The following is a 51,971-nucleotide window of genomic DNA, read 5'->3' as shown; positions in this document are numbered from 1 at the left end:
CCGCTACGAGCGTAAGCCCGAGCACTTCCTCGCCTTCACCGCCATCGCGGCAACCCTCATATGCCACCGCCGCATCACCAAATGAAATGACGTCTAAGTGTTTGTACCGCCTCTGCGGTCTCAGCGTTGGTCAGGAGCCTCAGGGCCTCCACCGAGGCAGCTCGTCGGCCTTCAGCGGTCGCAGCCTGATCTAGTTCCGCCTCCGTTGGTTCAAGGGGTGCCGGGTGATCAATGAGACCGCGGTAGGCAGCGAGCCGTTGGTACCGAGTAATACACTCCTTCACTGCATAGCTGTACTCGCTGTATGCCTGGAGGAGATGGCCATCCCAGCGTGTCTGCTGCTGCCTGCGCCAGCGGCTGCGCTCGGTGGACGCCCCAACTAGATAGGACATTAGGCCACCAACCACCACGCCCAGCAGAGCCGGTAGTTGGCCAACGATCCCACTCATATGCCCCCCAGTGCTGATACCTGTCAGGGCTACATACCCACGCTGGAGGCATCACCGTCAGGCTTGCGACTGAGCCCAACTTCACGGTTGCCGTTGCTGCTCTACCGATGGACAGCGCACGGGTACCGCAAGCGCACTAGATCGAGCGGGGAACAGCGGGGAATCACGGTGAGAGCAGCGGAGCCCGACGAGACCACGGCCAGGCTGTATACCCAGGTCAGCGCCCGGATCAGCCCCGAATGACCGCAGCTTCCCAAGCTGAGAGCGTGACGGGTGCACATCGAGTGGCCGCATCGCCCTTGTTTCCAAGGCGTGTTGCCTTCGGTGTGTCAGCAACGGCCATCTGCACGGGTGCAGCCTGTCGTCACCGTTCCGTCACAAGTAGTCGCCACACGGAACCCTGCCGCTCTCCCGCCCTATCTGCACTCACGCACCACGACCACGCGTACCGCGGGGCAACAACCGACGACCAAACCCGCGGACGAGACGACTCAGGGGGACACAACATGCGTCACAGCAACGGCATTCGCAGGACGGCTCTGGCGACGACGGCGCTCACGGCCGTCGCGGCGGCGGTGACCGGCATCCTGCCCGGCACCGCCATGGCGGCGAGCACCACCACCTCTACCCCGCCGCCCGCCTGCCCGGCCTCCGCCCTCCAGGTCAGCGCCCGGCAGGCCGCCCACCCGCCCGTCGGGACCGGGACCGGGGCGGCAGTCGTGCAGTTCACCAACGTCTCCAGGAAGACGTGCGTCCTGAAGGGCCATCCGACAGTCGCGGGCGCCGGCAACGGCTCCCCCGCCCACAACACCCCGCTCAAGGTCACCCCCACCGGCAGGGCGGCCACCGTGACGGTCCGGCCGCACGGCAAGGCGTGGGTGAAGCTGACCTTCGTCCAGGTCCAGGGGGAGGGCGACGGCTACTGCGTGTCGGGCAAGACCCCGGCGGCGTATCCGACGATGGTCATCGGGCTGCCGCACTCCGGGAAGCACCAGGTCGCCCTGAACGACGGGTGGTGGGCCGAGTGCGACAACAAGGTGACCGTCACCCCGGTCTCGGCGGTCAAGCCTTCCTGACCCCCCCGTCCCTACAAATCGAGCAGCCTGCATGACGATCGCAAGGCTCTGACCTACACGTTTACGAGGAACTGCACATAAGTGCAGGTCAGCGACTCAATGTACCTTCGGTGCGCTGAGTCGCTGACCTGCGGTGATCAAACTCCGATGACACAAACTCGCGTCCGTCAAAGTCCGATGGCAAACGGTCAAGATCCAGTGGTACAGGACGACCCAGACGCACCTTCGGCGGCACGCCTCGCCCCCAACCCTCGCCGAAGCCGAGACTGCGTTGGCGAGCCATCTCTGAGCGCTCACCTGGGCAGGAGCATGCGACCGGCCAATCGCCACCGTCTCAGTTTCCGTCTCATTCACCACCGTTCACGGACGTTCAGACGAGACCACAAACCCACTCCCCCAAGCCGACCAGCCGCGTATGCCGACCTTGAAGCCGAACTACCGGGGGTGGACGGCGGGCGAGTGGAGGCAGGTAAGTGCGGTTGGCCGACGGCGGCCGGGAGACGTTGTCAGAACAAGACCATGAAGGGCACGTCGCGCTGCTACCGCCTCCAAGGGGACTGGACGAAGCGTGGCCAAGCCGAACAGAAGAGGAAGGCGAGCAGGCGACATAAGAGGTGATGCAGAGGCACGGGGCGAGTGTCTAACTGCGTCACAACGCCGACGAACAGCGGCGAGCAAGCACGGACGTCTACGGACCGTCGGAACAGGTGGAGGGCACATCAGCCCAAGGCAGCGCCCCCACCCAAGTTGCTTCGGGACGAAGAGGTCGCTTGACCAGGCCTAAATCGGAGGTCAGGCCCAGCACCGACGGGCCCACCAACCCTCATCCGGGGAGGCATAGGGGTCAGGCCAGGTCTGCGCCACATAGAGCGCGTCGAGCGGTTCGACCATGGACCGAAGTTCGCGCGCCGGCCGTGAAGGTAGAGCATGAAGCGCGAGTTCGAGGACTGCGCGTTCGTCAGTCGTGTAGAAGGGATTGCATAGCGGGCAGCCGCAGCCGCCGGACAATGCACGAGCTGGACGGCGGGCTGTACGTGACCACTGGAGCAGGGCATGGGCTAGCGCACCCGGCCACAGCCGCTCACGTTCCAGCTGAGCAGCAGCAACGAACAGCCTGCGTGAACCACGGGAGAATCCCCGCTCTGGTGGTTCTCCTGGCCGCCGATGTGGAGCCCGACTGGCAGCCCGGACTTGAGACGGCCGTCTACGCGGCATCGTCCTCTCTGAGTCGCTTCACGCGAGTATGGTGCCAGACCGGTCCCCGCGGGACCAATGATTAGTAGACCGGTCGGTGCGCGGCGGGGCTGGAACGAGCCTCGACTTGAGAGTGCGCACTCGGGGCTGTCTCCGGGCCTTGCGAGTCAACGAAGGCCGACCCGCTATGACCGAAGCCCACAGCATCTGAACTGGTCGGAGCTGTGGGCTACTTCGGTGTTGCTGGTCAGCCAGACCGGTGATCAGCAACACCGGCTGGTGAGATCGCAGCGGAAGGCTCAGGAATGCATCTGTTCGTCGGCAGCCAGACGACGGCCGCCGTACGAGGTGACCAGCGCGTCAGCGACGGCCACCGCGTCTCCGTCGGCCACGTCCGCCGGGTACTCCGGCAGGAGGTCGTCCCAGACGGGCAGCCATGACCCGTACAGCTGGGCCTGCCCCTCCGGCCGAGCGAAGAACCAGATGTGCAGGTGCGCAGCTCCGTCCCCGATCCGGTAGACGTGGGCCCGGGAGACGTGCGGTAGTGCCTGCACATGGCGGACGATGTGAGTGGTGAGCACCCCGAGTTCGGCGGCCATCTCGTCGGGCAGATCCGCCATGTCGTAGTGGTCTCGAGGGAACAGCATCAGTACCAAAGGCACGCCAACGCCCGTGATCCGCGCCAGCCGCCAGCGGTCGTTGAACCAGATGCCTTCGTCTCGGGCGCGGCACGGGTCGCAGTTCGCCGGATCCTCCCCGTGCCGTTCCGGCTCGGGCAGAGTGGGCGGACGCAGCGGCGCGACGCGAAGTCCTTCAGGTTCGAACGGGCTTATCTCCCAGGCGGTCATCCGCGCCAACGGAAGCCGAAGCTCACCGTCCGCAGCCGCGCGTGCATGGTCGTAGAACTCATCCGGTCGTATGGCCATGATCGGAGACTAACGTGGCTCACGGGCCCCTGACCGTGCCAGACGCACGCCAGATCGTGCCGGGGGCCACGGGGGAACAGCGAATCTCAACGCTGATTTACGGCTCGCACAAAGGGGGTTGGCGCGCCCGGTGCGGTTCCGCAGGGCGATGATGCTGCAGGCCGCGACGGGCGGGAACACCGTGCCGGTGATCGCGCGGCTCGTGCAGACGGACGAGGACACCGTTCTGGACGCGATCCGCAAGTTTCAACCAGAACCCCCGCCACCCCCACGTTCTGGCGGCTCAGCGCCGCGAACGCGCCCGCATCCGCAGCGAGAAGGGCATTCGCTGGGGCGGACGCCCCCTCGCAGCCGCAGCCTCACCAAGTGTGAGGGATCCCGCCGTGCCCGGACGTGGAGATCAGACAGTGGCCAGGCTCTTCGCCATGACCCGCTCGGTGCCAACGCCATCGGGCAGAAGATCGCCGGGCTCACCCGTGTCATTGAAACCGTGCCGCTCATAGAGCGCGGTCGCCTTGCGGTTGTCCGGCATGACGGACAACCGCAGGGTCGTGGCACCGCGCTCCACCCCCCACCGCTCGACCGCCTGGATCAGATGGTCGCCCACGCCCTCGCCCCGAGCCGTCGGGTTGACCCACAACGAGATCAACTCCACGTCCTCTGCTCCCTCGCCCGGCACTCCGCTGGCCATGCCCACCGCAATGCCGTCGAGGACCGCGACGAGATCGTGCGCGCCAGGAATCGACAGACGGGCACGCCAGCGTTCCTCTCGGTCGCCGGAGCCCTGCCACTGGGCCAACGTCGATCCGAACGCATAGGGCGCCTCAGCAAGCGCGGCCAGTCGCAACTCCCGCCAAAGGGGCCAGTCGTCCGATTCCAAAGTGCGTAGTTCAAGCATGATCCAAACCCTGCCTGCCCACCGGGGTGGGCAGCAAGTTGATTACGACCAGGCAAACGAGGTCGCTCAGCCCTGCGACCAGCCGAAACCGGGGAGTACTGGTGACTCACGCGCCCGCAGACCACGAGACCTCGGTGAACGTATCCGGTCACGGCACTAGGGGGCGCCGGAGCCGGGTTCGAACATCATGCCGAGGTTGTACTGCGCGATCCCGAAAGGTTGAAAGTCGGCATCGGCAAGAACGCGGCAGAGGAACTCAGCGGTGGACATGTCGTATCGAACCCATCCGCCGACGTCATTGGACCGCGCGAGGATGGGGTAATTGCCCGGCCGTTCGGCATCGATCAGCCAGAAGTACTCGTCGGCCCATTCGGTGGAGCCCCACTCAACCAGCCCCTTGCCGCCGGGCGCGTAGACCGCGTAAGGCGCGACCGCTGAGACGTCTCCGAACTTGCTGTCCCGGTCGACCGACAGGCCGACCCGCCACTGCCTCAGGAAGTCGAACGCCCCGGGGCCCTCGTCGCGGCCCAGAAAGTAGACGGAATCGCTGAAGACGCCACCGCCGAAGACCTCGTAGAGCTCCTTGTAGTCCGTCGGCAGCGGAACCCCCAGCTCACGCTCGATCGCCGCCCAGTCGACGGAGATTCCGAGCGGCTCCCACCCGGTCAGTTCGATCACTCGCTGAACCCACATACAACGATCTTTTTAGCACTGGTCATCGTTCCGATGCCCCTCACCCATCGGCTGCTTAGACTCCGTCGACCACCGCTGAACAGCGAGGCCGAGAGGGAGACCCGTGAACGATCAAAGCCTGCTGAGGAAGCCGCCCACGGCGGCGGACCGTCTGCTGATCCTCCTGAAGATCATCACAGCGGTGATCATCTTGCCGCTCGCGCTCATGGGAGCCGCGGCCCTGCTGTTCTATGTACTGGCCGGCGGGGCGTAGCCCGCGTCGAGGTGACCTTCGAGGATGAGGGGATTCAATGCGCAGGGCCGTGATCGTGTCCAAAGCCGTGCTCGCGGTGATAGGCACGTGGCTTGTCCTGTTCCTGGCGATCGCCCTTCCGGCCCTGCTTCCCGAGCGGTGGGAGTACTACCTGATCTCCCCTGCCGGCGTGTGTCTGTGGATGCTTTCCATGCTCGCAGGACCCGTTGCCGTCTGCTGGAAACTCCGCTCCTGGATACGGACGGTCCCCGGCTATTCATCGCGGCTGGACATCTGACAAAGAGATGTCCCGTAACTACCGATCAGGGCGGATGCCACGGACGTGCGTGATCACGTCTGGTGGGCCCAGGCCGGCACGGTTGATCCGGCCTCGGCCTCGGATCACGCCGTCTGCGGCCAGTCTTCTCCGCAGTGCGTCGGGTGCCAGCGGGGTCTCGAAGCCCTCACTGAGGCCTCGCCCCGTATCTGCGTACTCGTAGCGGACCGCGTACGTCCTTCCCTCGTGATGCCACTCCCAGCGCATCAGAGGTCGCGCGAGAACCGCTTCGAACCACTCTGCCGCCCTGTTCCCCAGCTCCGTAGGGCTGCCCGCGGCTTCGAAGGTGAACTCGCTCGCGGTCTGCCGGATAGTGAAGTCCTGGTTATGGAGTTCGCCGCCACGGACGACGGAGCCGCCGAAGTGGGCGCCGATCGTCAGGACTCCCTGGTTGCGTTGCGGGACACCGATGTCCAGATAGACGATCAGCCGGCCGTCGGAGGTATGCGCCGATGGCAGCACGACAGTGTCGAGCGGGTCGACCTGCCAGGAGCCCGCGCGTCCGGCCAGAACGTCCACGAACACGCCCTGGGCGACGTCCAGGTCGTCCTCTTCGTACTCGAACCAGGGGATCTCCTCCACGACTGCACTCTACGGTCGACTCAAGGCTGTCCAGGAGCTGCCGGTGCGAGTGAGGTGATCTTGGTGTGGCTGGTGTGATCACGGCGTCGGAGACTTCCTGGACAGCCCCGTTCACCGGGTTGAGCCTGCGCGCCTTCGGGAAGCTGGTGACCGTGCTGCGGCGCGAGCTCTAGCCGGTGTGGAAGGCGGTCACGGAGCGGATGATGTGGTCGACCTCGGCGTCGGTGAGTTCGGGGTAGGCGGGCAGGCACAGCCGCTGCGTGGCCGTGGTCGACTGCTCCGAGACGTGGCTGCGGTGGTTGATCTCCCTGAAGGCGGGCTGGTCGGGCAAGAGATACGGGTAGACCTGCTCGGCCTGGATGCCCCACGAGGCGAGGTGCGCGGTGAGAGCGGGGATGTCCTCACAGCCGATCGCGTACTTGTAGAACCCGTGGACGTACCCGTCCTGCACCACCGGCGTTTCTACCGGCAGTTCGGTGAAGGCCTCCGTGTAGCGGTGGGCGATCCGGTTGCGGCGCTCGGTCCAACCCGGCAACAGGGCCAACTGGACGGTGAGGATGCCGGCGTTGACCTCACCCAGCCGGGCGCGATGGCCGGGCAGGTGGTGAAGGTGACGGTCACCGCGGTCGCGGCCCATGTCGGTGAGACGGCGCAGCGTGTCGGCCCGCTCGGGGGTGGTGGTCAGGAGCGCGCCCGCGTCGTGCAGACCGCCGATGTTCTTGCCGACCCAGAAGGAGAAACAGCCGTAGTCGCCCCAGCGGCCGGCCGGGGTGCCGTGGAGGCTCGCTCCGGGGGCCTGCGCGCAGTCCTCGATGACGACCAGCCGATGACGGAAGGCGATCTCGTTCAGGCGGGCATGTCCGCCATGTGACCGTGCAGATGCACCGGGATCACCGCCCGGGTGCGGCCGGTGACGGCGGCTTCTGTGGCCTTCGGGCACAGGGTCAGGGTGGGCTCGCTGACGTCGACGACGACGGGAACCGCTCCGAGGGCGGCGACAGCGAACGCGGTGGCCGCGAAGGTGGCGGCCGGAACGATCACCTCGTCCCCGGAACCGATCCCGGCCGCCCGTAGCGCCAGGGTCAACGCGCGTGCAGGACTTGGTCGCCACGGCACGGCCGCCCCAGGCCCGCTCCAGGGCATCCTCCAGCCGCCGGGTCTGCGGCCCGTAGTGGAAGGTGCCGGCGTCGATCACCTCGCCGGTCACGCGGTGGATCGTTTCTCGCAACTCGTTCACCCGTCGGACGTGGCCCTCTGCCGGAATCGCGGTAGCCGTGGCGCGGCCGGGAGACTCTGTACTGGCCATCAAGACGGATCCCATCTGCACGTGCGTGGACGATGACGCCCCTTGATCCAATTCGGCCACGCGTCCGCCCGGCCCGCGGACGGTGTCCAGCCGTTCGGCGGAGCGCGCACACCAGCATTTCGAGGCACATCCGGCGCGCGGTCGGGGCGCGGGCGCATCCGATCCGATGAGCCCAGAAGTTCGCCCACCGCATGTCGTCGACGCCCGATCGCCGGGCCGTCCCTGGGCCGTGCGAGGCCGCTCGACAGTGACCTACCTCGACAGTGACCTTGGCCGGGACATGCCGCCGTCCCGTCCGCGGGGCCGGCGTGCGGGTGGTCATCAGGTCGTGTCCGAGGCCGAGCAGGCGCGCCACGGAGCACCCCTCCGCCTACGACTCAGGCCGGCTCCCGCACTGCGCCGTCACGGGCGACCGCGCACGGCGTGACCCGCAGCAGCGTCCGCACCCGTTCCGACAGCCACAGCGGCTGCTCTACCGCGAACTGTTCGCCGCCGGTCTGTGGACGTGACCCGATCCGTCGCTGGTCGTCGTCGATGTCCCGCCGCTCGACCAGCGCGTTCAGTGCCTCGTCTCGTACCTGGTCAGGACCACGCCGCCGGGCAACGTCCGTGTCTCCAGCAGGTTCAGTTTCGTCCAGCTGTCCAGCGCGGCGAAAAACGGTGTGCCGCTACCCACCAGGACCGGATGGGTGACGATCGTGTACTCGTCGATCAGCCCGGCCCGCATCGCCGCCCCGGCGAGCGCTGCGCCACCGACCCTCATCGGCCCACCGTCCTCGGCCTTGAGCCGAGTGATCTCCGCGACCGCGTCGCCGGTGACCAGGCGAGTGTTCCAGTCGACTTTGTCGACCGTCGAGGAGAACACCACCTTCGGCGTGTCCCGCCAGTTCCGCGCGAACTCGATCTGCGCTGGGCTGGCGTCCGGCTGCTGGTCGCCCGTCGGCCAGTAGGCGCTCATGGTCTCCCACAGCTTGCGCCCATACAGGAACAGGCTGATCGCCCGCTCCTGGTCGAGCCACCACTGGAACAGCTCGTCGCTCGGCTCGCTCCAGCTGAGATCGTCGCCGGGCGCGGCGATATAGCCGTCCAGGGACAGGTTCATGCCGTAGAGCAGTCTCCGCACAGCGCTGGCCTTCCGTCAGTCGGTCTCGGAAGTCCGAGAGCGTGCTCTGACCCCGAATCCCTGGACATCAGTTATACGGCTGGTGCGAGCGTAGTCGGTCAGAACCCGCTGGGGTTCACTCGTCGAAGACGTAGCCGACGCGCCGACCGCACAACAGAAGTATCCGTGCATCCCCTGCCAGATCACCCACACACCGTCTACGAGCACGAACCACAAGGCCCCGCACGTCGTTGACGATTCAGTGCAGGACGAGTTGCGCTGTCCCCCGTCCCCCGTCCCCCCCCTAGAGACAGCACAGGGCCGGACGGCCTCGCGTCCGTACACCTGCCGGCCGAGCCCGGTCAGCACCCGTCATGTCGGAAGGCGTTCTCCGGGCAATGCGTGACCCGGTCCCCGCCCGCGTCCGCGACCCGCAGACCGAAGGCGAGGGAGAGCGCCAGAACGCCGAGCAGGGCCAAGCCTCTGACGCTGCGGGGAAGCCGGCTCCACCGGCCGGGGCGAGACGAACGGCCCATTCGTCGAGGACGGTGCTCTGAAGGCACCGGCCGCTGCGCATCGGCCGACGCGACGGCTGATGCGCGAGACCCCCGTCCGGATTTCGGGACGCACGAGTGCGCCACCGAGGACTGATTCTCGTGACCTGGCTCGTCCACCACTTCTTCACGACAGACCTTGCAGATGTGCGACGTCATGCACCCCCCTGATGTCTGGCACACGGTATCCAACGGCCCATGCCGGGGCCAGTTTTGATTCGTCCGCCGACGAAGCCACCACCTGGGCCGAATCACGCCAGGCGACCACCATGAGGGGGTCCGACAGGGTCCGTCGGTATCGGCCGATCGCGCTTCCTGGAGGCGCTGGTGGATTGCTCAGGATCGCGGGACGGCAGAGGGGAAGTCGATCGCGCGCAAGCGCACGTGGTCCTCGCCAGAGTTCAGCACTGGTAACTCCAGCCGGCAGCGGCTGGGCCCGCACCCAACACCCCGTCCAACACCGCCTCCCGCACGCGCAGTCGACTCGCATCGAGCTTGCGGCGGGCACCGCCGGGCCCCTTGGAGGCCAGCGTCTGCCGGCCACCCGCAGCGAGTGACCGCCGCCAGCGGTTCGCCGACATTCGGGTCACCCTGAATTGCCGGGCCACCTCCGGTGTAGAGGTACGTGCTCAAGGTCGAATGGGTTGGCCGGGAGGCCGGGTGGGGTCGTAGTGCGTGCGGGCGAAGGTGTCGTTCGCACGGTGGACGGTGTCGGGTTGCGGCGGTGCCGGCCAGACACTCAGGAAGTGCTCTTCCACAGGAATATCGCCTTCGTGCGCATCGCCTTCATCGCGTCCACGTGCCTGGACGCGGACCCGGTACCAGCCCGCGCCGACCGTGGCGAAGTTCCCGGCATCGTCCTCGACATCCCCGCCCCACCGGAACAGTCGCAGGATGCCACTCGTGCTGCAGATGCTCACGTCCACTACGCTCTCCCACTCCTCGCCCGGTGGGAGTGGTTCATCCGCGCAGTGCTGCGTGGTCAGGCGTATCCAGCCGGTGTGCGTGCCCGCGAGCACCGTGAGGTGTTCCGGGCCCCCCGCTGCCAGGCTGTTTCCCGCATAGATCCGTCCGACCGTGTCGGTGTCGTCGTACACGCTGAGAAAGTCGTCGCCCTGCAGGTAGTACTGCCCATAAGAGACGAACATGCGATCCAAAGTCCACGTCGTGTAGCGCATTCAACGGATCATGCCCTGCCCCACTGACAGCGCTGAAGCAGCCCCGCACCCGGCCCCACGCCGGTGTCTGGGGTGGCTCGCACGGGGCGAGCAGGCTGCTCGATGACGCCGCCCATCGTGGAACGCCGCGTAGGCCAGCTCAGCCGGCCGACCCATCCGCTCCGGCAGCCTGGGCTGCCCGGCCCGACATGGCCTCGGTGGCGAGCAGTTCCAGGACCAGGTCGACGACCAGATCCGGTCGGCCCACGAACGGAGAGTGCCCCGTCTGCCACTCACGTACGGAGCCGCACCGTGCGGCCATGACCCGTTGGAGTTCGGGGTCGATGGCCCGATCCTTCGCGCAGACGACGTAGGCGGAAGGGGCATGTTTCCAGCTCTGGCGTTCGGGGACCGCTCGGCCGCAGCCGGGGGCCTGGGCTCGTAGGAGTCCCACCGCCCAAGTCGCCAGGTGCTCGGGGCAATCCGCGTACAAAACGTCCAGGGCCCGGCCCGGATCAAGGCGTGTGAAACTGTCGCGCCGCGGCTCGATGGCGGATCTCAACCGACTCGATGCGCCGCCCAAGCTCGCCGCACTCTCGCCCTCGTCCGGCACGAAGGCCGCCAGATACACCAGCCGAGCCACTCCGCGCAGGCCAGTGATCACCGATCCCCCGTAGGAGTGCCCCAGCGCCAAGGGAGGCTCCGTCAGCCGGTCGACGGCAGCCTGCACCGCGGCCGTGTCGGCGGCCAAAGAGCCCCTGTGCAGTTCGGGAACCAGCACGTCCACGCCGGAGGCCCGCAGGCCCTCGGCAACCCGGGTGAAGTGTTCGGGCTGGTGATAGAGGCCGTGAACCAGGACCGTGCCGGGCATCTGGGTCACCTCCGTGGGGCGACTCGCCGAGGAAGCCGAACCTGGACGTCCAGCTCCGCTGTTGATCCACCAAGCACGGTCAGAGCAGACGCAGGACGCCGACCACCTTGCCGAGAATGCGGGCGCCGTCGCCGGGGATCGGAGCGAAGGACCCGTTGCGGGGCATCAGCCAGACCTGGCCGTCCTGGCGGTGCAGGACCTTGACGGTGGCCTCGTCCTCCAGCAGGGCGGCGACGATGTCGCCGTGTTCGGCGCTGTCCTGCTTGCGGACGGTCACGATGTCGCCGTCGCAGATCGCCGCGCCGATCATGCTGTCGCCGGACACGGTCAAGGCGAACAGCTCGCCCTCGCCGACCACCTGGCGGGGCAGGAAGTATACGTCCTCGACCATCTCGTCGGCGAGCAGTGGCGCGCCGGCGGCGATCCGACCGACGAGCGGCACCTCGGCCGGCGCCGAGCTGCGGGTGGCGAGGTCGGGTGCCCAGGAGGGGCGTACGCGGTAGGCGCGCGGACGGTGGGGGTCGCGGTAAAGGACTCCCTTGTTCTCCAGCGCGCCCAGTTGATGGGAGACCGAGCTGGTGCTGGAGAGCTCCACGGCCTGGCCGATCTCCCGCATCGACGGCGGGTAGCCCTGCCGGGCGACGGCCTCGGTGATGTAGCGGACGATGGCCGCCTGGCGCGCGGTCAGCTCACCTTCGACAGCTTGTACGCCCGGGGGTCGTCCCCGGCGTACTGGCGCACTGTTCTCCATCCCCGGGCCCCTCCGTGTCAAGATCCTCGCGGAACCTGACTTTAACCCGCCATCCCGTGCATACGGAACGCCGGGAGGGGAATTCCGAGCCGCGGTGACGCGAAACAGGCGGGGCCGGGGGTCGGCGGGCACTCACCAGTGCGGTGTCGGCACGCTCGGCGAGTCGTCGTCGCCCTCGCGCACCGGCCGCGGAGGCTGGTCGAGGATCTCGCGGGCCGTGGTTCCTTCGCCACCGCCCCGGCGCTGTCGCCCCCGCACCCGGTGGCCGAGCACGGTGAAGCGTTCGAGGAGCAGGGCGAATGCGCCTTTGGCCGGTTTCACAGTGATTCCTTCCAGGTGGGTCTGGGAAACTCCATCGCACATCTGAACAATGGACACAGCTTCGGGCTGTTGAGGGTCTTCTGGCTGATGAGGGGGTTGGGTGGGCGGCATCGGTGAGGACGGCACAGTTCCGGACGTTCATACGACGGCGGGGTGGCCGTCGCACGAGACGCAGCTGTCCGAGGACGCCGTCCGGGTGTTCCGGTGGGTGAGCGACCAGGGGGCGTGCGACGCCGGCACCCTGGGCGCGAGGCTCGGGCTGCCGGAGAGCCGGGCGGCCTCGGCCGTGGCGACCCTGACCGAACTCCTGCTGCTGCGCCGACTGCCCGGGAACCCCGACCAGTTCGTGGCGGTGGCGCCGGACGCGGCCCTGGCCGCGCTGGTCGCGCCCAGGGAGGCGGGGTTGCGCCGGCAGCTCGCCGAGATCGATCGGCTGCGGGCAGAGCTTTCCCTCCTGGCGCCGTTCTATGCGGAAGGCCGGCGGCAGTGGCAGGGGCGGGCGCCGCTGACGGAGGTCACGGACCTGAAGACCGTCGTGGGCATGATCACCGAGGCGACCATGCGGTGCCGGAAGGAGGTCCGCACCTGTCACCCCGGAGGCGGCCGCTCCCCCGCGCTCCTGGAGCAGGCGTTCATCCAGGACCGCGACATGCTGCGCCGGGGCATACGCATGCGCACGCTGTACCAGCACACGGCCCGCTACCACCTGCCCACGCAGGAATACGCGCGGCGCATGACCGGCGAGGGCGCCGAGATCAGGACACTGAGCGAACTGTTCGGCCGCATGGTCGCCTTCGACGGGGAGACCGTGTTCATCCCGCACCAGGACGACCTGGACGCGGCGATCGTCATCCAGGAGCCGTCCACGGTCTCGTACCTCTGCGCGACCTTCGATCACGCCTGGTCGCTCGCCGAGCCCTATCACCCCGCCTGGACGGAGAGTTCGGCGCGGGACGAGGTGAAGCAGGCCATCGTCCGGCTGCTGGCCGAGGGCATGAAGGACGAGATGGTGGCGCGGCGGCTGGGAATGTCGCTGCGCACCTGCCGCAAGCACATCGCCGAGATCATGGAGCAGTTGGGCGCGGCCAGCCGTTTCCAGGCCGGGTACCTGGCGCGCGTGCAGTCCTCCGGTCCGGCCTCGGCGACCACGGGCGGAGCCTGAGCCGGCTGCCGGGGCACGCCTCGGGCGGCCCGGGGTCGGGCAACTCGACAGCGCGTACGGGCTTGGGGCGGTTCCGCAAGGTCTCGCCCGCCCGGCGACGCCTGGCACGCCCTAGCACCGCTCTCCCGACGCGGCCGCCTGTTCTCGCGCGAACAGCAGGGTCAGCCACGGCAGTTCGTAGCGGACCTCCTCCGGGGCCGCGGCCAGATGCGCGGTCACCTCGGGCAGGGAGGGCGGTGGCAGGACGCCGACGTCGATAAGTTCCTCCAAGGAGCGTTGTGCGGCCCGTCCGTTCGTCCCCAGCACACGCGCGGCGGCGGGGAGGTCGAAGGAGGCGTCCGGCAGCGCGGCCAGCGCGTGGAGGGAGTCGCGGGCGGGGGCGGGCAGTCGGGCCCAGGCCCCGGCGAGCCGGGCGCGAACTCCGAGGCCCCCGGACGCGAGTTCGTCCAGGGCCTCCTGAGGATGTTCGAGGCGGTCCGCGTACTGGCCGAGCGGCATGTGGCGCAGTACGGACAGGCGGTTTCCGGCCGCTCGCAGGGCGAACGGGAGGTATCCCGTGGCGGCGACGATCCGTTGGGCCGCGGTGTGCTCGGCGGTCAGCCGCGTGCGCCCGATGATCGTGCCGAGCAGGTCCAGGCCCTCCTCACGTGACAGCGGCGGGAGTTCGACCCGGTGCGCTGACTCCAGACAGGGCAGCCGTTCACGGGAGGTGACCAGTGCGGCGGCGGTGCCCGACGGCGGTAGCAGGGGGCCGAGGGCGGTGGCGTCGGGCGCGTCGTCCAGGAGGAGCAGGATGCGGCGTCCGGACAGCCACGAGCGCCAGACGGTGGCGGCCTCCTCCCGGTCGGCGGGCAGCCGCTCGGTGCATCCGAGGGCGCGGGCCAGCTCCGTCAGTACCGATGCCCAGGGGCGCGTCGAGCCGTCCTCGGCGCACAGCCGGGTGGCGACCACGCCGTCCGGGTAGTGCGTGGCGAGGCGGTGCGCGGCGTGTACGGCGAAGGCGGTCTTGCCGACGCCGACCGCTCCGGTGATCAGGACCGGGGGGCCGCCCTCGGTCTCCAACTGGGCTCGGACGGCGTCCAGTTCTCGGGTTCGGCCGGTGAAGTCGGCGAGGTCCGGCGGGAGGAGCGGTCGTGACCCGGTGGTGCCGCCGCACGGCCGGGGCGGGGCCATGTCGTCCAGGAGGGAGCGGTAGGCGCGTTGCAGTGCCGCGCCGGGTTCCAGGCCCAGCTCCCGGGACAGCCGCTGACGGCAGTCGTCGTAGGCGGCCAGTGCCTCGGTCCTGCGGCCGACGTGGTGCAGCGCGGTGAGCTGGGCGGCGCGCAGCCGTTCGCGCAGCGGGTGGCGGCTCACCATCTCGTCCACGGTGTCCGCGACCGGGCCCGGGTCGCCGATCTCGAGCTGTGCTTCCGCCCAAGCCTCGTAGACGGCCAGTCGCCGGGCGTGCTGCCGTTCGATGGCGGCGCGCAGAACGTCGGCACGGGGAGCCAGGTCGCTGAAGGGGTCGTGCCGCCACAGGTCGAGCGCCCGGCGGTACGTGCGGGCCGCGTGGCTCGGGGCGCCCGCGCGGGCTTCGGTGTCGCCGCGACGGGCGAGTTCGTCGAAGCGGAGGGTGTCGCATTCCTCCGCGGTGAGGTGCAGTACGTATCCGCCGGGACCGTGGCTCAGCCGGCCCAGGTCGTCGGGGTCGAGCACCCGGCGCAGGGTCGACACGTACGCCTGGAGGTTCTTGCGGGCCGTGCGGGGCGGGTCGTCCGGCCAGACGGCGTCGGTGAGTTCCTCCACCGACACCGGGGTGTTGGGGCGGGTCAGCAGGACCGCCAGGACGAGGCGCTGCTTCAACGGTCCGAGCGCGAGGGGCAGACCGCCACGGGAGGCCCGCAGGGGGCCGAGGAGGGTCAGTCGCAGGAGGGCGGAGGTGGCGGATTCCCCGCCGATGTCCCCGGCGGGCTCTCGCGGAATTCCGGGATCCGACGTCATGCCGCGGCTTTCCGTGAGGACATCAGTCATGTCGGCCCCTCAGCCCCTTCCCCAGCCGGTGTCGGGGTCGTCGGAGTTCTGACAGAGGAAAGGAATTCTGTGCACGAAAGCCTCCGGGGAGCCGCAGGGGGTGAGGGAATCCGTGAGAAGCCGTGAACCTTCGGGAATTCGATCGAATTCCTTCGGCCTTCACAGGATGCGCACGGGCCGGTTCCGGGGCCATGGACTCGAGGATGGCTCAAGGTGCATGCAGCAACACACCCGCCGGGATGGAAGGCGAATAGGGGTGCAAAAGGTAGTAAATCTGCCGCCCCTGTCCCGGACCGTCCCTGCCGGCGGTCGGACCCGTCCCGCGTACCGGCCTCGAACCGCCCGCGAACCGCGACCGAACCGGTGCCGCGCACGCTGGGACCGCACGTCCCGGTGGCCTACGGAGGTGACGAGATGCGGCTGGCGGAGATCATCGAGCTACGTCCGGTACCGGCGGCCGGGCTCCTCGCCACCCTCACCAGGCGCTGCCCGCTGAGCTGCGCGCATTGCTCCACCTCGTCGGGGCCGCGCGGCGAGGACACGCCGGCGGAGGCGCTGCGTCGCTTCGTCGGCGGTTTCACTCCCGCCGACCGACCGGAAGTCCTCATGCTCACGGGTGGCGAGCCCCTGTTGCGGCCCGCGCTCGTGGCGGACCTCGCGGCGCTCGCCGCGTCGGCCGGGACGCGGACGTCGGTCCTGAGCGGCATGTTCTTCGCCGCCGACGGCCGGGTGCCGGCGCGCATCCTGAGCGCTCTGCGGCACGTCGCCCACTTCTCGGCGAGCATCGATGTGTTCCATGAACGTGAAGTTCCGCGCGCCGGTGTCTTTCGCGCGATGCATCGCATCAGGGAAAGCGGAATCGCCGTGAGTTTCCACGTGGCGGGCACCGCGGCGGACGACGCCTATCTAGCGGACATCACCGCCTCCATTCGTACGGAATTTGACGACCAGGCGGCCGTTCTCGTGAATCACATACGACCTGTGGGGCGAGCGGCGGGCTGGGCGGCCGCGCGAACCGTGCCGCTGCGGGGTGGCGAGGCTCCGAGTCCGCCGCGAGGCGCCGCGTCCGGGAGTCCCACCGCGATGCCGCCCGCACCGTGTGCGATGGCGGCCTGGCCGACGGTCGCCTTCGACGGCACCGTCGCGGCCTGCTGCAACCAGCGTGTGGTGGACGGCCGCCCCGTACCGGAGCACCTGCGCCTGGGGCACATCGCGCACGACGACTGGGCCGCGATACGGCGCCGGTGCGTGGAGTCGCCGGTGCTGCGCACCATCCGTACCGCCGGAGTCGGATCATGCACGGACTGCCGCGGTCTGGCCCGACGCCCGGCGGCTCTCGACGCGGCCGAACGGTCCGGTTCGCGCCCCGCGGCCGGCGCGATGGACATGCTCGGCGCGCGGCTCCAGCACGACGCCGGAGCCGCCTCGCTGCTGCGACGGTACGGAAGCGACCGGTACGCACCGCTCGTGCTGCTCGGCGGTCCCGGGGACGGGGAGGATTCCTCGTGAGCGCATCGGCCGTCGCGAGTCTGCGGCTCGAACTGTCCCTCGTGCAGCCGGTGTTGTGGGCCGCCTCCGCCCGCATGTGGCATTCCGACCCGTGGCTCCCCGGCCGCTATCGCCGCTACCTGCGCGCCATGCACCAGGTGATCCGCGCCTCCGTTCCGTTGATGGAGCGGGCCGCCGCCCGCTGCGAGGCGCTGCCCCGGGACCCGGTGGCACGGTCGCTCGCGCCGTACCTGCGGGCGCACGCCGAGGAGGAACGGGGGCACGACGAGTGGCTGCTCGCCGACGCGGCGGTGACCGGGGCGCCGCCCGACGAACTGACCGGCAGCGTGCCGCCGCCCCAGGTGGCCGCCCTGGTCGGGGCTCAGTACTACTGGCTCGAGCACAGCCACCCGGTGGCGCTGCTCGGCTACATCGCGGTACTGGAGGGCAACGCGCCCGCGCCCGGACTGGCCGGCCGGCTGGCGCGCGAGACGGGGCTGCCGGACGCCGCCTTCGAAACCGTACGCCTCCACGCGGACCTCGACGACGGGCACAGCGCCGACGTGGACCGGCTGTTGGAGCGGCTGCCCCTGGATGCCGCGCAGCGTTCACTCGTCGCCGTCAGCGCGCTGCACACGGTCGCTTCCCTCGCCGACCTGTTCGACCGCATCACCGCGGCACCAACCGAAGGGGAGAGCACCGATGACTGACTCCGCACCCGATCACGAGCGTCTTCGCGCGCTGGAGGACGCCGGGTTCCCGCTGCACAGCCTCTCCCCCGAGCAGCGAGAGGTGCTCCAGGACCTCAGCGCGCAGGAGTTGACCCTGTTGCTGGATCTGAAGCGGCGGCTGGACGCTGCCGAGCCGGAGGTGCAGGCGCACAGCGAGATCGCCGGCGGAGCGCTGTTCTGATGTCCGAAGCGATGACCGGCGGCGCGCGCATGAAGTGCCCGCGGTGCCCCGAACCCCCGCCGGACGGAGCGGCGTTCTGCCCCCGGTGCGGAACGGCCTGCGTGGCCGCGGGCGACGCCGCCACCGCCGAGGAACGCCGGGTGGTGACCGTGCTCTTCTGCGACCTCGTCGGGTCGACGGCCCTGTCCGGGCGGCTGGACCCGGAGACCCTGCGCACGGTCACCCTCAGGTACTTCGCTCTGATGCGGGCGCGGATCGAGGAACACGGCGGCACGGTGGAGAAGTTCATCGGCGACGCCGTGATGGCGGTGTTCGGTGTGCCCGTGCGCCACGAGGACGACGCCCACCGGGCGCTCGCCGCCGCACGCGGCATGGTCACCGGCCTCGACGGGCTCAACGCCGAGCTGGAGCGGGAACACGGCGTGCGGCTGGCCGTCCGCATCGGCGTGAACACCGGTGAGGTGGTGGTCAGCGTCGACCCCTCCGCCCGGCAGGCCCTGGTCTCCGGCGAGGTCGTCAACATCGCGGCCCGGCTCGAACAGCACGCGGGTGCGGGGGACATCCTCATCGGCCCCGCCACGCTGCGCGCCGCCGGTCCCACGGCGGTCACCGAGTCGGCGGGATCGCTGTCCCTCAAGGGAGTCGGGGCACCATTCCCGGCCCACCGTCTCGTCGCCCTGCACGAGGACAACCCGGAACGGGTACGCCGGTTCGACACCCCCTTCATCGGACGCGAGCAGGAGCTCGCCGAACTCCGTCTCCTGTCACGCAAGTTGGGGAACGACCCGCGTTCGTACCTGGTGACCGTCTACGGCGAGGCGGGCCTCGGCAAGACGCGTCTGCTGCGCGAGTGGCTGCGGGACTCCCTCGCGTACGGAGAGGGCCGGTGCCGCCCCTACGGTGAGACCGGCTCGCTGGCGCCGCTCGCCGAAGCCGTACGTCAGGTCCTCGCGACCGTGGGCGAGGACGCGGCCCTCGCCCAACTCCCCGCCCCCGAACGGACGGAGGCCGACCAGGCGCTGCGTCTGCTGCGGACCGGCCTCCTCGCGGACGGCACGCCCAGCCCTTCCGCCGACGACACCCTCATGGCCCTGGCCTGCCTCCTCGACGCGCTGTCCCGTGAACGGCCCCTGGTACTGGTCCTCGACGACTGCCACTGGGCGTCCGAACCGCTGCTCGACATGGCGGACCGGTTGCTGGACGAGCTCGACCACTCCCCCGTGGCCCTGGTGTGCGTCGCGCGTCCGGAGCTCCTGGAGACCCGTCCCGGCTGGGGCAGCGGGCGTATGCGGTCCGCGTCGCTGATGCTCACGCCGCTCACCCGGGACGAGGCCGCCGCTCTGGCCGGCGAACTCGTCGAGGTGGCCGCCCATCGGCAGGGCGTACTGGAAGACGTACTGGAGGGCGCGCTCGACCGTGCCGAAGGCAATCCGCTGTACCTGGAACATCTGACGGCCATGGCCGCCGAGTGCGACGACCTGCCGCTCACCGTGCACGCCCTGCTCGGCGCCCGCATCGACGCGCTGCCGCCCGAGGAGCGGACGCTGTTGCAGGTGGCCGCCGTCCTGGGGCGGGAGTTCCAGCGCGCCGATCTGACCGAACTGGCCACCGTCGAGGAACCCGCGGGCCCGACGGAGTCCCCCGGCGGTCTGCTGCGCGGCCTCGTACGACGGCGGCTCATCGAGTCCGGCGGCCGCTCCCGGTCCACCGGGGCACTCCTCCGGTTCGGCAGCGCCCTGGTGCAGGAGACGGCGTACCGCGGTATGGCCAAGAAGGTGCGGGCCCGGCGGCACGAACACGCCGCCCGGGTCCTCGTCCGCCACGACGCGGGGGACGCCGCTGTCGGCTCCCATCTGGCCCGCGCCCACCATCTGCTCACCGAGCTCGGCATCCACGACGACGACACCGACACGTTGCGCGCTCGCGCCGCCGCTCTGCTCACCCGGGCCGGAGCCGCCGCCCTGGCACGCTCCGACCTCCCGTGGGCCGACGACCTGCTCACCCAGGCGCTGGACCTGGCCACCCCCGGCGAGCCCGTCGCCCGCGAGGCCGCACGCCGGCTCGGCGAGACGAAGGTCGCCCGGGGTGAGCCGGAACGAGGCAGGGAACTGCTGGCGGACGTACTCGACACGGCGGACCGGGCCGGTGATCCGCTCGGTGCCGCCCATGCCCGCCTCGCCCTCACCGCGCTCGACCCCCGGCACGGGTCCGCGGCCGAGGTCGCCGAGGCCGCGCTCCCGCTGTTCACCCGGGCGGGCGACGACCAGGGCATCGCCCGTGCCTGTGTCCGTATCGCCCAGGACCGTCAGCGGCGCGGACTGCACGCCGAGGCCGAGGAACTGCTCCACCGGGCCCTGGACCACGCCGACCGGGCCGACGCAGAACCCGAACGCGCTCTGGCGCTCGGCGCGGTCGGCATCTCCCTGTGGCGCGGCCCCACGCCGGTCGCGCGTGCCGTGGCGCGCTGCGAGGAACTGCTGACGGCCCACGGCGCCGGCCGGCCGACCGTCCGCGCCACGCTCGGCTGCCCGCTCGCCGTGCTCCTGGCCCTGGAGGGCCGCCCCGAGGAGGCGCACGAGCGGCTGGCCGAGGCGGCGCGCCTGGCCCGCGGCCTCGGCTACGCGGAGAGCGCGCTGTTCATCCCGCTGTTCGCCGCGGAGGTCGAGGCGCTGACCGGTACACCGGCCCGGGGCCTGACCCTCCTCGATGACGCGGCACACGCGGGCCGGGAACTGGGCGCCACGGGTGCCCTGCCCGGCATCGCCCGGGAGCGGGCGCGGATCCTGCTGGACCGGGGAGCACCGGCGGAGGCGGGGGCCCTGCCGGACCCCGAGCCGTCAGGCCTGCCTCCGGCGGAGTCCGCCGACGCGTACGGACTGCGAGCCCGCGCCCTGGCGCTCGCCGGTGACACGGACCTCGCGCGCACTTGCGCGGACCGGGCCGTCGCCGCCGCCGGTGAGACGGACTCCCCGCTCGTACGGGGCACCGCCGCCCTCGACCGGGCTCAGACCCTGCGCACGCTCGGTCTGACCGCGGAGGCGGCGCGGGAGGCGCACACGGCGCGGGAGCACTTCGCCGCCAAGGGACACAGGCCGGGCACGGACCGCGCGTCCGCGCTCGCCGACGAGATGACGGCCACGGTCCGGGGCGCGGAACGCCCGGCCCGACGGGAAGGCAGGACCGGATGACCACAGGAACGGCGGCAGGACTCACCTGGAGTCTGCGTGACCGCTCCCCCGAAGACCTCACGATGCTCGCCGACACGGTGCCGGATCTGCCCGCCGATCCCTCGGAGTGGTCGGACGGCGCCGGGGTGCGGGTGTGCGTGGTCGACACCGGGGTCGAGTGCGGTCACCCCTCGGTCGGCACCGTCCAGGGCTCCTACGAGGTGGCTCCCGCCCCCGACGGAGGCCTGCACGTCATCGACAGCGGCCGGTTGCCCGACGGCGCCGGCGACGGCTGCGGACACGGAACGGCCTGCGCCGGCATCGTCCGGCGCGTGGCGCCGCGATGCGAGCTGTACAGCGTGCGGGTGCTGGGAGAGGGCTTCACCGGAACGGGCGAGGCCCTGCTCACCGGGTTGCGGTGGGCTGTCGACCAGGGCTTCGACGTGGTCAACCTCAGTCTGTCGACGACCCGTCCGAAGTTCCTCGAAACGCTACGGGCCCTGGCCGACCAGGCGTTCTTCACCGGGACCACCCTCGTGGCCTCCGCCCACAACACACCGGTGGAGAGCTTCCCCTGGCGATTCTCGTCCGTCATCTCGGTCGGCACGCACCGCGAGGACGACTCCGGTCTCTTCCTCTACAACCCCGCGCCACCCGTCGAGTTCTTCGCCCCCGGACAGAACGTGCAGGTGGCCTGGACCGGCGGCAAGACCATCCGCACCACGGGCAACAGTTTCGCCACTCCCTTCATCAGCGGGATGTGCGCACGCCTGCTCGGCACCCGACCCAAACTGACACCTTTTCAGATCAAACACGCGCTCTACCTCTCCGCCGCGAACGTGCGCATCGGCGAACCAGGAACCCGAGGTGAAAGATGACCCAGTCCCCCGGACTCGTCCCCGCCACCGGCGTGGACCCCGCGACGCGAGTCGGCAGCGCGGAGCACGATCTGTTGCAGTCCGTCGTCGACACCGCGCGGGCCATCTTCGGTGCCGCGGCCAGTTCCGTCCTGCTGCACGACCCTGAGACCGACGAACTGGTCTTCCAGGCCGTGGCCGGGGAGGGCGAGGAGTCCCTCGTGGGCTCGCGGTTCCCCGCCGGCCGGGGCCTGGCGGGCTGGGTGCTCGTCGCGGGTGAACCCATGATCGCGGACGACCTCCGGGAACAGAGCATGTTCGCCAAGGACGTCGCGAAGTCGACCGGCTACGTGCCCGACGCGCTCATGGCGGCACCGCTCGCCCATCGCGACCGGGTGCTCGGCGTCCTCGAAGTACTCGACCCCGCCGAGCAGTCCCGGTCCAGCCTCTCCGAACTCGACCTGCTCGCCCTCTTCGCCCGTCAGGCCGCGGCGGCCCTGGCGGTCATCGCCGACCGGCGCCATGAGGAGACACCGTCGGCGGTCCGCGCACGGGGCCTGGAACTGGTGGCCGCGCTACGGGACGTACTGCTCGAAGGTGTACCGCCGCAGGCGTCGCAGGAGGGTTGAGGCACCGCGGGGGTTGCCGCACCTTTCGTGCGGCAGCCCCTTCGCCCCGGCCCGCCATGCCACCGGGACGGGCAAGGTCCGCGCAGACGAAAGTGGTTTGCGGGCCGCGACGGCGCGTGGATAGCGTCGTCGGCTGTGACCCCGAATCTCCGCACCGAACGGCTGCTCCTGGAGCCCTACGTCCCCGAGGACGAAGACGACTTCGTCGCCCTGTTCCAGGACACCGGAGTGTCCCGGTGGATGGGCGACGGCCCCTCGTCCGCATCGGCGGACCGGGCACTGTTCGGACGGATCTTCACGAAGGTCTACGCCCAGGACCTGTTCGACGTCTGGGCTGTTCGCCGCGACGGACTCCTCGTCGGCCATGCCGAGATCAAGCCGACCGACGTCGTCGGAGGCCACGAGATCATCTACGCCCTGGCACCGGCGGCATGGGGGTCCGGCCTGGGAACCGAGCTGGCGCAGTCGATGGTCGCCCACGGCTTCGACGCTCTCGGACTGACCAAGGTGTACGCCACCGTGGCCGCGCCGAACGAGGCCTCCCTGGCTCTGCTGCGCAGAATCGGTTTCGAGCATGTCCGGGACATCGAAGAGGACGACGGCAGCAGCACCCTCGTGCTGGTTCGCGCTCGGTCGGCGTGAGGCCGACTCCACGGCGTCCGCGGCGCGGGCCTCGCTCTTGCCGTCGGCGAGCACCCTTGATCTGCTCCGCGCGCCCGTAGTTCGGGATCGGGTGCTGTCCTCTCGATCCCGGCATGCGGGTCTGCCGCGTGAGTTCCGGGGCGGGTTGCAGCGACACCGCCGGCGGCCCGGTCAGTGGTGGGTGGAAGGATCGGTCCATGACGTGTGACGTCTGCGGGCGTGAGATGCGGCGGTTTCCGCCGGCGGACTCGCGGGTGAAGGAGACGTGGTTCTGCACCTGGTGCTACGCGTGGACCAAGCTGGGGACTGACCCAGGCCTGATCAGCCGGTCGTGGTACGAGCCCGTGCACATGCGGTGGGAGCGCGCCGACACACCGGAACCGCCGGTTGGCGTCTCTCATGCGTACGGCTACTGCGGCGCGACCTTGTGCGGCATGCGGCAGGAGGGCACGGTTCCCTCGCCTTATCCATGGTTCCCCGACTGGGACAATGCCTGCCCGGGATGCCGGGAGGCAGCCGTCGTCATCGACGGTCGCTGGCCTGTTGACGCGCGAGGCGAGAAGTACGAACGGATACGTCTTCCGCCGCCGCTCGGTGCTGACTGGCCGCCCTTCTAGGGCGTCCGACCCATCGAGACGAGTCGCCTCCAGCAGATCAGGGCGCATCGCAGGCTCAAGAACGTCTCGTAGATTCGGTCTCCGCGCCCTCAGCTACTCAAAGAAGCTCGCGCAAATCCTCAGTCGGGGACGCGGTGCTGTTGACCCACTGCGGTGACGAGGGTGGAGGAGATGTGGGCCAGGGCAGGGTCCGCTGCGATGAAGAGCGTTTCGACTCCGGCCAGTTCGTGGTTCATGCGGGCCATCGGCATTTCGTAGTCCAGGTCGCTGACGCCGCGCACCCCGCGGATGACGACGTCGATTCCGGCTTCGCGGCAGTAGTCGACCAGCAGGCCGCCGGTGTGTGAGTCGACCGTGACGTTGCTCAGGCCGCTTGCTGCCGCGCGGAGCCGGTCCAGTCGTTCCTCGATGGGGAAGCGGCCGATCTTGTTCTGATTGAACATCACGCACAGGACGACTTCGTCGAACAGGAGGGAAGCGCGCCGGAGTACGTCCTGGTGCCCTGGAGTGACAGGGTCGAAGGATCCTGGGAAGAGGGCTCGCATGATCGGAAAGAGTAACAAGCGGCCGCCTCCGGCAGTGAAGTACCAGGGCATTGGATCCACAGCTGCCTCCTGGCCAAGGCGATCGGTTCACCGCGTGCTGTGGAGAGTCTCCCGGGTCAGTGCGCGGCTGACTCCACGGCGTCCGCGGCGTGGAACTCGCTCTTGCCATCGGTGAGGGTGGCGGCGATCTCCTGTGCGCGTGACCTGAGTTGAGCGTCGTGTGCTGTCTCCTCGATCGCGGTGCGCAGGTCCGTGGCGGGAGTTCCGGGCTCCGGGAGCCTTCGGGCGACGCCGGCGCGTAGGCAGGCGGCGGCGAGGACCTGCTGCTCGGAGCCGTTGGGGGCGACGAGCAGGGGTTTGCCGTGAAGGAGGGCGGCGAGGACGGGGGCGGAGGTCGCGTTCGTCAGGACGAGTTCGGATCGGTCGACCAGTGGGCCCATCCAAGGGCGGCGGCCGACGACCAGGTCGGCGCCCTCTGCCGCTTCGGGTGCGCCCGAGCGTCCGAGTTTCACGACGGCCCGGTAAGTGCCCCCGGTGAAGGCCGTGTTGAGACGGGGCCAGAGGGAAGTGCCGCCGAAGGTCCGGCCGAGGTGGACGTAGGCCAGGGGCTTGGAGTCCGGCAGCGGCTCGGCGGACGGGGGCTCCGGCTCCCACCAGCAGGGGCCGACATGCCGTACAGCCGGGGGGAGTTCGGCGTCGGCCGGCTCCAGGTCGGGGTGGCCGCGCAGCAGGAAGGTGGTGCCGAGCAACGGGGTTTCGGGGTGGCGGTCGTGCCGTGGTGCGAGGCCGGCGGCTGCTCGTAGCGCCTGGTAGTGCTTCAGGGTCTCCGTCAGTCGCCACGTGCGGTCGTGCGTGTCCGCCGGGCCGGCGCCTCCGGAGCGGTAGGGCCACAGGTGTGCGGCGAGTCCGAGCACGACCACCGGCAGGTCGGTGGCCTCGGCTGCCACGAGCGCGCCGTGGTTGAGCACGGAGGTGAGCAGGACGTCGGGCCGCAGCCGCCGGACCGCGCGTGCCACCTCGGTGTACTGCTCGGGGCCGCGTGCCGTCCAGTGGGCCACGGACAGGGCCGTGTCGTCGGTGGCGGCGGACAGGTCCAGGACTGCCTCGGTCACCAGCGGCGCGGCTCGCGGCCCGGCGAGGACGTGCACCGTGTGGGAGCGGCGGCGCAGTTCGCGGCCCACCGCGAGGGCGGGGTACAGGTAGCCCGGGTCGCCGAGCGGGCACAGGAGCACGTTCATGTCACAGGTCTCCCGGCAGTCGGAGGCCCAGATGGTGCGCGAAGAAGGCCATGACGTCGGCGTAGAGGCGGGCGCTGCGCGAGGAGGCGCGGGCGCCGTGGCCGACACCGCGCTCCGTGCGCAGCACGACCGGCGCGTGACCGGTGCCGGCCCATTGCAGGGCGGCGCACATCTTGCGGGCGTGTGCGGGGTCGACGCGGGTGTCGCCGTCGAAGACGGCGAACAGCACGGCCGGGTAGGGCGTGCCCTCGCGCACCTGGTGGTAGGGCGAGTACGAGTGGAGGTGCGCGAACTGGGCGGGGTCGGCGGCGCTTCCGTACTCGTCGCGCCAGCTCGCCCCCATGCCCGACAGCTCGTAGCGCACCATGTCGAGCAGGGGTGCCGCGCACACGACGGCGCCGTAGGTCTCCGGGCGGCGGGTCAGCGCGGCGCCGGCCAGCAGACCGCCGTTGGAGCTGCCGAGGACGCCGAGCCGGCCGGGCGCGACCCAGCCGTCGCGGAACAGGTGGTCCGCCGCCGCGTCGAAGTCGTCGAAGGTGTTGTGCTTGTGCTCGCGGCGTCCGGCGCGGTGCCACTCCTCGCCCTCCTCTCCCCCGCCGCGTACGCAGGCCACCGCGTAGATCCCTCCCGCGCGCACCCAGGGCATGGCCTGGGGGGTGAATCCGGGGGTCATGGAGGCGCCGAAGCCGCCGTAGCCGGTGAGCACGGCGGGGCGGGGTCTGTCGGGGTGGCCCGTGGGAGACATGACGAACATGCGGACCTCGGTGCCGTCGCGGGAGCGCACGACCTCCTGGGTGACATGTACGCCCTCGGTGAGGGCCGCTTCCGGGGAACCGCCGGGCCAAGGGCTCAGGTGTCCGGTGACGGCGTCGTAGTGGAGGACGACGGTGGGTGTGATGTGGTCGGTGTAGGCGAACCACAGCTCATGGCCTGGTTCCTGACGTGCGGTCAGTGACGTGATCGTTCCTCGTCCCGGCAGGGGTACGGTTCCGGTTCGGGCGCCGGTCCGGGCGTCGTGCAGCGTCAACTCGCCGACCGCGTGCCGGGTTCGTACGACTGCCAGGAGCGGGCGGTCCAGTGCCGGGCCGTCGAGGACCGCGAAGTCCTGGAGAACGGTGCCGGGTTGCTCTTCGACCAGGGTGCGCCAGGGGCGCCGATCCGACGGACACGGATCGACGACGTCGCGAGGGGCCGCGGCGATCCGGCCGCGCGGGGCACCGACCGTGGTCCTCAGCAGCAGCGGTCCCGCACCCGGCCTGAGACGGACGGCGGTGTGGCCGTCGACGGCGTGCTGAAGGCGGCGCAGGTCGGGCCCGTCGGGTCCGGTCCTGGTCAGGTCGGCGGTCCACAGGTCGGTGTGCGGGGACGTGCCTTCGCTGGCGCCGACGACCAGGAGTCGGCCGTCGGGGGCGGTGGTGACGGTGTAGTACTGGGTGTCCGACCGTCCGGCCCCGAAGATCTCCACGTCCTCGTCGGCCGGTGTGCCGAGCCGGTGCAGATACACGCGGCGGCACGGTCCGGCCCCGGCGGCCTTGTGCCCGGAAGGCAGTCGGCGTACGTAGTAGAAGGCCCGGCCGCCCGGCAGCCAGGCCACGGGAGAGCGGCGGACCCGGTCCACGGGCCCGTCGACCGTCTCGCCCGTCGCCGCGTCGAGCACACGCAGCACCGAGTGTTCCGTGCCGCCCGAGGAGAGCTGGACAGCCACGAGGTGGCCTTCCCAGGACGGTTCCCAGGCGTCGAGCACCGTCGTGCCGGACGGATCGGCGTCCAGCGGGTCGAACAGGGTCCGCGTCCGGTCGGCCTCGCGGACGGCAAGTGCGGCGAGTTCACGCCCGTGCTCCCTGCGCGTGTGGAACTCCCGCCCGCCGCGCGCCACCGGCGGACGGCTCCCGCCCCCGACGAGCAGGTCGGTCATCCGCGCGAACAGCGCGTCACGGGCCGGCCAGCGGGCCTCCTCCTCGGCGTAGAGCAGGTCCTGAGCGGTGCACCACGCGGCGGTGGCGGAGTCCCGCGGATCCTCCAGCCAGCGGTAGGGGTCGGCCACCGGTTGTCCGTGGACGATCTCTACCGGTCCGCTGCGTGGAGCCGGCGGGTAGGTGTACGAGGCGGGCGCCGGCCTGGCGTCGCGGGGCGGGGACTGGGTCATCGCGGCGCTCCAGGGGGACGGATCACGTCGGTAGCGTGTGGGCGGGGCGCGCGGCTCAGGTGCGGTCGGGGTCCGGGCGTTGTGCGGGGGACGCCGGTGACGGGTCCTGGGGCTCGGGGTCGCCTGGAGCGATCGGTTCGCCGTGCGCCTCGACCGCCGGCCGCTCGGCGTGGCCCGCGCCTGCGCCTACGCCTGCGAGAGCCGGAGCGTCCGGGAAACCGGCGGGAGCCGCGGCATCCGCGAAGTCGGGCACCTCCAGGAGATCGGCGGGACCGCCGGTGGCCTTCGTATCGTCCGCGACGGCGTCGAGCCCCGTCTTGCTCCCGTCCCCCGCGACACCGTCGGGGTCGGTCTGCTTCGCGTCGCCCGTCACGGCGTCGAGGCTCGTCTCGCGCAGCAGGGGCACCGAGGACACCACCGTGACGACGGCCGCGGTGCCGGCGAGCGCCAGCCAGGTGTGGCTCGCCCCCAGCGAGTCCACGAAGGAGCCCGCGAGAAGCGGTCCGAGGGAGGCGAGACCGGCCATCACCAGTCCGGTCGCGGTACTGACCCTGCCGAGCAGGTCCCGTGGTGCGAGCACCAGCATGGCGCGGCCCACGACGATGCCGGCCGGCGGGCTGAAGAAGACGACCACGACCAGCACGGGGCCGATCGTCCAGGGGTGCGTGGTCGTGGAGAAGACGGCGAGGCCGATCGCCCAGACCATGCCGATGAGCAGGAACAGCCGGGCGGCGGGGATCCTCTTGATCAGCCGTGGGGCCGCGGCGGCGCCCAGCATGGCCCCGATGCCCGCGCAGCCCATCACCGCTCCGATCGCCGTCCCGCCGGCGCCGCTCTGCCGCAGGGAGACGACCATGGTCGTCTGGGCCGCCGCGGATACGACGTTGATGCCCGCGGCGAACAACAGCGCGGCCAGGAGCGTCCGTTGGCGCGTCAGCCACCGGAGCCCGGCCGTGAGCCGGTCGTCGCGTTCGGTGGCGGCGACCGGGCGCGGGGGTTTGGTGGCGATCCGCAGCAGCAGAACGGCGGACACACCATAGGAAACGGCGTCGGCGGCGAACGGCAGCATCGGGTCCATCGTGTACAGCCAGCCGCCGAGGAACGGGCCGAGGAGCGAGCTCGTCGCGACGGCGGCCTGGCTGCGGCTCAGCGCGTCGGTGAGGTCCTTCTCCGGGACCACGTCGCGGACGGCGATCGTGGCGGCCGGCGCGAAGAGCGCGGTGGCCGCGCCCTCGACCACGGCGACGCCGAGGAGGTTTGCCTGCCCGAGGTCCCCCAGTGCCGACGCGAGGGGAATGCTGGCCAGCGCCACGAGCCGGAGCAGGTCGGTCCCGACCATGATCTTCCGTCGGTCGAGCCGGTCGGCGAGCTGGCCCGCGGGCAGGCGCAGCAGGGTCCGGGTCACCAGGGAGAAGGTCGCGACCGTACCGGCTTGTGCCGCGCTGCCGCCGATGGAGAGGACGAGCAACGGGAAGGCGAGCAAAGACAGTTGTGAGCCGAGGGTGGACAGCGTCGTACTGAGCCAGTAGCGGCGGAAGTCGGCGTTGGTCCGTAGGATGCCGGCGCCCTTCATCCCAGCCGCCCGACGGCGTGGAGGCTGTCCAGCACTCCGGCGTCGACCCGGTCCTGGAAGACGGCGCGGACGGCCGCCTCCTCGTCGTACTGGTAGTGGTCGTGGCAGCTCACCCAGCGGCCTTCGGTCTGCTCGGCGTCGAGGTAGCCGTCGGCGATGGTGCCGACCTCCATGCCGGGCTTGCCCGCGGTCTCCCAGCAACTGGCGAGCACTCCGTCGGCGTTGACGACCGCGCCGTAGCGGCCGTCGGCGAAGGAGCAGGCCTGGCAGGGGACATGGGCGCGCGGGCGGGCCACCGTGAAGCCGAGTTCCAGCGCGCGGGCGTGCCAGCGGACGAAGTCGTCGACGAGGCCGTTCTCGTGCATCAGGTTGTTGGCGTAGCCGACTCCGACGTCGCCGACGCGGGCGAAGTGGATGCCGCAGCGTGCGGGATCGAGGTGGGCGCCGAGGCGTTCGACCAGGTCGTCCACGCCGTGGCGGTTCAGGTGGGAGACGTTGACGCGCAGCATCCAGCGCAGGGAGGTCTTCTCGATGGCGCGCGCGATGTTGGACACGATGACGTCGAAGGTGCCGCCTCCGGAACGGCGTACCCGGATGGCGTCGTGGTCGGCGCGGTCGCCGTCGAAGGTGACCTGCACGGAGCCGAGGCCCGCCGCGTTGAGTTCCTTGGCGATCAGCGGTGTGAGCAGGGTGCCGTTGGACGTCATCGAAGCGGTGAGGGTGCCCAACTCGGCTGCCCTGGTGAGCAGATCGCGGCAGCCTCGCGGATTGAGCAGTGGCTCGCCGCCGAACAGCAGCAGCGCCAGTTTGTCCATGCCGGCCGCGGCCATGCGCTCACGGGTGAAGTCCAGGACCTGTCCGACGGCTTCGGGGGTCAGCCGGGCGTGCTGGATGCGCGGCGGCCGGCTTCCTCCCTTGGGGTCCTGCGCGGTGTTCTGGAAGCAGTAGCCGCAGCCGAGGTTGCAGTCCGTGCTGGTCAGTACGGTCAGCGAGTACGCGTTGTAGGGCTTTACGTCGTACAGTCCCGCCTCGCGGAGATGGCGTTCGGCGGAAGGCCGCAGGGTGCCGTCGGCCTCCACCTGGCCGGGGCGCATCAGCGCGTATCCGCCGGCGCCCAGGAACCACCACCCCCTGCCGGCCTGGATCAGACGGGCCCCGGCGGCGGGGACGGCGACGGACTGCGTACCGGGCACGGCAACCTCCGGAGCGAGGGCGGGAGTTGGAGGGCGGGCGCGGGCCCGGTCGCGGTGGCGTCAGGCGCCACCGCGACCGGGAGGACCGCGCCGGTGGTGAGCCGATCAGGCGTTGTGCTCCTGGTGGACGCCGCACCAGGGGGTGTCCTCGCCCTCCTCGGAGTGGGCGATCACCTCGGGCTCGTCGGCGGCGGTCTCCTGGTGGACGCCGCACCAGGCGACGTTCGACGCGGCGTGCGCGACCACTTCGGGCTCGTCGACGGCGGACTCCTGGTGCACCCCGCACCAGGCGACGTTCGACGCGGCGTGCGCGACGACCTCGGGAGTCTCCTCCGCGGGGGTCTCGGTGGTCTCCTCGTTGGGCTCGACGTTCTCGGCCATGATGGTCCTCCATACGACGGGCGTTCGGGACGACGGACGGCAGCGGTTCGCCGACCGGCAGGAAGCTAGGAGCAGGGGGTTCGGCACCGGTTCATGGACGGTTGGGCCGTGGTGAAATGCCTGGTGGGGGTGTGGGGGCGGTCTGTGGCGGCCGTGGCATATCGAGGCCTCGCTCGCTGGACTACGGCGAGGGAGCCGAGGCACATCAACGCGTCACGCACACGAGTACGGCGGGGTGGCCGAGGCTCACCGGAGCGTCGCTCACAGATATGGGGCGGGGCGGCCGAAGCTCATCAGTGCCTCCGGCAGCAACGCGGGTCGTGACCGGCCACATACCGGAATCCCACCGGGTGCCAACCGGCGGGCAACCGGCCGTTCCTACGCTGACCGCCGCACACTCCGCGACCGCGAGAGGACGCCTCCGTATGGACACCGAGCCCGCTGCCACGGCCGCGCCGTCCGCCCCACCGGCACCGGCACCGGCACCGGCACCGGCACCGGCACGAGGGCAGCGGCTGCCGGAGCCGCTGGGGGCCGGGTTCCTGGCCCGTCCGGAGGAGACGCTGGCGGAGATCCGGGAGACCTGTCCTGTCGCCCGGATCAGGACGCCCGCCGGACGGCCGGCCTGGCTGGTGACGCGTGCCGAGGACGTGCGGGCCGGATTCCTCGACCCCCGGCTCTCCTTGAGCGGCGGCCATGTCCCCGACCCGGGGATACCCCGACGCGCCCTGGACGTGACGCTGGTGAACTACGACCCGCCGGACCACACGCGGATCCGCCGTCTGGCGACGCCGGCGCTCACCCCGGCGCGCATGGCCGTCCACCGCGAACGCATCGAGCTCAACGCCGTCGAATTCCTCGACGCGGCGGACGCGGCGCGGGGGCAGGGACCGGTCGAACTGATGGACGCCTTCGCGCGCCCGTTCGCCTTCCGGTCGCTGTGCGAGGTCTTCGAGGTGCGCGAGGAGGAGCGGGCCTCTCTGTACGAGCCGGTGGCGCTCCTCGCGGACAAGGCGGGGTGCTCCGCCCGGGCCGTCGAGGAGAGCGTGGCCCGGATCGACGTGTTCGTCCGGGGGGAGATGGGCCGCCGCACGGCTTCTCCGGGGGACGATGTCGTCTCCCGCGTCCTGGTCGCGTGGCGCCAACAGGGCGGCGCGACCGAGGACGAGGTCGCCTCCCTCCTGGCGATGCTGTTCCTGGCCGGCTTCGACAGCACGGTTCAGGCGATCGGCATGAGCGTGGTGGCGCTGCTCGGCCACCACGACGTACAGGAGTCCTTGCGGGACGAGCCGTCGAGGATTCCGCGCGCGGTGGACGAGTTGTTGCGCTGGGACACCCCGGGCCCTTTCAGCACCAAGAGGGTGGCGCTGGAGGACGTCCGGTTCGGGGACACGGTCATTCCGGCGGGCAGCGGTGTCCTGCTGTCCGTGGCGGCGGCCAACCACGACCCACGCTGCCACGCCGACCCCGGCACGCTGGACCCGGACCGCGGTACCGCCGCACGCCACCTGTCCTTCGGCCTCGGTCCGCACTACTGCCCCGGATCGGCACTGGCCCGCCTTGAACTCACGGTGGCCCTGACGGCGGTCCTGGGCCGCTGGAGCCGACTGGACCCGGCAGTGCCTCTGAACGAACTGACCTGGGGCGGCGGCTATTTGCACCGCCGACTGGCGGCGCTGCCTGTCCAGCCGGGCAGCCGAGCCTGAAGAGCGGCGAAGCCCGGCCGGCATTCGCCCGAAGCCACGGGCAGCAGCCCCGTGAGGCGTCCGCGAAACCCCCTGGGGTGTGCCCTCGCTTCGGCGGCGATGCCACGTACGTGAGTATTCCTACTCAGGACAGTGACCGTCGCCGACACCACACTGAACCGGTGACGAGAACCGGTACGGGTCGTGGACGGCGTGGTCGAGGCGTGGGCTGTCTGGCCGTGGTGGCGAGCGTGGTCTTCGGCCTCTACTGGATCAGCCCCTTGCACGACCCCGAGAACACCGGCCACGCACGGGCTGACGCCGGCCGTCGGGCGGCGACGCTGGAGGACGCGTTGCAAGCCAACTTCAGCTCGCCCCCGGGGGGATTCAGCCGAAGCAGTGAGCCCGTCCTCGATCGCGTGGCGGACCGCTTCGGCGGCACATTGATCGACGTCCGATCCCATACCAGCGGCGAACGCCGCGACTTCGATGTCCTGATGTCCGTACCAGGCAGCTCCGCCCCGAAGTTCAGCTTCGACGCCGATGAGTCGACCAAGGTCCTGGTCTGTTACGAGTTCTCATGGCAGGGATACGTGTACACGATCGAGCACAGGGCCGTGGACTGCCCGAAAGACTTCCCGGCACCGTCCGACGGTCTCCCCTCGCAGGACGACACGACGCGTCTCGCTACGCGCATCATGCGGCACGGCTCGTCGGCGGTGGCGAACTCCCCCTCCGCCACAGCGGCCGTCGAAGCCGCTCTGCGCGAGGCCGACGTCCCCTCCGGCGCGCGCCGGTCGATCACCGCCAGAAACGACATCGTGGTCTTCACTGTCGGCTCCACCCACTCGTGCGTCTTCGGCGTCCTGGCCTCCGAGGGGCTGTACGCCTGGCGGGCGCCACGGGGGGAGCGCTGCACCACGCAAGGTGCGTACAGGGGTTACGCACTCACGCAATGGCCGCCGATCGATGGGTAGCCTCACCACCCGCCTCGCTCCGTGTTCGTGACCAACTCACCGCCTACGGGCGGGTGGTGGAGCGGGCGCCTCGGACCGGGCGGACCGGAGTGGGGGCGGGGCCGCGCATCCGGTTCAGCAGGTCTCTCTCCGCGGCGCCCGCCTCCTGGTCGTCCCACGTGTCCGAGAACGGCACCGTTCGCAGACGGCGCCCCTCCGGATCCAGTACCTCACCGGCGTGCTTGAGCTGCCAGAGCGTCATGGCCCGGTCCGCGATGGTGAGTTCGGGGAACCGCTGCGCCAGCGCCGCCTCGAACGAGTGGACGTCCCCCATGGAGCGCAGCCACGCCGTGACCATGAGGTTGTGCGGGCCCGACAGCGTCGCGCACAGGCGGGTTTCCCGCATCCCCGAGAGCTGGGCAGTGATCCTGGCGGTCTCGGCGGCGGGGGCGATCCCCCACAGCGTGGCGCTCACCGGCCAGCCGGAGACGGAACGGGCGGCCTCGCAGCGGTACGAGATGGCCCTGGCCGCGTCCAGCCGGTCGAGCCTCCGCCGGACCGTCGTCGGGCTCAGTCCGCTGCGCTCGGCCAGCCCAGCGACGCTCTGGCGGCAGTCCTGCGAGAGCAACAGGATCAGGTCCAGATCGGACTGGTTCAGGAGCGCACCCCGCGTCGGCCGGTCGCGGTCCGCGCGCAGCATGCCCCGGCGTTCCTCGGCCAGCCGGTCCAGTCGCCAGCGGCTGCCCTCCGTGTGGAGGGCCGTGGCCAGTTGGGTGCGCGTCGCGGCGATCCCGTCGAGCCCGCTCAGCCGAAAGCCCACGTAGCGGGCGAGCTGGGCCTGTGAGCGGAAGACGGCGGTGAGCAGCAGGTCCCGCGCCCCGGTCGTGTGCTCGATGTTGAAGAGCGGAGGGTCGTCCAGGATCCGCTCGCACACCTGGTGGAGTTTCCCCGACACGCAGTCGACCTCGATGAACGCCACGATCAGTTCGCCGATGAGCGCGGGACTGGGGTGACAGCCGAGCCAGGCGAGGCCGGACTCGGTCAGCCGGGCCCAGCGCCGGGCGGCCGTGGTCGCGTCCACGTCCAGTGCCGCGCCGATCCGCCGCCAGTCGGCCCGGGGCGCGTGCTGGAGGGCCGTGATCAGGAGATAGTCCAGCTCGTCCAGCATGTCCGCGCTTCCTTCCCGTACGGCGGCGGATATCTGCAAATGATCATGAACGAATGCCCGATGCCGTCGTTCCGAGGCCGGTACGTGTCCGCCCTCGCACGATACCGGCCATGTTCCAGCACTCAGACGCCGCCGCCCTCCTCGACGACCTCACCGACCTCCGCCGTCGGCTCCACCGTGATCCCGAGATCGGCCTGCACCTGCCGCGTACCCAGGAGAAGGTCCTCGCGGCCCTGCAGGGGCTTCCCCTGGAGATCACCCTGGGCACGGATCTGTCCTCGGTCACGGCCGTCCTGCGGGGCGGCAGGCCGGGTCCCGCCGTACTCCTGCGCGGCGACATGGACGCTCTGCCGGTCCACGAGGACACCGGGCTGCCGTACGCCTCCGAGAACCCCGGTCTGATGCACGCCTGCGGCCACGATCTGCACACGGCGGGCCTGGTGGGCGCGGCGACGCTCCTCGCCGCTCACCGCGAGGAGCTCGCCGGGGACGTGGTGTTCATGTTCCAGCCCGGTGAGGAGGGCGACGGCGGCGCCCGCATCATGGTCGAGGAGGGAGTGCTGGACGCGGCCGGCCAACGGGTCGTGGCCGCCTACGGCCTGCACGTCTTCTCGACCCAGGTCCCCATGGGCACCGTCACCACCCGCCCCGGCACCCTGCTGGCCGCCAGCGACGCCTTCGACGTCACCGTGATCGGCCGGGGAGGACACGGTTCGATGCCGCACCTGACCCGGGATCCCGTGGCCGCCGCCGCCGAGATGGTGACCGCCCTGCAGACCCGGATCGCACGCGAGATCGACGTCCAGGACCCGGCAGTGATCACCGTGGGCACCTTCCACGCGGGCACCGCCCGCAACGTGATCCCCGACACGGCCGAACTCGGGGCGACCGTGCGCACCTACTCCGAGCAGACCCGCGACCAGGTCCAGGCCATGGTCGAGCGCACCCTCCAGGGCATCGCGCGGGCCCACGGTGTGGACGTGCGGCTCGACTACACCCGTCAGTACCCGGCCACCGTCAACTCCGCGGACCAGGCGGCCTTCGCCCTGGAGACGGCGCTCGGCCTCTTCGGCCCGCGGCGAGTGTTCGAGACACCCCGTCCGGTCTCCGGGTCCGAGGACTTCTCGTTCGTGCTCGACGCTGTGCCCGGCGCCTTCCTCGCGGTGGGCGCGTGCCCGCCCGACCGCGACCCCTCGACCGCGCCCGTCAACCACTCCCCGCAGGCGGTGTACGACGACCGGGTTCTGCCTGACCAGGCACTGCTCCTCGCCACACTCGCCGTGCGCGCCCTCGACCGCCACACGGCAGGGGGCCTGTCCGCATGACACAGACCTCTCCCTCGCCGGAGGAAGCCCGCCTCGGACAGGACCCGGGCGCACCCGCCTCCGTCACCGCCGTCGTGGGACTGCTCGTCCTTTTCGAGCTGATGAGCGGGTTCCTCCAGACGGGGATCACCCCGCTCCTGCCCGAACTGGGCGAACACCACGGGATCGGTGACTCAACGCTGAACTGGATCGTGTCGGTCCAGCTTCTCGCCGGGGCAGTGATGGTGCCGGTCTTCGGCCGCCTCGGCGACCTGTACGGGCACCGCCGGATGCTGCGTGTCGCCGTCGCCGCGGTGGCCGCCGGCACCCTGCTGGTCGCGCTCGCCCCCGACTTCCCGGTCCTCCTGCTCGGGCGGGTCTTCCAGGGCGCGCTCGTGGCGCTCCTCCCGCTCGAGATCGCTCTGGTCCGCGACCGACTCCCGGTCGAGCAGGCGCGGCGGGCCATCGCGAGGCTGGTGGGCGCGCTGACGCTGGGCAGCCTACTGGGCGCCGTGGTCATGGGCGCGGCGGCGAAGGCCGTGCACAGCATCCAACTCGTCCTGCTCGTCCCGGCGTTCTTCGCGCTGCTGTGTGTGCCGGTGAGCTTCCTCTTCATCCCGGAGAGCGTGCCGAGGGCCGTCGGCCGGCCCGACTGGCCGGGCGCCGCTCTGCTCGGCCTCTCGCTGCTCTCTCTGCTCGGCGGTGTCTCCCGTGTGGACCACGACGGCTGGCTGTCGGCGGGAGTTCTCCTCCCGCTCGTCCTCTTCGCCGTCCTGATCTGCGCGTGGGTGCGTACAGAACTGCGGTGCGCGGCGCCGCTGGTGGACCTCAGGGCCATGAAGGGCCGTGGTGTGGCCCGGCTCTATCTGGTCTCGTTCCTCTTCGGCGTCATGTACTTCGGCAGCCAGTCGCCCAACGCGACCTTCCTGGCAGCCGATCCCGCGACGGACGGCTACGGTTTCGGGCTCACCGCGCTGGACATCTCGCTGGTCAGTCTGCCCGGGGCCGTCGCGGCGCTGATCACCTCCGGCTGCACCGCCCTGATCACCCGGCACCTGGGCTACCGGGGCACTCTCATGACCGCCTTCGGTCTCATGGCGGCCGGCTTCCTCGCCTTGGGCTGTCTGCACGACAACGTCGGAGAGATGGCGGCCGCCGTGGCGGTCTGCGGCGCCGGTATCGGGGCGGCGCTGGGTGCCATGCCCACCGTCATCGTGGAGGCAACGGACCCGGAGCACACCGGCGTCGCCTCGGCTCTCTACAACAACGTGAAGACCGTCGGAGGAGCGGTCTCGGGCGGCGCCGTCGCCTCTCTGCTGGCATCACACACGAGGCCGGACGGGACCACGCCGTACGAGGGCGGATACACGGCGGTCTGGCTGCTGTGCGCCGTGTGCGGGCTCGGCGCGATCGCCGCGGTGGCCGGGCACGGCCGCGGCGGCGGGAAATTCTCGGCACTGAGACTCGCCCGTCCGGGACGGGCGGGCCGGCGGTCAACGCCCGCGGTACCTCGTCGGGGATCGGCCGGCGCCCCTGGGACGCCGACCGGATGACCTGGCAGTGGAGCGGGTGCCTGCGGGCCGTTCGGTCGGGGACGGGGGCCATGTGCGTGTCAGGATCGCGGGGCGGGGTCGGAACGAGCAGCCGAAGACTGGGAGAAGTTGGTGGCGGCCACCACCTCGGGAGGGCGCACATATCCGCCGACGCTCTCGACGCGCACGACGAGCGCCAGAGGTGACCTCGTGTCGTACGCCTTCGCCAGCTTGCGGATCTCGGCGCGGGCGAAGAGCTGGGTCGCCCCCGACGTCGCCAGGGTGTCGCAGCCCGCGATCATGACGAGGCGGCTTCCGGCCGCGAAGGGGTTGCGTGCCAGCAGGACGATCGCGTGGTCCACGCGTGTCGTCGCGCCGCTCTCCGACTCCCCGTACTCCTCGCCGTCTTCCGTACCCACGATGCGGTAGTCGTCGGAGAACTGCCGGAAGGAGTAGGGGGCGTTGAGCCGGTCGGCCATCAACTGCCAGACGCCGTTGTGCGCCGGCCCGCCGATCACGACCAGGTTCTCCTCCGCGTCCGATGCCATGGCGAACGCCCTGGCCCTGACCGTCACGGCCTCGTGCAGCCGCAGATCCTGGGAGAGGAACTGCCGCAGATTCATGGCGGCGAGGGCATCGGCCTCATGGAGCTTCGGATACGCGGACGACGCCCGACTGGACTCCCCCACGACCACCATCACGCGTCGGCCGCGGTCCAGCCGCCACACACGCGCGGCCGGGACCTTCGTCCGGTAGTAGTGCACGAGGGCACGGCCCAGCCAGCCGGCGGCGAACGCCAGCAGCGAGGCCACGAGGTTGACCGTCAGGTCCTGCCCCACGATCGACCTCCCGCCCTCGTCTCCGCCTCAACAAGCAGTCTGCACCACGGATTTGGCAGAGGAGCGTCAAACGCCAAGTGGGACCTATGCCTCGTGCACCCGCGTCAGAAGTTCCATCAACTGTCGGCGCTCCGCAGCGCTGAGCGGCTCCAGCAGTTCGGCGTTGGCTCGCTCCGCCAGCTCCGCGCACCGCTCCAGGGTCCCCATGCCCGCCGACGTCACCGTCACCGCGTTCTTGCGGCGGTCCCTCGGATCGGGTTCGCGCCGAGCCAACCCGACTTCCTCCAGGTGGTTCAGCAGGAGGACCACGTCCTTCGCGTCGAAGCCCAGGCGGCGCACCAGATCCGCCTGGGCGACGGGCCCGTACTCGGACACGGCCGCGAGCACGGCGTGATGCGGCAGCTTCAGCCCTTCCGCGGCGATCGCCTCGGCGACCAGGCTCCGGCCGCGCGCCGCCACCCGGCCGACCAGCCAGCTCGGCAGGGACTGGATGTGCGCGAGGGCTCCCGAGTGTTCAGTGCGAGTCATGGAGGCACACTATCCACAATTCGTTGGACTTCCCAACGACAGGACTCTAGGCTGACCATCCGTTGGAGATTCCAACGATTCCGCGTCCCGCGTCACTCCTGGAGGTGTCCATGCGTCGTGTCCGCTATGAAATCAACGGCGGCCCAGAGGTTCTCTTCATCGAGGAGGCGCCCGTTCCAGAGCCCGGCACGGGTGAGCTGCTCGTCCTCGGCGAGGCGATCGGAGTCACGTTGCCCGGCGTGCGAAAGGTGCGCGAGGGCGCCGAGCCCGGTCCGCTCGGCGGCGAGGTGGCAGGCACCGTCGTCGCGGTCGGTGAGGGCGTCACCGACTTCTCCGAGGGCGACCGCGTCACCGGTCTCTGCTTCTCCCACGCCTATGCCGAACTGGCTCTCATCCACCACACGATGGCCTCGCGCTTACCCGCGTGGGCGACGGCCGTGGATGCCGTGGCCCTGGTCCGCAGCGGCCTGGTGGCGCGCGGCGCCTACGAGGCCGGTCGCCCCGCCTCTGGTGACAGCGTCCTGGTCACCGCGGCGGCCAGCGCGGTCGGCACCCTTGCCTTGCAGTGCGCCAAGGCGGGATCGGCCTCTCGCGTGGTCGCCGCCGTCAGCAGCGCGGACAAGGCGGAGTTCGTTCGCGCCCTCGGCGCCGACGAGGTCGTGCTCTACGGGGACGCGTCCTGGGGCGATCCGGTCGACATCGTGCTCGACGGGGTCGGCGGGGAACTGCTCGGCCCGGCGGTCCGCGCACTGACCCCCGGCGGCCGCCTGGTCGCCTTCAGTTCAGGCGGCGGCACGATCGACGCGTACGAGCTACTGGTCCGGAGTGCGTCGGTCATCGGCTTCCAGATGGCGGCCCTCGCCCGGGGCGAGCCCGCACTGTACGCGCGCCGGCGCGACGAACTGTGGGAACTCCACCGCGACGGCACGCTGCGCACCCACGTATTCGCCGAGATCCCCCTCGCGGAAGCAGCGCGTGCCCACGAGATCATCGAGTCCCGCCGCAACCTCGGAAAGGTCGTCCTGGTGCCGGAACGCTAGGGGAGTGCACTGCCGCATGGATCATGATGGAATGCCGGACAACCGATCCCCTGTGGTGCCGACCGTGGTGCGGCGTTCGCTGTCGCTCCCTATGTGACTCACGTCTGCACCCCCCGCGACCCGGTACCGGTCATCGGGCGACCGCGGAGTGGGGAGCCGACCGGCGCAGCAGGCGGTGCTGTCGGCCGGTATCTCCACCGCGGACGATCTCCGGCGGATCGAATCCGCTCACGGCCACGACGGCTTCCTCATCGAGGTGGCGCGGGTGGCCGCGCTCGTGGGCGAACTCGTTTCACGGAGACCCGTAGAGCAGGAGGTCTCACAGACTCTCACGGAGAACCGTCGAGCAAGAGAGGGCATGGCCGATGGCCGCATGAGGGTCGGCCGGGCACTCTTCGGGGACCAATGGCCCCTGCCGGATCGACGCCGCGGAAGCCTTCCATGGAATCAGCGGACGGAACTTCTCCGCCCTACCGCCACCGCGGGAACGCGCGGGCCGTGTCCACGCCCGCAGAGGTCGAGGGGGCGGAACGAGGAGTCGCGCGGAAGGAAAGCACCGTGAACGCAGAACCTCTTGATGCGAACACCGTCAAGGCACTCGTAGCGGAGGCCACCACCGCGCCCTCGCTGCACAACGCGCAGCCCTGGGCGTTCCGATTCCTGCGGGACACGGGCGTCCTTCGGCTGTACGCCGACCTGGAGCGCGCGCTCCCGCACACCGATCCGGAGAACCGAGGCCTGCACATGGGGTGCGGTGCCGCGTTGCTCAACCTGCGCGTGGCCGCCGCGGCGCGCGGGTGGGCTCCGGACGTCCGGATGCTGCCCGACCCCGCCGACGAGAGGCTGCTCGCCGAAGTGCGTCTGTTCGGCACGGGACCACCCGACGGCGCACTCGCCCGGCTGGCCCCCGCGATCCAGCGCCGTCACTCCAGCCGCTTCCCCTTCCGCGACGAGGAAGTCCCCGTGGCCACGAGAGAACGGCTGTCCGAGGCGGCCCTTCTCGAAGGCGCGGAACTGTTCTTCCCCGATCCCTGGCATGTGCGGTCGATCCTCGAGTTGGTCCAGGACGCCGAGGCCACGGAAGCACTCGCCCCGGAAGTCCATGAGGAAACACTTCGTTGGACGCGTCCGGAGCCGTCGGCCGCCGCCGGGACGGCGGACGGTGTCCCCGGCGGGGCGTTCGGTCCGCTGCAGCGCGGTACATCGGTCCCCGTACGGGACTTCGCCCTCGGCCGTCCGGTGCCCGGGCGCGGCTGGGCGGTCTTCGAGAAGAACCCGAACATCGTCCTGCTCGGGACGGCCGGTGACAGGCCCCGGGACTGGCTGTGTGCCGGTCAGGCACTGGAGCGGGTTCTGCTCCAGGCCACCGCGGACGGACTGGTCGCCTCCCTCACCTCCCAGCCGACGGAGTGGCCGGACATCCGGTGGGCCGTCCGCGACCCCGCCTCCGCCATGGCGAACGTTCAGATGGTGATCAGGCTCGGCTACGGCCCGCAGGGCGTGGCAAGCCCACGGAGGGCGGTGCCCGACGTACTCGACGTCCTCTGACGTACTCACTGGAGTCACATGACGTACTCGCCGGAGTCACAGCTTGTGAGCGGGCAGGAACGGACCTGACGGACTCTCCTCCGAGACGTTCTCACGACCGGCGGCCGGTGTCGGGGTCCCCGGTGACGGGAACGCCTCCGCCGGCCGTGGCGACCATCGGCCCATCGGCAACGCGAGCCGACCGGCTGTTTCTCCCACCCCGGACGACGAGACGGTGTCGCGTCGCGGGGACATGATCTGGACCCGCGTTCCTCCACGTCCGCATCGCCCGACATCCGCCCGCGCCGGTCCTGTGCCACGGTGGTAGTAGCTCGCTCGCCAAGGGGGCCGACCGGCCCTGTGAAGGGGCTCGACAGCACCTGCCTCTCCGTCCGAACCGGTCGGAGGCTGGACACATGCTCCAGCCCGAAATCCGACAGAGGAGACCGGCGACATGGTCCGCTACGTGTACGACTTCGCGGAAGGCGGCCGCGACCGGGCCGACCTGCTGGGCGGCAAGGGAGCCAACCTCGCCGAGATGACCCGGCTGGGGCTGCCCGTCCCGCCGGGCTTCACCGTGACCACGGACGCCTGCCGGGCCTTCCTCGCCACGGGCAGCGAGCCGGACGGTCTGATGCGGGAGATCTCCGACCGGCTCACGGTCCTGGAGGAGGAGGCGGGACGACGGCTGGGGCAGCCGGACGATCCGCTGTTGCTGTCGGTGCGCTCCGGGGCGCGCTTCTCCATGCCCGGCATGATGGAGACGATCCTCGACGTCGGACTCAACGACGAGTCCGTCCTCGGTCTGGCGAAGGTCTCCGGCAACGAGCGCTTCGCCTGGGACTCCTATCGCCGCCTCGTGCAGATGTTCGGCGGCACGGTCATGGGCGTCGACAGCGCTCTCTTCGAAGGCGTCCTGGACGACCTGAAGCGGACCCGGGGCGCGGCGAGCGACCTCGACCTGACGGCGGTGGACCTGGCCGGACTCGTCGAGTCGTACCTGAGTCTCGTACGCCAGGAGACCGGTGGGTACTTCCCGCAGTCACCCGCCGAACAGCTCCGCCAGGCGGTGCTCGCCGTGTTCGCGTCCTGGAACGGCGAGCGCGCCCGGATCTACCGACGCCGCGAGCACATCCCCGACGACCTGGGCACGGCGGTCACCGTGCAGACCATGGTCTTCGGCAATCTCGGTCCCGACTCCGGCAGCGGCGTCGCCTTCACCCGGGACCCCGCCACGGGACGGGCCGGCCTGTACGGCGACTACCTCGCGAACGCTCAGGGCGAGGACGTCGTGGCGGGCATCCGCAACACCGTCCCGCTGACGGCTCTCGCGGAGCTGGATCCGCCGTCGTACGGACAACTCCGCTCCTACATGCGCACGTTGGAGGCGCACTACCGGGATCTGTGCGACATCGAGTTCACGATCGAGCGCGGCCGGCTGTGGATGCTGCAGACCCGGGTCGGCAAGCGCACCGCGGAGGCCGCGTTCGCCATCGCCACGGAACTCGCCGAGGAGGGCCTGATCACCCCGGACGAGGGACTGGCCAGGGTCAGCGGGGAAGGCCTCGCCCGGCTGATGTTCCCCCGGTTCGACACCTCGGCCGTCGGCGAGGCCCTCGCGCACGGTCTGCCGGCCTCCCCGGGCGCGGCCGTGGGCGCCGCCGTGTTCGACTCCGCGGAGGCGGTACGACGGTCCGCGGCCGGCGAGAAGGTCGTCCTGGTCCGCCAGGAGACGACCCCGGACGATCTGCCCGGCATGATCGCCGCGCAGGCGGTGCTGACCAGCCGGGGCGGCAAGACCAGTCACGCGGCCGTCGTCGCCCGCGGCATGGGCACGGTGTGCGTGTGCGGGGCCGAGGAGATCACCGTGGACACCACGGCGCGCCGGTTCACGGTGCGGGACACCGTCGTCGAGGAGGGCACGGTCGTCTCCGTCGACGGTTCGGAAGGTGCCGTGTACCTGGGTGCCGCCCCGCTGGTCGACTCCGCGGTGATGCGGTACTTCGAGACGGGCGAGCGGTCCGACGGACTGGTCGGGGCCGTCGCAGGCGCCATGGAGCGGGCGGACGGCCTGCGGCGCCTGGAGGTCCGGGCGAACGCCGACACCCCCGAGGACGCGGCCCGCGCCCGGCGGTTCGGCGCCCAGGGCATCGGCCTGTGCCGCACCGAGCACATGTTCCTCGGCGAGCGCCGCAAACTGGTCGAGGCGATGATCCTGGCCCGCGAAGAGCGCGAGCGCGAGAGGGCGCTGGCCGCGCTGTTGCCCCTCCAGCGGCAGGACTTCACCGGCATCCTGGAGGCGATGGACGCTCTGCCGGTCACCATCCGGCTCATCGACCCGCCTCTGCACGAGTTCCTGCCCGACCGGACCGGACTCGCGGTGCGGATCGCCGCCGCCGACGCCCGGGGCGAGCGGCCGGACCCGTACGACACCGATCTGCTCGACGCGGTGAACCGTATGCACGAGGAGAACCCGATGCTCGGGCTGCGCGGGGTGCGGCTGGGACTGGTCGTCCCGGGGCTGGTCGCCATGCAGGTCCGCGCGATCGCCGAGGCGGTCGTGGAGCGCACACGGGCCGGAGGGCGGCCCAGGGCGGAGATCATGGTGCCGCTGGTGGGCGCCGTCGAGGAACTGCGCATCGAGCGCGCCGAAGTGGAACGCGTACTGGCCGAGGTCTCCGAGGAGTCCGGCATCCCCGTACGGCTCCCGGTCGGCACCATGATCGAGCTCCCGCGTGCCGCGCTCACGGCCGGCCGCATCGCCGAGGAGGCGGAGTTCTTCTCCTTCGGCACCAACGACCTCACCCAGACGACCTGGGGCTTCTCACGCGACGACGTCGAGGCGGCGTTCTTCTCCGCCTACCTCGACAAGGGCATCTTCGCCACCTCGCCGTTCGAGACCCTCGACCGTGACGGCGTGGGCAGGCTGGTCCGTATCGCGGTGGACGAGGGCCGCGCCGCACGCCCCGAGCTGAAGATCGGCGTCTGCGGCGAGCACGGCGGGGACCCCGAGTCCGTGCACTTCTTCCACACGGCCGGGCTGGACTACGTGTCGTGTTCACCGTTCCGCGTTCCCGTCGCGCGCCTGGAGGCCGGACGCGCGACACTCGCGTCGGCGCGGACGAGCGACAGCAAGTGAGAGGCAGTTCGGTTCCGTAGGGTCGTACGGCCTCCGCCGCAGGCTCCGCCGCAGGCGAACTGGCGGTCCGTCAAGGCTTTCGGCTTGGGCCGTCCGGCCCTCGATGCCCGCCGCCCGGCCCTGGGCCCGGTCCCGGGCGGCCCCGCGACGACACCTGTCCGGCCCCTGCCCCATGACGGCCCCGGCTGTCACCGTCGGAAGTGCCGGAGACGACCGAGGAGGTGCCGGGAGATGCCCCGCGGCACGAACGCGAAGAAGCGGCTGTGGCGGTGGTGCGACAACCCGCTGCGGCGGCGCGACGACGTCATCGAGGCCTGGATGGTCCTGGTCGTCTGGACGGTCTTCGCCCTGGGCGGAACGGTCGCCGGGCTGGTGACCGCCCAGGCCGCGGACGACGCGTTCGCGCGGCAACGCACCCAACGTCACTCGGTCGGCGCAGTGATACTGCACGACGTCCCGGCGACCGCCTCCGGGCCGGGCGCGAGCTCCGGCCGACTCATGACGGCGGTGCGCTGGACGGCGACCGACGGGTCGTCCCGTACCGGGTCGGCCGCCGTACCCACCGGAAGCAGGGCGGGGTCGAAGGCGAGGATCTGGCAGGACGGGCACGGCCGTCTCACGCCCGCACCCCCGCCGCCCACGAAGGCGGCGATCGAGTCGGGCGTCGCGGGTGCCGCCGCCGCGACCGCCGTCGGCTGCCTGACGTTCGGTGCCGGCACGGTCGCCCGCCGTCGGCTCGACCGCCGCCGTTACGACGCGTGGGGCCGGGAATGGCTTCTGGTGGAACCGAAGTGGGGGCACAGGACCGGTTGAGGCGGGAGCGTGACTACACGCGGGTCAGGCAGACCGCGATGTCCTTCGCCCACTCCTCGATGACGCCGAAGTCCCTGAAGTCTCCGCCCTTCCCGGAGCTGATGATCATCTTGGCGATGCGCCCCTTGGCGCCCTCCTTCAGGCACCCGCCGAAGGTGGTGTGGCCCTGGACATCCAGCTTGTACATGGTCCGCTGGACGCCCCGCACCGGCGGGATGTCCCGGTCGGCGGCGGAGCTGTCGAGCGGTCCGCTGCTGAAGAGCCACACCGGACGGTGCGCGAGCTCCGCGCGGTGCCGGCGGACGAACCCCCGCGCGTCCTTGTGCCAGCGTCCTGCGTAGAGTCCGCCGCCCACCACGACGGCGTCGTAGGGCCCCACGCTGGTGACCGACCGGGCCGGAAGGGCCCGGGCGGTCAAACCGCCCTTCCGCAGGGTTTCCGCGACCGTTTCGGCGATCTCCGCCGTCGATCCGTTCGTCGTTCCATAGGCGACCAGCACGGTCTCGGCCATGACGGTCCGCCTCCTTTCACGGTCCGCGTTGCACATTTCACGGTCGGCCTCTCACCGCCTGCGCAGCCGGTCCTCGGTCACGCCGTACGGTGCTCGGCCGTTCGTGCCCAGCAGCGGGGCGCACCTCGGCGCGGTGATCAGTTCGTGGACGTCCCGGTCGATGAGCGGCGCGAGGCGGGCCGCGTGATCGGCCAGCACCTCCGTGGCCGTACCGTTCTCGCTGAGGGCGTCGGCGGTGAAGGTGGCGATCCCCTCGGACCGGGCGGCCGAGCCGAGATGCTCGACGAGGAGGGTGCCGACGCCTCGGTGGCGAAGTCCGTCGGCGACGGCGATGGAGATCTCGGCGCCCCTCCCCCCACCCGGTTGCTCCCTCCGCGCCATCGGCCCCTGCGGTGCCGCTTTTCGCGGCCCCGCCTTCCCCGGTCGCGCCGCCGTCCTCCCCACCGGTGTCGTAGTCGGCGAGGCCGACCACGCGGCCGTCCGCAGGTCGTCCGTCATCCCGGGCCTCCTCCATACTTCGGTATCTCGATCGTCCGCCGATGCGGGGAAGGTGTTCATGGGCTGCACGGGCCGCCCCGGGGCCGGTCGGCCCTGCCGCCCCCGCCGACCGGCCCACCCCCGGCCGGCTCAGCGGACTGGGCCCGGAGCGGTCATGCAGCCGCGCCGTCCCGACTCACGCCGGCTCGGGAATCACGGCGACCGGGCAGGCGGCGTGGCGCAGGACTCCGTGAACGACACGGCCGAGTCGAAGCCGAAGCGTCCGGGATCGCTCCGGGCACCGACCACCAGCAGCCAGGCGTCGTGGGACGCGTCCAGGAGGACATGGCGCGGCGGGCCCTCAACGGTGCGCCTGGTTGTCCTGTCAGCCGCGCAGCACGATGACGAGCGTCGCTCGCTCGGCGTGGCGGTTGGCGACCTCACGGCAGCGTCCGAGACCACTTCACCTTCAGGTCGCCGATCACCGGCAGGCGCAGCTTCCCGCCCGGCGTGATCCGCCAGCCGCCGACTTCCCGTCAACTACGGCCCGCATGCCGGACGACCGGCCCTGGCCGGTACCCATCGGGCCGTTCCACCACCCGTGGGACCGCTCCCGCTTATTTCCTATCGATTTACTAGGAAACCATTGACCGCACGTCCAACGGATGCGCAGGATGATGTACATGCCCCCCACGCAGCAGCGACTGGTTCGCCGCCGGCACGTCGACTTCGGTCGCGTCGCCAGCGCCATCTGTCGCACCGCGTAGGGCGCCCGGCACCCGTCGCGCGTGCCGCCGAACCGTCTCTCGCTCCCCGGTGATCCCGCGCTGCCGCCGCCCCAGGCCGGGCGGGGCCCAGCGGGCACCGCATCGTCACCGTCCGGCGCATGGGCCACGCGTGCGTGCCCGACCGGCAGAAGACTCCCGACACGGCGCCTGGCCGCCGAATGTGAGGAATCATCACCATGGCCGTTGCCACCGTACTGTCCGGAGCCGACCCCGTATCCGACCGCACCGCACCCGACCGCAGCGGACCCGACCACGCGCACTGGCTGCGCGCGGCACGCGAGACGGCCGATGACCTGGCCACGGACGCGGTGACCAGGGAGCAGGCGGGCAAGACCCCCTTCGACGAGGTGTCCCGGCTGCGCGAGGCGGGACTGCTGACGCTGCTGGTGCCGGCCGATGCCGGGGGAGGTGGCACGGACTGGACGACGGCCTACGCCGTGGTCCGGGAGATCTCCGCCGCCGACGGCGCGATCGGTCAACTGCTGGGCTGTCACTACTTCTTGTCGTGGAGCGCGCTGACCTTCGCCGACTCCGCCCGCGCCACCGAAGCCGTGCAGCGCTCCACGAGGAAGCCTCATCTCTGGGGCGGCGGCTTCGCCCGTCAGGAACCCTCGCTCAGACTGGCAAGGAAGGGCGGAGGCTTCGTCCTGGACGGCCGGCAGAGCTACGCCACGGGGGTCCTGGTCGCCGACCGCCTGGCCGTACGAGGCGAGCGGACCGACACCGGCGAGCCCTTCGCCGTCGTCGTCGATCCCGCCCATCCCGGGGTACGGATCGAGGGCGACTCGGACGCCTTCGGGCAGCGGCTCGCGGCCGGCGGCAGTGTGGACTTCCACGCCGTGCCGGTCGCGGCCGCCAACGTACTCGGATCCCTGTCCGCGGACGAGGACGTCCTGTCGCCGCCGACTGCCTTCACCTCGCCGGTCGGACACCTTCTCTCCGTCCAGCTTCTTCTCGGCATCGCCGAGGGAGTGCTCACCGAAGTACGCGAGTACAGCAGGGCGGGTCACCGGCTCCGGCATCCCGCCTGGCCGGCCGGCTCCGCCCCGGACCCGCGGACGCTGACCCTGCACGGAGAACTGACCGTACTCACCCGCTCCGCCGCGGCACTCGCCGAGCAGGCGGTGCAAGCCGTAGCCGTCGGACTGGCACGCGGCGAAGACCTGAACTACGACGAGTACGCGGAGATCTCCGTGCTCGTGGCCATGGCCGAAGCCGCCGCCTCCAGGGCCGCGCAGGAGTCCACCACGCGCGCCCTCGACGTCATCGGCGCCCGCTCGGCGTCCACGCGGCTGGGATTCGACCGCTTCTGGCGCAACGCGCGCACCCACACGCTGTACGAGCCGGTCGGTCACCGTCTCCGTGACGTCGGGGACTATTTCCTCAACGGAGCGCACCCTCCCTTCGTCCTGCCCGTCTGAACGAGAGAGCGTGAAACCGAACCGAGTCGTACGGGATACTGCGCACATGCGGATTTCAGCCAGGGCGGACTACGCGGTACGGGCCGCGCTGCAACTCGCCGCGTCACGGGACGAGGGGCCGTTGAAGGCCGAGGCGATCGCCGAGGCGCAGGACATTCCGCACAAATTCCTCGAAGGCATCCTGAACGACATGCGCCGCGGTGGTCTCGTGCTCAGTCAGCGCGGCGGCAACGGCGGCTACCGCCTGGCCAGAGCCGCCGGGGCCATCACCATCGCGGATGTCATACGCGCCGTGGACGGCCCCCTCGTCTCGGTGCGCGGGGTCCGCCCCCCGGACCTCTCCTACACCGGTCCCGCCCAGTCGCTGCTCCCCCTGTGGATCGCCCTGCGGTCCAACGTGCGCGAGATCCTCGAAGGCGTCTCGCTCGCCGACGTCGCATCGGCCCAACTGCCCGCCGAAGTCTGCGCGCTGACCGAGACGCCGGCGGCCTGGACCAACCCCTGACGTCGCGCACCCCCATCACTCTCCTGGGTGGGCGCACTCGGCGCACGGGGGCTTCCCCACGGCCCCGGTCACTGGCACATGTGACCCCAGCATGCCGATAGCCCCAGGTCAGCCACGTGTCCGGGCTCTCCTCAAGTGGCGCAACATTCCGGCAACACGACATTCCCCAGCGGATCGGTAGGGTTCGATCCGTGCCTCCCACCGACCGCATCCGAGACCACGCCGGCCAGGGCGCGACCACCGTCGCCGCCCACCGCGCGCGGCGCCGGCTGCGCGCCGACCGGGCCCGGCAGCTCGCCGACCTGCTCCGCCACCAGCTCCTCACCGGCGGCTTCCCCACGGACACGTTGCCTCACGAGTCGAACCTCGCCGGCGACTACCGCGCCTCCCGCAACACCGTCCGCGAGGCCCTCGACCTGCTGCGCGCCGAAGGCCTCGTCGAACGCCAGCCGGGCGTCGGCACGGTAGTCGTCGCCCGGAAGTATCGGCACGGCCTCGACCGCCTGATGGGCCTCGCCGAAACCCTCCATGAGCACGGCCGGGTCACCAACGAGGTCCGTACGGTGGGTCCCGCACCGGCACCGGCCCCGGTCGCCGATCGCCTCCAGGTCCCGCCCGGCAGCGACCTCCTTACGCGGTACCGGTCGACGGTTTCCTTCCGGTCGGCGGTCCTTCCCGTCACCTCGGTGAGGTCCACCCCGAGCAGGTGGCGACGGCCGGGACACGGGAAGCGGCTCCGGTGGCGATGGGGCCCGGGATCACCCCGGCGGGCACGGCCCTCCCCCACGGTGCCGCCACCGGGTCACCTGCCACGCCTCGCCTGCTCCAGCTCCTCTCGCTCGCGGAGGAGGAACCCGAACTCGCCGCCATCGCGCCCTACTTGACCGACTCAGACCCCGTCGTCCGCAGGACCGCCGTCACCGTGCTGACGGAGACCGTGCCGCCCGGCACCGGACCGGCCCTCGCCGCCGCGCTCGTCGACGCCGACGCGGGCGTACGGGAGGCCGCGGCGGGCTCACTGCGCGAACTCGTCGAGACGCTGCCCGCCGACAACGCCCTGCGCGAGGGGCTCGCCGTCGCCCTCTCCGCCGACGACCCCGTCGTACGCGCCGCGGCACTCGACGTCCTGCGCGCCCTCCGCCTCGGCGACGCCGAACTGTTCCGGGGGTCCCTGTCCGACTCCAGCACCGCCGTCCGCATCGAGGCCGTAAGGGCACTCGTATCGGTCGACGCCACCGAAGAGGTCGCCCGTGCGGCCGGGGACCCGTCCCGCGAGGTCCGCGTCACGATCGCCAGGGCGCTGGGCACCGCTGTCACCAGGCGGCTCGGCGACACGAGCCCGGCGGGATCCGGGCCGGTCCCGGCCCGCTCGGTACTGGCGGAGCTCATCGCCGATCCGGACGCCCTGGTGCGCGCGGCCGCCTACGCGGCACTGGCCGCCACCGGCTGCCCGCCACCGCTGGACGCCCTGGCGGTGGCGGCCCTGTCCGACGCGGCCTGGCAGGTCCGGGCCGGTTCCGCCACGGCCCTGTCGGCCGCGGACCCCGGCACGGCCGTCCCCGCCCTCGCCAAGGCTCTCGCCGACCCGAACGCCGACGTACGCAAGGCGGCCGTACTCGCGCTGACCCGTCACCGCGCCACCGAGGACACCCGCGCGGCCCTGGCCACGGCGACGACGGACTCGGACTCGGACGCGGACGTACGGGCCTACGCGACGCGAGCGGTGTGACGACGGCCTTCGCGCGCCCCGACCGGGAGAGCGGGGCGCGGTCGTGATGCGAGGGACATGTCCGGACAGGGGCCGACGACGGCCAGCCCCGTCGGCCTTCGCCGGTCGGCCCCGCCGGTCGGCCCCGCCGTCCTCCAGGGCCGGCCGAACACGCTTTGCATTGCCGTCTCGGGATGCCAACGGGTTCACTGGTGTGATGACGACCTTCTTCGTCACGCTGACGGGTTTCTGGCCCTCGCGTCGCGTCTACCTCTTCGACGGGTTCTGTCGCCGGGACGTGTGAGCACGCCACCGCGGCCCGGCGCTCCGGTGCTGCAGTCCCATATCCCCACCATGGTCCCCCTCCCCGCTAGTGCTGTGACCGGAAGGTCCACCGGGTTGGGTCGTTTCGATGACTTCCTGCACCAGTACAGTCGGCGCACTGAGGAAACAGAGGAGCCCCGGTGCGCATAAGAGACAGCAACGCTGATGGCCACGGCCAGCGGGCCGTGGCCATCAGGTGGATGCAGGTCGTGCTGTTCGGAGTCGTTGTCCTGCTGGTCGGATTCCGTGTCTGGGAGCGAGAGCACAGCGGTGGTTCGAGCTCGATCGTGTTCGGGCTGATGGCCGCATCGGCACTGTCCATTGGCGTACTGGAACAGTATCGGGCAAACGCCGCCAAACGATCTCGGTGACTCACCTTCCAGCCGGATCAGGGGTTTCCACCGTCCTTGCCGGCCGGATCGTGCTTGTCACAGCCGAGGTGGTCGGTGATCTCGCCCTCCTGATCTCGGTGAGAATGTGCAGCCGCGCTTCGACACCGAGATCCGACGCGTCGTCTGCACGACGAATGCGACCGAGTCGGTGAACGCGCGGATCCGGCCGGCGGTCAAGCCCGTGGACACTTCCCCAACGAGCACAGGAGCAAAGCAGCGAGGGTGAGCGCGAGCTCCTGGCCCTGGCCCTGCTCTTGGTCCCGCTGCGGCTGGCGCGTCCTGCCGGTCACGCGCGCCACAAGCTC

General features: G+C 70.9%; 44 protein-coding genes and 6 pseudogenes. 28 read left to right on the top strand and 22 right to left on the bottom strand.

Annotation, left to right across the window (positions count from 1 at the left end):
- Nucleotides 1-955 precede the first annotated feature (955 nt).
- Complete coding sequence (locus tag ACIQ7M_RS19860) at nucleotides 956-1,525, top strand: DUF4232 domain-containing protein (protein WP_386979271.1); 570 nt, start codon at nucleotides 956-958, stop codon at nucleotides 1,523-1,525.
- Between the two features lie 1,493 nt (nucleotides 1,526-3,018).
- On the opposite strand, the gene ACIQ7M_RS19855 is transcribed toward ACIQ7M_RS19860, so the two are convergent.
- Nucleotides 3,019-3,645 carry a hypothetical protein gene (locus ACIQ7M_RS19855; RefSeq protein WP_403645867.1) on the bottom strand — a complete coding sequence of 209 codons (627 nt, stop codon included), beginning with the start codon at nucleotides 3,643-3,645 and terminating at the stop codon, nucleotides 3,019-3,021.
- 248 nt (nucleotides 3,646-3,893) lie between these two features.
- On the opposite strand from ACIQ7M_RS19855, the pseudogene ACIQ7M_RS19850 reads away from it, so the two are divergent.
- Nucleotides 3,894-4,001, top strand: a pseudogene (locus ACIQ7M_RS19850) (IS630 family transposase); the annotation flags it as partial.
- A gap of 44 nt (nucleotides 4,002-4,045) precedes the next feature.
- Here the strand turns inward: ACIQ7M_RS19850 and ACIQ7M_RS19845 are convergent.
- On the bottom strand, nucleotides 4,046-4,543 hold the full coding sequence (locus tag ACIQ7M_RS19845; protein ID WP_403645864.1) for a GNAT family N-acetyltransferase: 498 nt from the start codon (nucleotides 4,541-4,543) through the stop codon (nucleotides 4,046-4,048).
- A gap of 156 nt (nucleotides 4,544-4,699) precedes the next feature.
- The gene (locus tag ACIQ7M_RS19840; protein WP_403645861.1) at nucleotides 4,700-5,221 is read right to left on the bottom strand and encodes an SMI1/KNR4 family protein; all 522 of its coding nucleotides are present in this window, start codon (nucleotides 5,219-5,221) and stop codon (nucleotides 4,700-4,702) included.
- Between the two features lie 118 nt (nucleotides 5,222-5,339).
- On the opposite strand from ACIQ7M_RS19840, the gene ACIQ7M_RS19835 reads away from it, so the two are divergent.
- The gene (locus ACIQ7M_RS19835; RefSeq protein WP_403645858.1) at nucleotides 5,340-5,489 is read left to right on the top strand and encodes a hypothetical protein; all 150 of its coding nucleotides are present in this window, start codon (nucleotides 5,340-5,342) and stop codon (nucleotides 5,487-5,489) included.
- Between the two features lie 37 nt (nucleotides 5,490-5,526).
- Nucleotides 5,527-5,766: a hypothetical protein gene (locus ACIQ7M_RS19830; RefSeq protein WP_403645856.1), complete on the top strand. Its 240-nt coding sequence runs from the start codon at nucleotides 5,527-5,529 to the stop codon at nucleotides 5,764-5,766.
- Nucleotides 5,767-5,784: 18 nt separating this feature from the next.
- Here ACIQ7M_RS19830 and ACIQ7M_RS19825 read toward each other — a convergent pair whose 3' ends face one another.
- A complete protein-coding gene (locus ACIQ7M_RS19825; RefSeq protein ID WP_403645853.1) occupies nucleotides 5,785-6,387 on the bottom strand; it encodes a hypothetical protein in 603 nt (200 codons plus the stop codon).
- A 65-nt stretch (nucleotides 6,388-6,452) separates the two neighbouring features.
- On the opposite strand from ACIQ7M_RS19825, the pseudogene ACIQ7M_RS19820 reads away from it, so the two are divergent.
- Nucleotides 6,453-6,554: pseudogene (locus ACIQ7M_RS19820) on the top strand (IS5/IS1182 family transposase); the annotation flags it as partial.
- Between the two features lie 2 nt (nucleotides 6,555-6,556).
- Here ACIQ7M_RS19820 and ACIQ7M_RS19815 read toward each other — a convergent pair.
- From ACIQ7M_RS19815 to ACIQ7M_RS19790, 6 genes and pseudogenes are all read right to left on the bottom strand, one after another.
- Nucleotides 6,557-7,530 (bottom strand): annotated as a pseudogene (locus ACIQ7M_RS19815) (DegT/DnrJ/EryC1/StrS family aminotransferase).
- Between the two features lie 722 nt (nucleotides 7,531-8,252).
- On the bottom strand, nucleotides 8,253-8,816 hold the full coding sequence (locus tag ACIQ7M_RS19810; protein WP_403645850.1) for a dihydrofolate reductase family protein: 564 nt from the start codon (nucleotides 8,814-8,816) through the stop codon (nucleotides 8,253-8,255).
- A 1,162-nt stretch (nucleotides 8,817-9,978) separates the two neighbouring features.
- Nucleotides 9,979-10,527, bottom strand: coding sequence for a hypothetical protein (locus ACIQ7M_RS19805; protein WP_403645847.1), 549 nt, complete (start codon nucleotides 10,525-10,527; stop codon nucleotides 9,979-9,981).
- Between the two features lie 139 nt (nucleotides 10,528-10,666).
- Nucleotides 10,667-11,377, bottom strand: coding sequence for an alpha/beta hydrolase (locus ACIQ7M_RS19800; protein ID WP_403645844.1), 711 nt, complete (start codon nucleotides 11,375-11,377; stop codon nucleotides 10,667-10,669).
- 79 nt (nucleotides 11,378-11,456) lie between these two features.
- Nucleotides 11,457-12,128 (bottom strand): transcriptional repressor LexA, encoded by a 672-nt coding sequence (gene lexA, locus ACIQ7M_RS19795; protein ID WP_403645841.1) that lies wholly within the window; start codon nucleotides 12,126-12,128, stop codon nucleotides 11,457-11,459.
- A gap of 132 nt (nucleotides 12,129-12,260) precedes the next feature.
- Nucleotides 12,261-12,449 (bottom strand): hypothetical protein, encoded by a 189-nt coding sequence (locus ACIQ7M_RS19790; protein ID WP_386979045.1) that lies wholly within the window; start codon nucleotides 12,447-12,449, stop codon nucleotides 12,261-12,263.
- A 100-nt stretch (nucleotides 12,450-12,549) separates the two neighbouring features.
- Between ACIQ7M_RS19790 and ACIQ7M_RS19785 the strand changes: the two genes are divergently transcribed.
- Nucleotides 12,550-13,611 carry a LuxR C-terminal-related transcriptional regulator gene (locus tag ACIQ7M_RS19785; RefSeq protein WP_403645838.1) on the top strand — a complete coding sequence of 354 codons (1,062 nt, stop codon included), beginning with the start codon at nucleotides 12,550-12,552 and terminating at the stop codon, nucleotides 13,609-13,611.
- A 111-nt stretch (nucleotides 13,612-13,722) separates the two neighbouring features.
- Here ACIQ7M_RS19785 and ACIQ7M_RS19780 read toward each other — a convergent pair whose 3' ends face one another.
- On the bottom strand, nucleotides 13,723-15,621 hold the full coding sequence (locus tag ACIQ7M_RS19780; RefSeq protein ID WP_403645835.1) for a BTAD domain-containing putative transcriptional regulator: 1,899 nt from the start codon (nucleotides 15,619-15,621) through the stop codon (nucleotides 13,723-13,725).
- Between the two features lie 414 nt (nucleotides 15,622-16,035).
- Between ACIQ7M_RS19780 and ACIQ7M_RS19775 the strand changes: the two genes are divergently transcribed.
- The 7 genes from ACIQ7M_RS19775 (at nucleotide 16,036) to ACIQ7M_RS19745 (ending at nucleotide 23,316) form a co-directional block, all read left to right on the top strand.
- Nucleotides 16,036-17,130: a radical SAM protein gene (locus ACIQ7M_RS19775; protein ID WP_403645832.1), complete on the top strand. Its 1,095-nt coding sequence runs from the start codon at nucleotides 16,036-16,038 to the stop codon at nucleotides 17,128-17,130.
- The gene (locus tag ACIQ7M_RS19770; RefSeq protein ID WP_403645829.1) at nucleotides 17,127-17,819 is read left to right on the top strand and encodes an iron-containing redox enzyme family protein; all 693 of its coding nucleotides are present in this window, start codon (nucleotides 17,127-17,129) and stop codon (nucleotides 17,817-17,819) included. Before ACIQ7M_RS19775 ends, ACIQ7M_RS19770 begins: the two co-directional genes overlap by 4 nt.
- Nucleotides 17,812-18,021, top strand: coding sequence for an aroma-sacti cluster domain-containing protein (locus ACIQ7M_RS19765; RefSeq protein ID WP_386979057.1), 210 nt, complete (start codon nucleotides 17,812-17,814; stop codon nucleotides 18,019-18,021). Before ACIQ7M_RS19770 ends, ACIQ7M_RS19765 begins: the two co-directional genes overlap by 8 nt.
- A gap of 29 nt (nucleotides 18,022-18,050) precedes the next feature.
- Entirely contained in the window at nucleotides 18,051-21,209 is a 3,159-nt protein-coding gene (locus tag ACIQ7M_RS19760) for an adenylate/guanylate cyclase domain-containing protein (protein WP_403645946.1), read from the top strand.
- Nucleotides 21,206-22,066: a S8 family serine peptidase gene (locus ACIQ7M_RS19755; RefSeq protein ID WP_355770331.1), complete on the top strand. Its 861-nt coding sequence runs from the start codon at nucleotides 21,206-21,208 to the stop codon at nucleotides 22,064-22,066. Before ACIQ7M_RS19760 ends, ACIQ7M_RS19755 begins: the two co-directional genes overlap by 4 nt.
- The gene (locus tag ACIQ7M_RS19750) at nucleotides 22,063-22,674 is read left to right on the top strand and encodes a GAF domain-containing protein (protein WP_403645825.1); all 612 of its coding nucleotides are present in this window, start codon (nucleotides 22,063-22,065) and stop codon (nucleotides 22,672-22,674) included. Before ACIQ7M_RS19755 ends, ACIQ7M_RS19750 begins: the two co-directional genes overlap by 4 nt.
- 135 nt (nucleotides 22,675-22,809) lie before the next feature.
- Nucleotides 22,810-23,316: a GNAT family N-acetyltransferase gene (locus ACIQ7M_RS19745; RefSeq protein ID WP_403645822.1), complete on the top strand. Its 507-nt coding sequence runs from the start codon at nucleotides 22,810-22,812 to the stop codon at nucleotides 23,314-23,316.
- A 736-nt stretch (nucleotides 23,317-24,052) separates the two neighbouring features.
- Here the strand turns inward: ACIQ7M_RS19745 and coaD are convergent.
- From coaD to ACIQ7M_RS19715, 6 genes are all read right to left on the bottom strand, one after another.
- A complete protein-coding gene (coaD, locus tag ACIQ7M_RS19740; protein ID WP_403645943.1) occupies nucleotides 24,053-24,529 on the bottom strand; it encodes a pantetheine-phosphate adenylyltransferase in 477 nt (158 codons plus the stop codon).
- 65 nt (nucleotides 24,530-24,594) lie between these two features.
- Nucleotides 24,595-25,716, bottom strand: coding sequence for a glycosyltransferase (locus ACIQ7M_RS19735; RefSeq protein WP_403645819.1), 1,122 nt, complete (start codon nucleotides 25,714-25,716; stop codon nucleotides 24,595-24,597).
- Between the two features lies 1 nt (nucleotide 25,717).
- The gene (locus tag ACIQ7M_RS19730) at nucleotides 25,718-27,862 is read right to left on the bottom strand and encodes a prolyl oligopeptidase family protein (protein WP_403645816.1); all 2,145 of its coding nucleotides are present in this window, start codon (nucleotides 27,860-27,862) and stop codon (nucleotides 25,718-25,720) included.
- Nucleotides 27,863-27,917: 55 nt separating this feature from the next.
- Nucleotides 27,918-29,435, bottom strand: a complete 1,518-nt coding sequence (locus tag ACIQ7M_RS19725) for an MFS transporter (protein ID WP_403645813.1) — start codon at nucleotides 29,433-29,435, stop codon at nucleotides 27,918-27,920.
- Nucleotides 29,432-30,628 (bottom strand): radical SAM protein, encoded by a 1,197-nt coding sequence (locus ACIQ7M_RS19720; RefSeq protein ID WP_403645810.1) that lies wholly within the window; start codon nucleotides 30,626-30,628, stop codon nucleotides 29,432-29,434. Before ACIQ7M_RS19720 ends, ACIQ7M_RS19725 begins: the two co-directional genes overlap by 4 nt.
- 105 nt (nucleotides 30,629-30,733) lie before the next feature.
- On the bottom strand, nucleotides 30,734-31,009 hold the full coding sequence (locus ACIQ7M_RS19715; protein WP_386979083.1) for a hypothetical protein: 276 nt from the start codon (nucleotides 31,007-31,009) through the stop codon (nucleotides 30,734-30,736).
- Between the two features lie 425 nt (nucleotides 31,010-31,434).
- Here ACIQ7M_RS19715 and ACIQ7M_RS19710 point away from each other — a divergent pair, with 425 nt between their 5' ends.
- On the top strand, nucleotides 31,435-32,715 hold the full coding sequence (locus ACIQ7M_RS19710; protein WP_403645807.1) for a cytochrome P450: 1,281 nt from the start codon (nucleotides 31,435-31,437) through the stop codon (nucleotides 32,713-32,715).
- Between the two features lie 230 nt (nucleotides 32,716-32,945).
- Entirely contained in the window at nucleotides 32,946-33,671 is a 726-nt protein-coding gene (locus ACIQ7M_RS19705; protein ID WP_403645804.1) for a hypothetical protein, read from the top strand.
- Nucleotides 33,672-33,714: 43 nt separating this feature from the next.
- On the opposite strand, the gene ACIQ7M_RS19700 is transcribed toward ACIQ7M_RS19705, so the two are convergent.
- Complete coding sequence (locus ACIQ7M_RS19700) at nucleotides 33,715-34,818, bottom strand: Lrp/AsnC family transcriptional regulator (protein ID WP_403645801.1); 1,104 nt, start codon at nucleotides 34,816-34,818, stop codon at nucleotides 33,715-33,717.
- 110 nt (nucleotides 34,819-34,928) lie between these two features.
- On the opposite strand from ACIQ7M_RS19700, the gene ACIQ7M_RS19695 reads away from it, so the two are divergent.
- Entirely contained in the window at nucleotides 34,929-36,143 is a 1,215-nt protein-coding gene (locus ACIQ7M_RS19695; protein ID WP_403645798.1) for a M20 family metallopeptidase, read from the top strand.
- Nucleotides 36,140-37,675, top strand: coding sequence for an MFS transporter (locus ACIQ7M_RS19690; RefSeq protein ID WP_403645796.1), 1,536 nt, complete (start codon nucleotides 36,140-36,142; stop codon nucleotides 37,673-37,675). The genes ACIQ7M_RS19695 and ACIQ7M_RS19690 overlap by 4 nt, the downstream gene beginning before the upstream one ends.
- Before the next feature lie 59 nt (nucleotides 37,676-37,734).
- Here ACIQ7M_RS19690 and ACIQ7M_RS19685 read toward each other — a convergent pair whose 3' ends face one another.
- On the bottom strand, nucleotides 37,735-38,493 hold the full coding sequence (locus ACIQ7M_RS19685; protein WP_403645793.1) for a hypothetical protein: 759 nt from the start codon (nucleotides 38,491-38,493) through the stop codon (nucleotides 37,735-37,737).
- A gap of 84 nt (nucleotides 38,494-38,577) precedes the next feature.
- Nucleotides 38,578-39,021, bottom strand: a complete 444-nt coding sequence (locus ACIQ7M_RS19680) for a MarR family winged helix-turn-helix transcriptional regulator (RefSeq protein WP_403645790.1) — start codon at nucleotides 39,019-39,021, stop codon at nucleotides 38,578-38,580.
- Between the two features lie 110 nt (nucleotides 39,022-39,131).
- Between ACIQ7M_RS19680 and ACIQ7M_RS19675 the strand changes: the two genes are divergently transcribed.
- The 4 genes from ACIQ7M_RS19675 to ACIQ7M_RS19660 all read left to right on the top strand — a co-directional run bounded on the left by ACIQ7M_RS19675 (nucleotide 39,132) and on the right by ACIQ7M_RS19660 (nucleotide 45,540).
- Entirely contained in the window at nucleotides 39,132-40,061 is a 930-nt protein-coding gene (locus tag ACIQ7M_RS19675; RefSeq protein WP_403645787.1) for a zinc-binding alcohol dehydrogenase family protein, read from the top strand.
- A 558-nt stretch (nucleotides 40,062-40,619) separates the two neighbouring features.
- The gene (locus ACIQ7M_RS19670) at nucleotides 40,620-41,609 is read left to right on the top strand and encodes an Acg family FMN-binding oxidoreductase (protein WP_403645784.1); all 990 of its coding nucleotides are present in this window, start codon (nucleotides 40,620-40,622) and stop codon (nucleotides 41,607-41,609) included.
- A 433-nt stretch (nucleotides 41,610-42,042) separates the two neighbouring features.
- Complete coding sequence (gene ppdK / locus ACIQ7M_RS19665; RefSeq protein WP_403645781.1) at nucleotides 42,043-44,727, top strand: pyruvate, phosphate dikinase; 2,685 nt, start codon at nucleotides 42,043-42,045, stop codon at nucleotides 44,725-44,727.
- 231 nt (nucleotides 44,728-44,958) lie between these two features.
- Nucleotides 44,959-45,540, top strand: coding sequence for a hypothetical protein (locus ACIQ7M_RS19660; RefSeq protein ID WP_403645778.1), 582 nt, complete (start codon nucleotides 44,959-44,961; stop codon nucleotides 45,538-45,540).
- Between the two features lie 13 nt (nucleotides 45,541-45,553).
- On the opposite strand, the gene ACIQ7M_RS19655 is transcribed toward ACIQ7M_RS19660, so the two are convergent.
- A complete protein-coding gene (locus ACIQ7M_RS19655; protein ID WP_403645775.1) occupies nucleotides 45,554-46,051 on the bottom strand; it encodes a flavodoxin domain-containing protein in 498 nt (165 codons plus the stop codon).
- Nucleotides 46,052-46,102: 51 nt separating this feature from the next.
- Nucleotides 46,103-46,549, bottom strand: a complete 447-nt coding sequence (locus ACIQ7M_RS19650; RefSeq protein WP_403645772.1) for a GNAT family N-acetyltransferase — start codon at nucleotides 46,547-46,549, stop codon at nucleotides 46,103-46,105.
- 644 nt (nucleotides 46,550-47,193) lie between these two features.
- Here ACIQ7M_RS19650 and ACIQ7M_RS19645 point away from each other — a divergent pair.
- The 7 genes and pseudogenes from ACIQ7M_RS19645 to ACIQ7M_RS19615 form a co-directional block, all read left to right on the top strand.
- Nucleotides 47,194-47,295 (top strand): putative leader peptide, encoded by a 102-nt coding sequence (locus ACIQ7M_RS19645; protein ID WP_403645769.1) that lies wholly within the window; start codon nucleotides 47,194-47,196, stop codon nucleotides 47,293-47,295.
- Between the two features lie 197 nt (nucleotides 47,296-47,492).
- Complete coding sequence (locus ACIQ7M_RS19640) at nucleotides 47,493-48,737, top strand: acyl-CoA dehydrogenase family protein (protein ID WP_403645766.1); 1,245 nt, start codon at nucleotides 47,493-47,495, stop codon at nucleotides 48,735-48,737.
- A 46-nt stretch (nucleotides 48,738-48,783) separates the two neighbouring features.
- On the top strand, nucleotides 48,784-49,242 hold the full coding sequence (locus ACIQ7M_RS19635; protein ID WP_386985117.1) for an RrF2 family transcriptional regulator: 459 nt from the start codon (nucleotides 48,784-48,786) through the stop codon (nucleotides 49,240-49,242).
- Between the two features lie 191 nt (nucleotides 49,243-49,433).
- A pseudogene (locus ACIQ7M_RS19630) lies at nucleotides 49,434-49,874 on the top strand (GntR family transcriptional regulator); the annotation flags it as partial.
- Nucleotides 49,838-50,971, top strand: a pseudogene (locus ACIQ7M_RS19625) (HEAT repeat domain-containing protein); the annotation flags it as partial. The pseudogenes ACIQ7M_RS19630 and ACIQ7M_RS19625, both read left to right, overlap by 37 nt.
- A 443-nt stretch (nucleotides 50,972-51,414) precedes the next feature.
- Nucleotides 51,415-51,645: a hypothetical protein gene (locus tag ACIQ7M_RS19620; RefSeq protein WP_403645763.1), complete on the top strand. Its 231-nt coding sequence runs from the start codon at nucleotides 51,415-51,417 to the stop codon at nucleotides 51,643-51,645.
- A gap of 118 nt (nucleotides 51,646-51,763) precedes the next feature.
- A pseudogene (locus ACIQ7M_RS19615) lies at nucleotides 51,764-51,867 on the top strand (transposase); the annotation flags it as partial.
- Between the last annotated feature and the right edge of the window lie 104 nt (nucleotides 51,868-51,971).

The organism is Streptomyces sp. NPDC096324 (assembly GCF_044763015.1).
In the GTDB taxonomy this organism is placed as follows: Bacteria; Actinomycetota; Actinomycetes; order Streptomycetales; family Streptomycetaceae; genus Streptomyces.
Note: the sequence above shows the minus strand (reverse complement) of the source record. Positions and strands in the feature narration are given on the sequence as shown.

Excerpts from the sequence above, each read along its gene's own strand:
- ACIQ7M_RS19845 (WP_403645864.1), bottom strand. The coding sequence starts at position 4,543 with ATGCTTGAACTACGCACTTTGGAATCGGACGACTGGCCCCTTTGGCGG.
- ACIQ7M_RS19680 (WP_403645790.1), bottom strand. The coding sequence starts at position 39,021 with ATGACTCGCACTGAACACTCGGGAGCCCTCGCGCACATCCAGTCCCTG.
- ACIQ7M_RS19765 (WP_386979057.1), top strand. The coding sequence starts at position 17,812 with ATGACTGACTCCGCACCCGATCACGAGCGTCTTCGCGCGCTGGAGGAC.
- ACIQ7M_RS19755 (WP_355770331.1), top strand. The coding sequence starts at position 21,206 with ATGACCACAGGAACGGCGGCAGGACTCACCTGGAGTCTGCGTGACCGC.
- ACIQ7M_RS19645 (WP_403645769.1), top strand. The coding sequence starts at position 47,194 with ATGCGCAGGATGATGTACATGCCCCCCACGCAGCAGCGACTGGTTCGC.
- ACIQ7M_RS19730 (WP_403645816.1), bottom strand. The coding sequence starts at position 27,862 with ATGACCCAGTCCCCGCCCCGCGACGCCAGGCCGGCGCCCGCCTCGTAC.
- coaD (WP_403645943.1), bottom strand. The coding sequence starts at position 24,529 with ATGCCCTGGTACTTCACTGCCGGAGGCGGCCGCTTGTTACTCTTTCCG.
- ACIQ7M_RS19735 (WP_403645819.1), bottom strand. The coding sequence starts at position 25,716 with ATGAACGTGCTCCTGTGCCCGCTCGGCGACCCGGGCTACCTGTACCCC.
- ACIQ7M_RS19780 (WP_403645835.1), bottom strand. The coding sequence starts at position 15,621 with ATGACTGATGTCCTCACGGAAAGCCGCGGCATGACGTCGGATCCCGGA.
- ppdK (WP_403645781.1), top strand. The coding sequence starts at position 42,043 with ATGGTCCGCTACGTGTACGACTTCGCGGAAGGCGGCCGCGACCGGGCC.
- ACIQ7M_RS19710 (WP_403645807.1), top strand. The coding sequence starts at position 31,435 with ATGGACACCGAGCCCGCTGCCACGGCCGCGCCGTCCGCCCCACCGGCA.
- ACIQ7M_RS19635 (WP_386985117.1), top strand. The coding sequence starts at position 48,784 with ATGCGGATTTCAGCCAGGGCGGACTACGCGGTACGGGCCGCGCTGCAA.
- ACIQ7M_RS19860 (WP_386979271.1), top strand. The coding sequence starts at position 956 with ATGCGTCACAGCAACGGCATTCGCAGGACGGCTCTGGCGACGACGGCG.
- ACIQ7M_RS19700 (WP_403645801.1), bottom strand. The coding sequence starts at position 34,818 with ATGCTGGACGAGCTGGACTATCTCCTGATCACGGCCCTCCAGCACGCG.
- ACIQ7M_RS19805 (WP_403645847.1), bottom strand. The coding sequence starts at position 10,527 with ATGCGCTACACGACGTGGACTTTGGATCGCATGTTCGTCTCTTATGGG.
- ACIQ7M_RS19695 (WP_403645798.1), top strand. The coding sequence starts at position 34,929 with ATGTTCCAGCACTCAGACGCCGCCGCCCTCCTCGACGACCTCACCGAC.
- ACIQ7M_RS19750 (WP_403645825.1), top strand. The coding sequence starts at position 22,063 with ATGACCCAGTCCCCCGGACTCGTCCCCGCCACCGGCGTGGACCCCGCG.
- ACIQ7M_RS19855 (WP_403645867.1), bottom strand. The coding sequence starts at position 3,645 with ATGGCCATACGACCGGATGAGTTCTACGACCATGCACGCGCGGCTGCG.
- ACIQ7M_RS19725 (WP_403645813.1), bottom strand. The coding sequence starts at position 29,435 with ATGAAGGGCGCCGGCATCCTACGGACCAACGCCGACTTCCGCCGCTAC.
- ACIQ7M_RS19775 (WP_403645832.1), top strand. The coding sequence starts at position 16,036 with ATGCGGCTGGCGGAGATCATCGAGCTACGTCCGGTACCGGCGGCCGGG.
- ACIQ7M_RS19800 (WP_403645844.1), bottom strand. The coding sequence starts at position 11,377 with ATGCCCGGCACGGTCCTGGTTCACGGCCTCTATCACCAGCCCGAACAC.
- ACIQ7M_RS19830 (WP_403645856.1), top strand. The coding sequence starts at position 5,527 with ATGCGCAGGGCCGTGATCGTGTCCAAAGCCGTGCTCGCGGTGATAGGC.
- ACIQ7M_RS19690 (WP_403645796.1), top strand. The coding sequence starts at position 36,140 with ATGACACAGACCTCTCCCTCGCCGGAGGAAGCCCGCCTCGGACAGGAC.
- ACIQ7M_RS19650 (WP_403645772.1), bottom strand. The coding sequence starts at position 46,549 with ATGACGGACGACCTGCGGACGGCCGCGTGGTCGGCCTCGCCGACTACG.
- ACIQ7M_RS19660 (WP_403645778.1), top strand. The coding sequence starts at position 44,959 with ATGCCCCGCGGCACGAACGCGAAGAAGCGGCTGTGGCGGTGGTGCGAC.
- ACIQ7M_RS19715 (WP_386979083.1), bottom strand. The coding sequence starts at position 31,009 with ATGGCCGAGAACGTCGAGCCCAACGAGGAGACCACCGAGACCCCCGCG.
- ACIQ7M_RS19675 (WP_403645787.1), top strand. The coding sequence starts at position 39,132 with ATGCGTCGTGTCCGCTATGAAATCAACGGCGGCCCAGAGGTTCTCTTC.
- ACIQ7M_RS19640 (WP_403645766.1), top strand. The coding sequence starts at position 47,493 with ATGGCCGTTGCCACCGTACTGTCCGGAGCCGACCCCGTATCCGACCGC.
- ACIQ7M_RS19655 (WP_403645775.1), bottom strand. The coding sequence starts at position 46,051 with ATGGCCGAGACCGTGCTGGTCGCCTATGGAACGACGAACGGATCGACG.
- lexA (WP_403645841.1), bottom strand. The coding sequence starts at position 12,128 with ATGGAGAACAGTGCGCCAGTACGCCGGGGACGACCCCCGGGCGTACAA.
- ACIQ7M_RS19760 (WP_403645946.1), top strand. The coding sequence starts at position 18,051 with ATGAAGTGCCCGCGGTGCCCCGAACCCCCGCCGGACGGAGCGGCGTTC.